At 64.7% G+C, this 56,284-nt stretch carries 51 protein-coding genes (2 of these 51 running past the window's edge); 21 read left to right on the top strand and 30 right to left on the bottom strand.

The annotated features are described in order from the left end of the window. Positions 1-178, top strand: the 3' end of a protein-coding gene (locus ACHWUQ_RS03490; protein WP_394680357.1) for a hypothetical protein. 407 nt of this gene lie to the left of the window's left edge; 178 of the gene's 585 nt are visible here — the last part of the coding sequence; its start codon lies beyond the left edge, outside the window; the stop codon is at positions 176-178. Between the two features lie 49 nt (positions 179-227). On the opposite strand, the gene ACHWUQ_RS03485 is transcribed toward ACHWUQ_RS03490, so the two are convergent. From ACHWUQ_RS03485 to pyrC, 4 genes are all read right to left on the bottom strand, one after another. Continuing rightward, positions 228-587, bottom strand: a complete 360-nt coding sequence (locus ACHWUQ_RS03485) for a hypothetical protein (RefSeq protein ID WP_394680356.1) — start codon at positions 585-587, stop codon at positions 228-230. 334 nt (positions 588-921) lie between these two features. Next, positions 922-1,800 (bottom strand): protease HtpX, encoded by an 879-nt coding sequence (htpX, locus tag ACHWUQ_RS03480; protein WP_312411123.1) that lies wholly within the window; start codon positions 1,798-1,800, stop codon positions 922-924. A gap of 100 nt (positions 1,801-1,900) precedes the next feature. Then, positions 1,901-2,689 carry a DUF3025 domain-containing protein gene (locus tag ACHWUQ_RS03475; protein WP_394680355.1) on the bottom strand — a complete coding sequence of 263 codons (789 nt, stop codon included), beginning with the start codon at positions 2,687-2,689 and terminating at the stop codon, positions 1,901-1,903. A gap of 20 nt (positions 2,690-2,709) precedes the next feature. Then, positions 2,710-3,753, bottom strand: coding sequence for a dihydroorotase (pyrC, locus tag ACHWUQ_RS03470; RefSeq protein ID WP_312836542.1), 1,044 nt, complete (start codon positions 3,751-3,753; stop codon positions 2,710-2,712). A gap of 153 nt (positions 3,754-3,906) precedes the next feature. Between pyrC and ACHWUQ_RS03465 the strand changes: the two genes are divergently transcribed. Beyond that, positions 3,907-4,812 (top strand): amino acid ABC transporter substrate-binding protein, encoded by a 906-nt coding sequence (locus ACHWUQ_RS03465; RefSeq protein WP_312411130.1) that lies wholly within the window; start codon positions 3,907-3,909, stop codon positions 4,810-4,812. A 176-nt stretch (positions 4,813-4,988) separates the two neighbouring features. Here the strand turns inward: ACHWUQ_RS03465 and ACHWUQ_RS03460 are convergent, their stop codons facing one another. The 5 genes from ACHWUQ_RS03460 to ACHWUQ_RS03440 form a co-directional block, all read right to left on the bottom strand. Further along, positions 4,989-5,726 carry an amino acid ABC transporter ATP-binding protein gene (locus ACHWUQ_RS03460; RefSeq protein WP_230780669.1) on the bottom strand — a complete coding sequence of 246 codons (738 nt, stop codon included), beginning with the start codon at positions 5,724-5,726 and terminating at the stop codon, positions 4,989-4,991. Between the two features lie 24 nt (positions 5,727-5,750). Beyond that, positions 5,751-6,422, bottom strand: coding sequence for an amino acid ABC transporter permease (locus ACHWUQ_RS03455; RefSeq protein WP_394680354.1), 672 nt, complete (start codon positions 6,420-6,422; stop codon positions 5,751-5,753). Position 6,423: 1 nt separating this feature from the next. Next, positions 6,424-7,179 (bottom strand): amino acid ABC transporter permease, encoded by a 756-nt coding sequence (locus ACHWUQ_RS03450; protein ID WP_239809556.1) that lies wholly within the window; start codon positions 7,177-7,179, stop codon positions 6,424-6,426. Between the two features lie 124 nt (positions 7,180-7,303). Next, positions 7,304-8,203 (bottom strand): amino acid ABC transporter substrate-binding protein, encoded by a 900-nt coding sequence (locus tag ACHWUQ_RS03445; protein ID WP_312411139.1) that lies wholly within the window; start codon positions 8,201-8,203, stop codon positions 7,304-7,306. A 294-nt stretch (positions 8,204-8,497) separates the two neighbouring features. Further along, entirely contained in the window at positions 8,498-9,436 is a 939-nt protein-coding gene (locus ACHWUQ_RS03440; RefSeq protein ID WP_239809558.1) for a LysR substrate-binding domain-containing protein, read from the bottom strand. A gap of 280 nt (positions 9,437-9,716) precedes the next feature. Between ACHWUQ_RS03440 and ACHWUQ_RS03435 the strand changes: the two genes are divergently transcribed. The 3 genes from ACHWUQ_RS03435 to ACHWUQ_RS03425 all read left to right on the top strand — a co-directional run bounded on the left by ACHWUQ_RS03435 (position 9,717) and on the right by ACHWUQ_RS03425 (position 12,724). Further along, a complete protein-coding gene (locus ACHWUQ_RS03435; RefSeq protein ID WP_312836545.1) occupies positions 9,717-10,301 on the top strand; it encodes a TRAP transporter small permease in 585 nt (194 codons plus the stop codon). Beyond that, entirely contained in the window at positions 10,298-11,596 is a 1,299-nt protein-coding gene (locus ACHWUQ_RS03430; protein WP_239809560.1) for a TRAP transporter large permease, read from the top strand. The genes ACHWUQ_RS03435 and ACHWUQ_RS03430 overlap by 4 nt, the downstream gene beginning before the upstream one ends. Before the next feature lie 90 nt (positions 11,597-11,686). Further along, a complete protein-coding gene (locus ACHWUQ_RS03425) occupies positions 11,687-12,724 on the top strand; it encodes a DctP family TRAP transporter solute-binding subunit (protein WP_239809561.1) in 1,038 nt (345 codons plus the stop codon). A gap of 102 nt (positions 12,725-12,826) precedes the next feature. Here the strand turns inward: ACHWUQ_RS03425 and ACHWUQ_RS03420 are convergent, their stop codons facing one another. Continuing rightward, positions 12,827-13,807 (bottom strand): tripartite tricarboxylate transporter substrate binding protein, encoded by a 981-nt coding sequence (locus tag ACHWUQ_RS03420; RefSeq protein ID WP_239809562.1) that lies wholly within the window; start codon positions 13,805-13,807, stop codon positions 12,827-12,829. 582 nt (positions 13,808-14,389) lie between these two features. Here ACHWUQ_RS03420 and ACHWUQ_RS03415 point away from each other — a divergent pair. Together ACHWUQ_RS03415 and ACHWUQ_RS03410 are read left to right on the top strand one after the other, a co-directional pair. Continuing rightward, the gene (locus tag ACHWUQ_RS03415; protein WP_239809563.1) at positions 14,390-14,689 is read left to right on the top strand and encodes a hypothetical protein; all 300 of its coding nucleotides are present in this window, start codon (positions 14,390-14,392) and stop codon (positions 14,687-14,689) included. Between the two features lie 211 nt (positions 14,690-14,900). Next, a complete protein-coding gene (locus ACHWUQ_RS03410; protein WP_394680353.1) occupies positions 14,901-17,141 on the top strand; it encodes a protein-disulfide reductase DsbD family protein in 2,241 nt (746 codons plus the stop codon). Between the two features lie 71 nt (positions 17,142-17,212). Here the strand turns inward: ACHWUQ_RS03410 and ACHWUQ_RS03405 are convergent, their stop codons facing one another. The 5 genes from ACHWUQ_RS03405 to ACHWUQ_RS03385 all read right to left on the bottom strand — a co-directional run bounded on the left by ACHWUQ_RS03405 (position 17,213) and on the right by ACHWUQ_RS03385 (position 21,915). Then, positions 17,213-19,171 carry a family 2A encapsulin nanocompartment cargo protein cysteine desulfurase gene (locus tag ACHWUQ_RS03405; protein WP_394680352.1) on the bottom strand — a complete coding sequence of 653 codons (1,959 nt, stop codon included), beginning with the start codon at positions 19,169-19,171 and terminating at the stop codon, positions 17,213-17,215. A 14-nt stretch (positions 19,172-19,185) separates the two neighbouring features. Then, complete coding sequence (locus ACHWUQ_RS03400; protein ID WP_394680351.1) at positions 19,186-20,118, bottom strand: family 2A encapsulin nanocompartment shell protein; 933 nt, start codon at positions 20,116-20,118, stop codon at positions 19,186-19,188. A 61-nt stretch (positions 20,119-20,179) separates the two neighbouring features. After that, the gene (locus ACHWUQ_RS03395) at positions 20,180-20,458 is read right to left on the bottom strand and encodes a helix-turn-helix domain-containing protein (protein WP_021028780.1); all 279 of its coding nucleotides are present in this window, start codon (positions 20,456-20,458) and stop codon (positions 20,180-20,182) included. Beyond that, positions 20,455-21,393, bottom strand: a complete 939-nt coding sequence (epsC, locus tag ACHWUQ_RS03390) for a serine O-acetyltransferase EpsC (protein WP_239809566.1) — start codon at positions 21,391-21,393, stop codon at positions 20,455-20,457. The genes ACHWUQ_RS03395 and epsC overlap by 4 nt, the downstream gene beginning before the upstream one ends. A gap of 48 nt (positions 21,394-21,441) precedes the next feature. After that, on the bottom strand, positions 21,442-21,915 hold the full coding sequence (locus tag ACHWUQ_RS03385) for a rhodanese-like domain-containing protein (protein ID WP_394680350.1): 474 nt from the start codon (positions 21,913-21,915) through the stop codon (positions 21,442-21,444). Between the two features lie 342 nt (positions 21,916-22,257). On the opposite strand from ACHWUQ_RS03385, the gene ACHWUQ_RS03380 reads away from it, so the two are divergent. Then, a complete protein-coding gene (locus ACHWUQ_RS03380; RefSeq protein WP_394680349.1) occupies positions 22,258-22,812 on the top strand; it encodes a hypothetical protein in 555 nt (184 codons plus the stop codon). 6 nt (positions 22,813-22,818) lie between these two features. Here the strand turns inward: ACHWUQ_RS03380 and ACHWUQ_RS03375 are convergent, their stop codons facing one another. Beyond that, a complete protein-coding gene (locus ACHWUQ_RS03375) occupies positions 22,819-24,156 on the bottom strand; it encodes a sulfatase (protein ID WP_394680348.1) in 1,338 nt (445 codons plus the stop codon). A gap of 41 nt (positions 24,157-24,197) precedes the next feature. Then, the gene (locus ACHWUQ_RS03370) at positions 24,198-25,181 is read right to left on the bottom strand and encodes a Bug family tripartite tricarboxylate transporter substrate binding protein (RefSeq protein ID WP_394680347.1); all 984 of its coding nucleotides are present in this window, start codon (positions 25,179-25,181) and stop codon (positions 24,198-24,200) included. A 190-nt stretch (positions 25,182-25,371) separates the two neighbouring features. On the opposite strand from ACHWUQ_RS03370, the gene ACHWUQ_RS03365 reads away from it, so the two are divergent. Both ACHWUQ_RS03365 and hemE read left to right on the top strand, forming a co-directional pair. Beyond that, entirely contained in the window at positions 25,372-25,896 is a 525-nt protein-coding gene (locus tag ACHWUQ_RS03365) for a MarR family winged helix-turn-helix transcriptional regulator (RefSeq protein WP_394680346.1), read from the top strand. 100 nt (positions 25,897-25,996) lie between these two features. Continuing rightward, entirely contained in the window at positions 25,997-27,112 is a 1,116-nt protein-coding gene (gene hemE, locus ACHWUQ_RS03360; protein WP_312835336.1) for a uroporphyrinogen decarboxylase, read from the top strand. Between the two features lie 82 nt (positions 27,113-27,194). Here hemE and ACHWUQ_RS03355 read toward each other — a convergent pair whose 3' ends face one another. The 7 genes from ACHWUQ_RS03355 to lnt all read right to left on the bottom strand — a co-directional run bounded on the left by ACHWUQ_RS03355 (position 27,195) and on the right by lnt (position 35,329). Then, positions 27,195-27,755, bottom strand: a complete 561-nt coding sequence (locus ACHWUQ_RS03355; protein WP_394680345.1) for a histidinol phosphate phosphatase — start codon at positions 27,753-27,755, stop codon at positions 27,195-27,197. Positions 27,756-27,840: 85 nt separating this feature from the next. After that, positions 27,841-29,973, bottom strand: a complete 2,133-nt coding sequence (glyS, locus tag ACHWUQ_RS03350) for a glycine--tRNA ligase subunit beta (protein ID WP_394680344.1) — start codon at positions 29,971-29,973, stop codon at positions 27,841-27,843. Next, positions 29,973-30,503 (bottom strand): metal-dependent hydrolase, encoded by a 531-nt coding sequence (locus tag ACHWUQ_RS03345; protein ID WP_312530333.1) that lies wholly within the window; start codon positions 30,501-30,503, stop codon positions 29,973-29,975. Before ACHWUQ_RS03345 ends, glyS begins: the two co-directional genes overlap by 1 nt. 19 nt (positions 30,504-30,522) lie before the next feature. Continuing rightward, a complete protein-coding gene (glyQ, locus tag ACHWUQ_RS03340; protein ID WP_116926715.1) occupies positions 30,523-31,431 on the bottom strand; it encodes a glycine--tRNA ligase subunit alpha in 909 nt (302 codons plus the stop codon). A 339-nt stretch (positions 31,432-31,770) separates the two neighbouring features. After that, positions 31,771-32,991, bottom strand: coding sequence for a beta-ketoacyl-ACP synthase I (fabB, locus tag ACHWUQ_RS03335; RefSeq protein ID WP_312835333.1), 1,221 nt, complete (start codon positions 32,989-32,991; stop codon positions 31,771-31,773). Continuing rightward, complete coding sequence (fabA, locus tag ACHWUQ_RS03330; RefSeq protein WP_208300988.1) at positions 32,988-33,518, bottom strand: bifunctional 3-hydroxydecanoyl-ACP dehydratase/trans-2-decenoyl-ACP isomerase; 531 nt, start codon at positions 33,516-33,518, stop codon at positions 32,988-32,990. The genes fabB and fabA overlap by 4 nt, the downstream gene beginning before the upstream one ends. Before the next feature lie 293 nt (positions 33,519-33,811). Beyond that, entirely contained in the window at positions 33,812-35,329 is a 1,518-nt protein-coding gene (gene lnt / locus ACHWUQ_RS03325; RefSeq protein WP_394680365.1) for an apolipoprotein N-acyltransferase, read from the bottom strand. A 342-nt stretch (positions 35,330-35,671) separates the two neighbouring features. Here lnt and ACHWUQ_RS03320 point away from each other — a divergent pair, with 342 nt between their 5' ends. Further along, entirely contained in the window at positions 35,672-37,768 is a 2,097-nt protein-coding gene (locus ACHWUQ_RS03320; protein WP_394680343.1) for a TonB-dependent siderophore receptor, read from the top strand. 83 nt (positions 37,769-37,851) lie between these two features. Continuing rightward, positions 37,852-39,162: an MFS transporter gene (locus tag ACHWUQ_RS03315; RefSeq protein ID WP_394680342.1), complete on the top strand. Its 1,311-nt coding sequence runs from the start codon at positions 37,852-37,854 to the stop codon at positions 39,160-39,162. Here the strand turns inward: ACHWUQ_RS03315 and ACHWUQ_RS03310 are convergent. The 4 genes from ACHWUQ_RS03310 to ACHWUQ_RS03295 all read right to left on the bottom strand — a co-directional run bounded on the left by ACHWUQ_RS03310 (position 39,159) and on the right by ACHWUQ_RS03295 (position 43,940). After that, complete coding sequence (locus tag ACHWUQ_RS03310) at positions 39,159-41,306, bottom strand: prolyl oligopeptidase family serine peptidase (protein WP_394680341.1); 2,148 nt, start codon at positions 41,304-41,306, stop codon at positions 39,159-39,161. The two genes, ACHWUQ_RS03315 and ACHWUQ_RS03310, sit on opposite strands and share 4 nt — an antisense overlap. A 158-nt stretch (positions 41,307-41,464) precedes the next feature. Continuing rightward, entirely contained in the window at positions 41,465-42,349 is an 885-nt protein-coding gene (locus tag ACHWUQ_RS03305) for an HlyC/CorC family transporter (protein WP_021028764.1), read from the bottom strand. A 124-nt stretch (positions 42,350-42,473) separates the two neighbouring features. Continuing rightward, the gene (locus tag ACHWUQ_RS03300) at positions 42,474-43,226 is read right to left on the bottom strand and encodes a GNAT family N-acetyltransferase (protein WP_394680340.1); all 753 of its coding nucleotides are present in this window, start codon (positions 43,224-43,226) and stop codon (positions 42,474-42,476) included. 216 nt (positions 43,227-43,442) lie between these two features. Then, the gene (locus ACHWUQ_RS03295) at positions 43,443-43,940 is read right to left on the bottom strand and encodes an Lrp/AsnC family transcriptional regulator (protein WP_239809580.1); all 498 of its coding nucleotides are present in this window, start codon (positions 43,938-43,940) and stop codon (positions 43,443-43,445) included. Positions 43,941-44,158: 218 nt separating this feature from the next. Here ACHWUQ_RS03295 and hppD point away from each other — a divergent pair, with 218 nt between their 5' ends. The 3 genes from hppD to phhA all read left to right on the top strand — a co-directional run bounded on the left by hppD (position 44,159) and on the right by phhA (position 47,230). Continuing rightward, complete coding sequence (hppD, locus tag ACHWUQ_RS03290; protein ID WP_239809581.1) at positions 44,159-45,283, top strand: 4-hydroxyphenylpyruvate dioxygenase; 1,125 nt, start codon at positions 44,159-44,161, stop codon at positions 45,281-45,283. Between the two features lie 90 nt (positions 45,284-45,373). After that, positions 45,374-46,339: a Bug family tripartite tricarboxylate transporter substrate binding protein gene (locus tag ACHWUQ_RS03285; protein ID WP_394680339.1), complete on the top strand. Its 966-nt coding sequence runs from the start codon at positions 45,374-45,376 to the stop codon at positions 46,337-46,339. A 63-nt stretch (positions 46,340-46,402) separates the two neighbouring features. Next, complete coding sequence (phhA, locus tag ACHWUQ_RS03280; RefSeq protein ID WP_313336140.1) at positions 46,403-47,230, top strand: phenylalanine 4-monooxygenase; 828 nt, start codon at positions 46,403-46,405, stop codon at positions 47,228-47,230. Between the two features lie 17 nt (positions 47,231-47,247). On the opposite strand, the gene ACHWUQ_RS03275 is transcribed toward phhA, so the two are convergent. Further along, positions 47,248-48,264, bottom strand: coding sequence for a helix-turn-helix domain-containing protein (locus ACHWUQ_RS03275; protein WP_239809583.1), 1,017 nt, complete (start codon positions 48,262-48,264; stop codon positions 47,248-47,250). A gap of 157 nt (positions 48,265-48,421) precedes the next feature. On the opposite strand from ACHWUQ_RS03275, the gene eat reads away from it, so the two are divergent. The 4 genes from eat to ACHWUQ_RS03255 all read left to right on the top strand — a co-directional run bounded on the left by eat (position 48,422) and on the right by ACHWUQ_RS03255 (position 53,124). Further along, entirely contained in the window at positions 48,422-49,828 is a 1,407-nt protein-coding gene (eat, locus tag ACHWUQ_RS03270) for an ethanolamine permease (RefSeq protein ID WP_312411246.1), read from the top strand. 15 nt (positions 49,829-49,843) lie between these two features. Beyond that, on the top strand, positions 49,844-51,235 hold the full coding sequence (locus tag ACHWUQ_RS03265) for an ethanolamine ammonia-lyase subunit EutB (protein WP_394680338.1): 1,392 nt from the start codon (positions 49,844-49,846) through the stop codon (positions 51,233-51,235). 9 nt (positions 51,236-51,244) lie between these two features. Further along, complete coding sequence (gene eutC / locus ACHWUQ_RS03260; RefSeq protein WP_394680337.1) at positions 51,245-52,111, top strand: ethanolamine ammonia-lyase subunit EutC; 867 nt, start codon at positions 51,245-51,247, stop codon at positions 52,109-52,111. An 89-nt stretch (positions 52,112-52,200) separates the two neighbouring features. Then, entirely contained in the window at positions 52,201-53,124 is a 924-nt protein-coding gene (locus ACHWUQ_RS03255; protein WP_394680336.1) for an MBL fold metallo-hydrolase, read from the top strand. Between the two features lie 12 nt (positions 53,125-53,136). Here ACHWUQ_RS03255 and ACHWUQ_RS03250 read toward each other — a convergent pair whose 3' ends face one another. After that, a complete protein-coding gene (locus tag ACHWUQ_RS03250; RefSeq protein ID WP_394680364.1) occupies positions 53,137-55,041 on the bottom strand; it encodes a transglycosylase SLT domain-containing protein in 1,905 nt (634 codons plus the stop codon). A 404-nt stretch (positions 55,042-55,445) separates the two neighbouring features. On the opposite strand from ACHWUQ_RS03250, the gene ACHWUQ_RS03245 reads away from it, so the two are divergent. Continuing rightward, positions 55,446-56,027, top strand: coding sequence for a 5-formyltetrahydrofolate cyclo-ligase (locus ACHWUQ_RS03245; protein WP_239809588.1), 582 nt, complete (start codon positions 55,446-55,448; stop codon positions 56,025-56,027). 167 nt (positions 56,028-56,194) lie between these two features. After that, positions 56,195-56,284, top strand: partial view of a glutathione S-transferase family protein gene (locus tag ACHWUQ_RS03240; RefSeq protein WP_312411260.1) — the 5' end (the start) only. It continues 594 nt past the right edge of the window; the window shows 90 of its 684 coding nt (coding positions 1-90); its start codon is at positions 56,195-56,197; its stop codon lies off the right edge, out of view.

Here is a 56,284-nt window from a genome sequence, read left to right as displayed (position 1 = left end):
CGTGATCCATGGCTACAAATACCCCTACCACCGCAAGATTCCGCTCAACAACCGCAATGGCTGGGGCATCACTGCCATCCCGGCCATCGGCTGGAACTACAACCAGCACTGGGGCGGCCAGCTCAATGTGCTGGGCAAGTCCGCACTGATGTTTCAGCTGAACTACACGATGCGCTGACCTGCGCTGCAGACCGGACGCTGGTCAGGGCCTGGCCTGCCAGGCCACTTCAGCGGCGCTCCCAATGCCCGCCACGGGCCTGCCAGCCATGGGGGCCGCGCACCCATTCACGGGGCACCCAGCGGTCACCATGGTGCGGAGGTGCCGCCCATCGGCCTTCACGCCAGACATAACGGCCTCCGCTCCAATCCCAAAAGCCGCCAATCCAGACCTGGGTTGCTATCGGTGCCACCGCTACCGGAACGGGCTCATAACGCAGGGGCGGCGGCGCTTCCGCCGATACGACCACCGCCGCAGGATTGCCATAGGCATAGGGCTCGGCGGGTGCGACAACGCAGCCGGTCACCAGGGCGGCGACCGCCAGGGCCCCGGCCCCCCAAGCAGCCGAACGCCCCGGGATGCTCTGCAAAACCCTCGCCAAGCGCGATGAGACGCAAGGCGTCTTTGGCCGTCGAGCCGTAGCCATTGACAAGGAAGACAACACAGCGGATCGCCCGAGACCGCGTTCAGACCCCGGCAGCGAGTTTTGCAGAGGGTCCCTAAAAGTGGGAGTGTGCGACATGGTGCATCTCCAGTCATTGCAAGAACTCCATTGAAGGAGCGCCGCCTTAAAGCCTGGTGAGCGGCGCGTAAATCAGCGGTAAAAGCGGGGCCGCCCTGCCAGCACAGCCCGATCCGCCGCCTGGCACCCCCAAAAAAAAGCACTGCCGAGGCAGTGCTTTGGTGAGGGTGCGAGCCCAGGCTTATTGCACCTGGTTGTTTTGCAGCGCGGCCACGCGCTCTTCAATCGGAGGGTGCGAGCTGAACAGCTTGCCCAAGCCGCCGGTGATGCCCATGGCCTGCATGCTTTGCGGCAGGGCGCCGGGCTGCATGCCGCCGAGGCGGTGCAAGGCATTGATCATCGGCTGCTTGCGGCCCATCAGGCGGGCGGCACCAGCATCGGCACGGAACTCGCGCTGGCGCGAGAACCAGGCCACGATGATGGCAGCCAGGAAGCCGAAGACGATATCGAGCACGATGGTGGTGATCATGTAGCCAATCCCGGGGCCCGAGCTTTGCTCGTCATTGCGGCGCAGGAACGAATCGACCGCATAGCCGATGACGCGCGAGAGAAACACCACAAAGGTGTTCATCACGCCCTGGATCAGCGCCATCGTCACCATATCGCCATTGGCCACGTGGGCGACCTCGTGGCCGATGACGGCCTCGACCTCTTCACGGGTCATGCCTTGCAGCAGCCCGGTGGAGACGGCCACCAGCGCAGAATTCTTGAAAGCGCCTGTCGCAAATGCGTTGGCCTCGCCTTCATAGATACCCACTTCGGGCATCTGGATGCCGGCCTGGTCCGAGAAGCGGCGCACGGTCTCGACGATCCAGGCCTCGTCAGCGCTTTGGGGCTGGTTGATGATCTTGACGCCCATGCTCATCTTCGCAATGGGCTTGCTCATCAGCAACGAGATGATGGCGCCGCCAAAACCCATGATGAAGGCAAAGCCGAGCAGCGCCCCGAGGTTCAGGCCATTGGCGGTCAGATAGCGGTTGACACCGAGCAGGCTGGCAACAATGCCAAGCACCACAACGACGGCGATGTTGGTCGCCAGAAAAAGGAACATTCGTTTCATGGGGTCGATTCTCCAAAGAGGGGAACACAGTGCTCGGTAGCTGGGGGCAATGTCTTGGTAATTCAAGACCTTACCTCCACTTTATGGCGACGGCGGGTGCTTATGATGGTTGTGGCCGTCGGGCCGAGCGAAATACGTCTGGGTCATCGTAGAAGGAAACATGCTGGTTGCCCTGGCACCATCCCGGAATGCCCAGCACCGGCAACGGTGTGAAGGGCTTGCCCGCCAGGTGCGCAGCGTCCAGTGCGTCGGCGATGACCTCGTCGATATTGTCCACGATCGGCCAAGGCTGCGCCGGGCAAAAAACATGCGCGGTGATTGGTTTTCTGGGGGTGATGAGCTTTTCCAGCAGCGCATGGCCGATGACGATGAGCTGCGCCTGCTGCCACAGCGGCCGCAGCTCGACAAAGAGCCGCTGCCATTGGCGCTGCTGCAGCGCCTGCCACAGCGCATCGGGCGCGAGCAGCACCGCGCCGTTTTCGTCGAACAGGGTCAGCGCATCGCGCAACGGGCCCCGGCGGGCACCCACACCGCCCGCCTGTTCGATCGCCTGGGCCTGCATGGCGTTGAGCCGTGCCTTGCTGCGCGCAAAGCGCTGCCAGACCAGGCCGTTGAGCCCGTCGTGCATGTTTTCTCGGGTAGGGATGCAGCCGGTGCGCGCAATGAAGCGCTCGTAGGCCTCACCTGGCGGCAGCGCCGACTGCGGCACAAAACGCCGGCCGCAGTCGCCCAGGCGGTTGAGCAAGTCGGGCATGGCCAGGCCTTGCCGTTCCAGCGCGCTGACCTGCAGGCCCAGCGCCCGGTAGGGCTGCAGCCAGGGCGCCTGCCAGTCCAGCGATGACCAGCCGGGCTCGGGCGGAATGTCTGCAGTGGCCCGGCCGTTATTCACGCATCAAATGACAAAAATGCTCAGTCTGCCAGCTTCCAAGGCAGCGCTTCGCCCGAGCGCAGCGGCTTGAGATCGGCCTGGCCAAAGGGGTAGGACTCGGGCGGGGTCCAGGATTCACGCACCAAGGTGATGCGGTCGGTGTTGCGCGGCAGGTTGTAGAAGTCCGCACCATGCAGGCTGGCAAAGCCTTCGAGCTTGTCCAGCGCGCCCGCCTTGTCGAAGGCCTCGGCGTACATCTCGATGGCCGCATGCGCGCTGTAGCAGCCCGCGCAGCCGGTGGCATGCTCCTTGAGCTGGGCGGCATGCGGGGCGCTGTCGGTGCCCAGGAAGAACTTGGGGTTGCCGCTGGTGGCGGCCTGCACCAGCGCCAGGCGGTGTTCCTCGCGCTTGAGCACCGGCAGGCAGTAGTAATGCGGACGGATGCCACCGGTAAAGATGGCGTTGCGGTTGAACAGCAGATGCTGGGGCGTGATGGTGGCGCCGACGAAGCGGTCGGTCTCGGTCACGTACTGGGCCGCTTCGCGTGTGGTGATGTGCTCGAAGACGATCTTCAGCTCGGGGAAATCGCGGCGCAGCGGCACCATGTGCTGGTCGATAAAGGCTGCCTCGCGGTCGAACAGGTCTACCTCACTGCCGGTCACCTCACCGTGAACCAAAAGCAGCAGGCCTTCGCGCTGCATCGCTTCCAACGTGGGGTAGATCTTGCGGATATCGGTCACCCCGTGGTCACTGTTGGTGGTGGCGCCGGCAGGGTAGAGCTTGCAGGCCACCACACCAGCGGCCTTGGCACGCACGATCTCTTCAGGAGCGAGCTTGTCCGTCAGGTACAGGGTCATCAGCGGCTCGAACCTCAGGCCCTGGGGGATGGCCGCCACGATGCGCGCCTTGTAGGCCTGTGCCAGCGCAGCGGTCGTGACCGGTGGCTTGAGGTTGGGCATGACGATGGCACGGGCGAATTGCCGCGCCGCATGGGCCACCGTGGTGGCCAGGGCGGCGTCATCGCGCAGATGGATGTGCCAGTCGTCGGGTCGGAGGATGCTGATGGAGGAGGGTGCGGTGCTCATCCCGCCATTGTCGCACCGGTCATGCGGGCGTCATCGCTGTGACCGAGCATGGCGCAAAAGTAACTCAATGTTAAGGGTCGATGCCCATAGAGTACACAGTCTCTATGCGTATCATAGATGGCTGTAGGAATTCTTAATCAAGGACTGTGCAACATGTGGCTAAACCATATTTTTCGCGGCGCTGTGCTGCTGTGCCTTGCCAGCAGCAGCCTGGCTCAGACCCCTTTGCCCGACAGTTGGGACAAGATCAAGGAGTCGCAGCGCATCACCGTGGGCTACCGCCCGGACGGACTGCCTTTTGCCTACGAGATGGGAGAGACCAAGAAGCCGGTCGGCTACGCCATCGAGATCTGCCAGGCGCTGATCGCCAAGCTCCAGCAGAGCATGGGCCTGGCCAGGCTCGATATCCAGTACCGCGCCATCAATGGCCAGACCCGTTTCACCGACCTGGCCAGCGGTGCCATTGATGTCGATTGCAGCAACACCACCAACACCAAGGACCGGCGTGAGAGCAAGCATGTGTCCTTCAGCCTGCCCTACTACATCGCCGGCGTGCGCATGCTGGTCAGGTCCGACAGCGGCATCAACGATGTGGATGACCTCTCTGGCAAGCGCGTGATCACCACCAAGGGCACCACCTCGCTGCAGGTGCTCGAGCGCCGGGTGGCCGTCAATGGCCTCAAGATCCAGCACAGCGAGTGCCTCACCCATGACGCCTGCTTCAAGGCTGTGCAGGCGGGCACCGCCGATGTCTGGCTGATGGACGACATCCTGCTGGCCGCCCACCGTGCGCAGTCGGAGAAGCCCGAACAGGTCAAGCTGATCGGCAAGCTGATGTCGATCGAGCCGCTGTCGCTGATGATGCGCGACACCGATGTGCGCATGAAAAAGGTCTTCGACGCCGAGATGCGCGTGCTGTCGCAGAACTTCGAGATCACGCGCCTGTACAAGAAGTGGTTCGAGTCGCCGCTGCCGGGCAAGAGCTTTGCGCTGAATGTGCCGATGTCCTACCTGCTCACCGATATGCTGCGCTTCCCCAGCGACAAGTTCGACAACTGATGTCTCCGGGGCCGCATCCTGCGGCCCCTGTCCGCCGGCCCAGCGCTGCCCGCAGCGCGCGCCGCCCAGCCCCAGCGCAGGGTCCACGATAGCGGTCCGCCCCTTCCCCCTCCAACCATCCGCCCATGAAAAATGGCCGCATAAGCGGCCATGGTCGTGTGCGAGAGACGCTGCAATCAGTGTTGCAGGATCTTGCCCAGGAAGTCCTTGGTGCGGGGCTGGCGGGCGTCGGGGTTGCCGAAGAAGTCTTCCTTGGAGCAGTCCTCCAGGATCTTTCCGCCCACGTCCATGAAGATCACGCGGCTGGCCACCTTCTTGGCAAAACCCATTTCGTGCGTCACGCACATCATCGTCATGCCTTCGTTGGCCAGGCCGATCATCACGTCCAGCACTTCGCCGACCATTTCAGGGTCCAGCGCGGAGGTGGGCTCGTCGAACAGCATCACGCTCGGGTCCATCGACAGTGCACGGGCAATGGCCACGCGCTGCTGCTGACCACCGGACAGCTGACCCGGGAACTTGTCCTTGTGCGCCATCAGGCCCACACGGTCGAGCATCTTCAGGCCACGGGCCTTGGCATCGTCAGCGCTGCGGCCCAGCACCTTGATCTGGGCGATGGTCAGGTTCTCGGTCACCGACAGGTGGGGGAACAGCTCGAAATGCTGGAACACCATGCCCACGGTGCTGCGCAGCTTGGGCAGGTCGGTCTTGGGATCGTGGATGGGCGTGCCATTGACCCAGATCTCACCCTTCTGGATAGGCTCGAGCGCATTGATTGTCTTGATCAAGGTCGACTTGCCCGAACCCGAAGGGCCGCAGACCACCACCACCTCGCCCTTGGCGATGCTGGTGGAGCAGTCGTTGAGCACCTGGAAGCTGCCATACCACTTGGAGACATTCTTCATTTCAATCATTTGGATATCCTTTGTATTGCAGCATCAACGGATGATGGCGATCTTCTTGTGCAAACGCTTGACGAACCACGACAGCGTAAAGCAGATGATGAAGTAAAGCACGGCGGCAGCCAGATAGGCTTCGACCGGACGGCCGAAGTTCTTGCCCGCCACTTCAAAGCCCTTGAGCATGTCGTAGGCGCCAATGGCATAGACCAGCGAGGTGTCCTGGAACAGGATGATGGTCTGCGTCAGCAGCACCGGCAGCATGTTGCGGAAGGCCTGGGGCAGCACCACCAGACGCATGTTCTGCCCATAGGTCATGCCCACGGCCTGACCGGCGTACACCTGACCCCGCGGAATGGACTGGATACCGGCGCGCATGATCTCGGAGAAGTACGCGGCCTCGAACGCCACGAAGGTGATGACCGCTGACATCTCCGCCCCGATGGGCTTGCCGATCAGCAGAGGCACCAGCAGGAAGAACCACAGAATCACCATCACCAGCGGCACCGAACGCATGCCATTGACGTAGAGGGTCGCAGGCACCACCAGGATCTTCTTGCCCGACAGGCGCATCAGCGCCAGCAAGGTGCCAAAGAGGATGCCACCGAGGGTGGCCACGATGGTCAGCATCACGCTGAACACCAGCCCCTTGATGATGAAGTTCTGGATCAGGTCCCAGTTGTAGAACGAAAAATCAAGATTCAAATTCATCTCAGTGACCTCCGGAGCCACCAGCGGCGATAAAGCCCGGGATGCGGCTCTTCTTTTCAATGAAGGCCATGATGCGGTTGATCACGAATGCCGAGATCATGTACAGCGCGGTCACCGCCAGGTAGACCTCGATGCCGCGAGAGGTTTCCTCTTGTGCCTGCATCGCGAACAGGGTCAGCTCGGCCACCGACACGGCGAAGGCCACCGACGAGTTCTTGAAGATGTTCATCGACTCGCTGGTCAGCGGGGGAATGATGATGCGGTAGGCCATCGGCAGCAGCACATAGCGGTAATACTGGAAGGTCGTGAAACCCAGCGCCATGCCTGCATAACGCTGGCCACGGGGCAGCGCGAGGATACCGGCACGCAGCTGCTCGGCAATACGCGCCGACGTGAAAAAGCCCAGCGCCAGCACCACCAGCAGGAACCCAGGCACTTGCTTGAGCGCAGGGAACATCGCAGGCACCACGTGGTACCACAGGAAAATTTGTACCAGCAGCGGGATGTTGCGGAACAACTCTACCCAGGCATTGCCCAGGCGCACGGTCCAGGGCCGGTCCGGCAGCGTACGCAAGGTACCGATGATGGAGCCGACGATCAGCGCGATCACCAGCGCGCACAAGGAAACGGAGATAGTCCATCCCCATGCAGACAACAACCAGTCCAGGTACGTGATATCGCCGTTTTTACCGAAACAGCCCTGCACGACCTGGCGCTCAATCGTGTCTTCACAAAATACTTGCCAATCCCAATTCATAGGACTACCTCTTTTTTTGTCTTTGTAGCAATGTTTGGTGCCTGGTTGCAACTGACAAAAACCAGTACCAACAAAAACGCCCCCCCAAACCCCAGGCTGGAAGGGCGGTACCTAAATGGTGTGCTTACTTGACTTCGTAGGCTTCCATGGGCTTGTCGTTCGGGTTGGCCCAAGCATCCTTGGTTGCCGCCGACAGCGGCAGACCCACCTTCACGTTGTTAGGAGGGATGGGTTGCATGAACCACTTGTCGTACAGCTTCTCGAGCGAGCCATCCTTGATCTGGCGCACGATGGAGTCGTCCACGGCCTTCTTGAAGGCAGCGTCGTCCTTGCGCAGCATGCAGGCGATAGGCTCGACCGACAGCACTTCACCGACGACCTTGTAGTCGGCAGGCGCCTTGGACTTAGAGATGTTGGCGGCCAGGATGGAGCCGTCCATGATGAAGGCGTCGGCACGGCCGGACTCCAGCATCAGGAAGCTGTCTGCGTGGTCCTTGCCCATGACTTCCTTGAAGGTCAGGCCATCAGCGCGCTTGTTCTTGCGCAGGGTCTGCACCGACGTGGTACCGGTCGTGGTCACGATGGTCTTGCCGTTCAGGTCCTTGATGCCGGTGATGCCGGAGTTGGCCTTCACCGCGATGCGCACTTCTTCCACATAGGTGGTGAAAGCGAAAGCAGCATCCTTTTGGCGCGACTGGTTGTTGGTGGTGGAGCCGCACTCCAGATCCACGGTACCGTTCTGCACCAGAGGCACGCGGTTTTGCGAGGTCACGGGCTGGTACTTGATGTCCAGCTTGGACAAGCCCAGCTGCTTTTGCAGATCGCCCACGATGTGCTCAGCCATCTCGGTGTGGAAGCCGACGTACTTGCCGTTACCCAGCGTATAGCCCAGGCCCGAAGACTCGCGCACGCCCAGCGTGATGCTGCCAGACGACTTGATCTTGGCCAGCGTATCGCCCGCTTGCGCAAACGCGCTACCTGCCGCAACCGCTGCGACCGCAAAAGCCAGCAAATGTTTCTTCATCATCAGACCTCCAGATAAATCAATTAAGTTGACAACTATGGGCCTCGGAAGACGCCAAAGCGACAACTGACACGCAACGTATTGTGCAGTCCGTCCAGATAATGCCAGCAGACTGAGCGCTGCAATTATCCGGAAAATTACCAATGAATTGCTAACAATTCATAGGCTTTTTCGAACAAATCGCGTACATCTAACCAACTGCAACACGAGCAATCCGCAAGCATTGCACAGAAATTCTGTAACGCATATTAGAAATTACCCTGCAAATTCAGACAATCTATATTCTTATAGATATCATGGATTCTGCGCAGGGTTCCGGGACACCAGGTAGTCCCACAGTGCCTGGGCGCCGGACTTCACGGCATCGCTGGACTGGGGCTTTTCCCGGTAGGCGCGCACATCCATCGCGACTTCCCACTGGGTGGAGCTGGGGTAGTCGGCGCGCACCAGCTTCTTGGCCTTCAGCTCCTTCTTGGCAGCGCTTTGCGGCAGGAACGCCAGCCCGTGCCCTTCCATCGCCATGGCCTTGAGGCCTTCGGCCATGTCGGTTTCGTAGACACGGTCCAGGTAGGCAGGCTCGGGCGCCTGCTTGAGGGCCAGGTCGGTCACGCGGCTGAGATAGGCACCCGGCGCATAGCCCAGGAACGGCAGCGGCACCTCGGCTGCGCCGGGCAGCAGGAAAAGCGGCAGGCCATCGAGCCCCGGCTTGCAATAAGGCGCCATCACCTCGCGGCCCAGGCTCACCATTTCATAGCGCTGTGGGTCCAGCTGGATAGGCTGGGATTCATGGTGGTAGGCAATCAGCAGATCACAGCCGCCCTCGACCAGGCGCATCACCGCATCGTGCACATTGAGGGCGATCAAGCGGCTCTTGAACAGGCCGAAGTCATTGCGCAGGCCTGACACCCAGGTCGGGAAAAAGGTGAAGGCCAGCGTGTGCGGCACGGCAAAGTCGATGATGTCCTTGCCCGAGGACGAATGCACCCGCAGCATCGCACGCGTGCTCTGCACCGCCTGCAGGATCTCGATGGCCTGGTTGTACAGCGTCTTGCCCGCTGGCGTCAGCCGCGTCGGGTAGGAGCTGCGGTCCACCAGGTCCGCGCCCGCCCAGGACTCCAGCGCCTGAATCCGCCGCGAGAATGCCGGCTGGGTGACATGGCGCAACTGCGCCGACCGGCTGAAACTGCGCGTTTCCGCCAGACTCACAAAATCTTCAAGCCACTTGGTTTCCATCCGCGCATTATCCACACGCCCATCACCGTTGGGGACAAGTTGCTCGCCGAGATCTGCTGCCTGCACCGGCAACACAGGCGACTGAGAGGGCCCATCCCCGGGAAAAGGATGGCTTGCAAGCCCACCGTTCAGGCCCATAATCGGGCCCCACTGGCCCACCGGCCAGGTGCGGCGCTGCCGCTGATACCGATCTATCCGATACCGATGGTCCGCCCACAAGGCGGTTTGTGTTCTCCGCATCCACCCTTGGCTCTGCCAAGCCCTCTCGCGACCGGTTGTTATGGCATCACCCTCCCCTCATTCTTCGGGCGGCAGCAGCGCTGACCCCTCCAGCACCCTCCCCAGCGAGCCCGCCCCTGCCCGAGGGCTGTGGCTGGAAGACTGGCTCACGGTCGTGATCATGGCGCTGCTGGCGCTCATCACGTTCGCCAATGTCATCGTGCGCTACTTCACCGATGGCTCGTTTGCCTGGACCGAAGAGATCTCGGTGTTCCTGATGATCCTGCTGGCCATGGTGGCCGGCTCGGCAGCCGTCGCGCGCAACCTGCACATCCGCATCGAATACTTTGCCGAACGCGGTGACGCGCGCCGGCGCAAGGCCTTTGCCCGCTTTGGCGCGTTGACGGTGGCCCTGCTGTTTGCACTGATCTGCGTGCTCAGCATCCGCGTCGTGTATGACGACTACCGCTATGAGGAAACCTCGCCAGGCATTGGCGTGCCGCAGTGGTGGTACTCCATCTGGCTGCCGGTGTTCTCCGCGCTGATCACCCTGCGCGCGCTGGGCCTGTTCCTGCGCCAGGGCCGGGCCAGCTTTGCCCATGTGTACTCCGAAGGCGGCGATGCTGCAGCCAAGGAGCACGCATGATTGCCACCCTGCTCTTTATCGGCTTTATTGCGCTGATGCTGCTGGGCGTGCCCATTGGCGCCGCGCTGGGCCTGGCGGGCGCCGTAGCCATTGCGCTGGCCAATGCCGATGCGCAATGGTTTGGCCTGCTGGCCATTCCGCAGAACTTCTATGCCGGCCTGGGCAAGTACCCGCTGCTGGCCATTCCGATGTTTGTGCTGGTGGGCTCGATCTTTGACCGCTCCGGCGTGGCGCTGCGGCTGGTCAACTTTGCCGTGGCCATCGTCGGGCGCGGCCCGGGCATGCTGCCGCTGGTGGCCATTGCCGTGGCCATGTTCCTGGGCGGCATCTCGGGCTCCGGCCCCGCCAATGCAGCGGCGGTGGGCGGCGTGATGATTGCGGCGATGAGCCGTGCCGGCTATCCGGGCAGCTTCTCGGCCAGCGTGGTGGGAGCTGCTGCAGCCACCGACATCCTGATTCCTCCGTCGGTCGCCTTCATCATCTACTCGGTGCTGGTGCCCGGGGCCTCGGTGCCGGCGCTGTTTGCGGCCGGCATGATCCCCGGCATTCTGGCGGGCCTGGCGCTGATCATCCCGGCGGTCTGGATGTCGCGCAAGCACAAGATGGGCGCACTGGAAGCCAGCCTGCCCCGCCCCGCATTCTGGAAGAGCCTGCGCGAAGCGGCCTGGGGCCTGGCCGCGCCGGTGCTGATTCTGGGCGGCATGCGCATGGGCTGGTTCACACCGACTGAGGCAGCCGTGGTCGCCGTGTTCTACGGTCTGTTCGTCGGCATGGTCGTGCACCGCACGATCGGTGTGCGCGACCTGTTCCCGATCCTGCGCGAGGCCGGCGAGCTCTCGGCCGTGATCCTGATCGTGGTGTCGCTCGCTGGCATCTTCGCATTCTCGCTGTCGACCCTGGGCGTGATCGACCCGATCACCAACGCGATCGTCAACTCGGGCCTGGGGGAATGGGGTGTGATGGCGCTGCTGATCCTGATGCTGATCACCGTGGGCATGTTCCTCGACGGCATCTCCATCTTCCTGATCTTTGTGCCGCTGCTGATGCCCATCATGCAGCACTACCACTGGGACCCCGTCTGGTTTGGCGTGATCCTGACCCTGAAGGTGGCGCTGGGCCAGTTCACCCCGCCGCTGGCAGTGAACCTGATGGTCAGCTGCCGCATTGCAGGCGTTCGCATGGAATCGACCGTGCGCTGGGTCGGCTGGATGCTGTTTGCGATGTTCTGCGTGATGGTGCTGGTCATCGCCTTCCCGCAACTGGCCCTGTGGCTGCCCGCCCAACTGGGCTACTGATCGGAGCCCGGGCTGGGTGCAGGCGCGAACGCCGCCACCCAGCCCCCTGGATTTGCAGAATTCCCCCTTGAACCACCCGGAGACAACACCATGAAAACCCGTCAATTCCTTGCCACCGCCTTGGCCGCTGCTGCGGCGCTGAGCTTTGCCGCGCCGGCTGTACAAGCCCAGGGCAACTACAAAAGCGAGTACCGCATGTCGCTGGTGCTGGGCACGGCCTTCCCCTGGGGCAAGGGCGGCGAGATCTGGGCCAACAAGGTGCGTGAGCGCACGCAGGGCCGCATCAACATCAAACTCTACCCCGGCGTGTCGCTGGTGCAAGGCGACCAGACGCGTGAGTTCTCGGCACTGCGCCAGGGCGTGATCGACATGGCGGTCGGCTCCACCCTGAACTGGTCGCCGCAGATCAAGGAGCTGAACCTGTTCTCGCTGCCGTTTCTGATGCCCGACTATGCGGCCGCTGACGCGCTCACCCAGGGCGAGCCAGGCAAGCGCCTGTTTGCCCGCCTGGAGAAAGCCGGCGTGGTGCCGCTCGCTTGGGGTGAGAACGGCTACCGTGAAATCTCCAACTCCAAGCATGCGATCAAGACCCCTGCCGACATGAAGGGCCTCAAGATCCGCGTGGTCGGTTCGCCGCTGTTTGTCGACACCTTCAGCGCACTGGGCGCCAACCCCACGCAGATGAGCTGGGCCGATGCCCAGCCAGCGATGGCCAGCGGCGCGGTCGACGGCCAGGAGAACCCGGTCGCCGTCTACCAGGCGGCCAAGCTCAACACCGTGGGCCAGAAGTACCTGACGCTCTGGGGCTACATCAATGACCCGCTGATCTTTGTCGTCAACAAGGACATCTGGGCCAGCTGGAGCAAGGCCGACCAGGACATCGTGCGCCAGGCCGCCATCGAAGCTGGCCAGGAAGAAATCGCCATTGCGCGCAAAGGCATGATCGAAGCGGACAAGCCGCTGGTCAAGGAGCTGAGCGCCAATGGCGTCACCGTGACCGAACTGAGCGCCGCCGAGCGCGAAGCTTTTGTGAAGGCCACCCGCCCGGTGTATGACAAGTGGAAGCAGCAAGTGGGCGCCGACCTGGTGACTGCCGCTGAGAAGGCGATTGCGGGCCGCAAGCAGTAAGAACGGCATCCTCCAAAGCAAAACCACCGGCTGCACGCCGGTGGTTTTTTTGTAGCTGCTGCTTCAGGTGCCGCTCGCGTTCAACGCAGCGGGCCGCAGCCCTTATTCGATCTTGAATCCCGTCGACTTGACCACCTGCTTCCAGCGGTCGGTCTCGGCCTGGATCTCCTGCGCAAAGCTTTCGGGCGTGGTCTTCACGGGGATGTAGTCGTACTGCTTGAGCTTGGCCAGCACATCGGGCATCTGCATGACCTTGTCTATGTTCTGCGACAGGGCGGTCACGATGTCCTTGGGCGTGCCCTTGGGCGCGAGCAGGCCGGCCCAGGAGCTGAACTCCATGTCCTTGACACCCAGCTCGACCAGGGTCGGCACATCGGGGAAGGAGGCAGCGCGCTGGGGCAGCACCACGGCCAGCGCCTTGACCTTGCCGGCCTTGATCATCTCCACGGCGGCAAAGGAGTCAAACGAGAAATCCACCTCGCCGGACACGACGGCCTGCATCTGCGGGCTGGTGCCCTTGTACTGCGCATTGATGATCTGCGGCGCCTTGATCACATGCTTGAACTGCTCGGTGATCAGGTTGATGATGGCGCTGCCTGACGATGCCGTCAGCGGCTTGTCCTTGTTCTGCGCCAGCGCGATCAGCTCTTGCAGCGTGTTGGCCGGCAGGTCCTTGCGGGCAATGATGATGAAGCCGACCGAGCAGACCTTGGCCACCGGCGCAAAGCTGGCGGCCGCCTCATAGGGGGCCTTGTAGATCACCGGGCTCAGGGTCTGGGCACCGGCGGTGTTGAACAGCAAGGTGTAGCCATCGGCCTGGGCACGGGCCACTTCGCCAGTGCCGATCATGCCGTTGGCGCCACCCCGGTTGTCGATGACGAAGCTGGCCTTCATCAGCTCGCCCATCTTCTGCATCACCAGCCGGGCCACCACATCGGTAGTGCCGCCTGCGGCAAAGGGCACGATCACACGCACCGGCTTGCTGGGGTAGGCGGTTTGCGCCTGCGCCCATTGCGGCATGCTGGCGGCTCCCGCAGCAGCGGCAACGGTGGTGAGGAAATGGCGGCGCTGGGTCATGTCCATGCAATGTCTCCTGTGTCTAGCTTTGGTTATCGGCCCATTGTGGGCAGCGCTGGCCGGGCTGTCTAATACTTGCCAGCAATCGCACCATTCGCAGCCGCTATGGCGTGATGGTTGCACAGGGCGGGCCCGCTGCTGCCCGGCAGCGGTGGCCGTCTGTCTCCCAGGCGTCTTGGCAAGCGAGCGCTGTGGAGCGGGGAGAGGCAAAGGCAGCGGCTGCATCGGGGTGCCGCAAGCGCAGCCGATGAGCTGCAGATCGCAGCGCGGCGGGAGACACTATCTAGTCGATAGTTTTTATCTTCTTAATACTGAATAAACATAGTCAATTTATACCCATGGTAAATACCCTAATTTAGGGTAAATACCAGGGTTAGCTGTCACATATTTGTAAAAGTTCCAGACTAATTGGGCCAAATTTCGGAACAATCCGTTTGATTTTTGGCTATTTATCGAAGATAGATACCAATATAAACTTCATTCCATCGTTACACAAAAGCTGCACTGCAAGCCGCAAGCGCTGGCAGACACAGTCCAAGACGACGCGAATCGACCACCAGGCCGGACGCAACACCAAAGGAAAGAAAAATGAACGCACGTATTCTCGCTATCGCCGCTACCCTCGCTCTGGGTGCTTCCGTTGCCCAAGCCAACCCTTTTGAAGGCGACCAAGCCATCACCCCTCAAGCCGCTGCGACCAGCGCCGTGAGCCGCGCTGATGTGCAAGCCCAACTGGCTGAAGCCCGCAAGACCAACACGATGATTGCCCAAGGCAACCAGTCGACCGTTAACGCCTACGAACTGGGCAAGGGCCAACTGAGCCGTGCTGAAGTGACCCAGGCCGCCCGCCAGGCACTGGCCAACGGCTCGATCCTGGAAGGCGAATAAGCTTTCTCCCCCTGCCGGCAAGCACCCAGCCGGTACGGCATCCACGGGACGGCGCACACACTCCCCGTCCCGCTGGGAACAGGCCACTGCGATGCAGTGGCCTTTTTTGCGCCTGCATGGCCGCCAGCGCGGAGGGGGCACAGGTTCTATGATGCGGGAACCTCTCTACGTATCTGTCCTCTCACCGCCAGACTCTCAGGTACCACGCGATATGCCCCATGCTTTCCTGCGCCGCTCGATAGGAGCGCTTTTTTTTACACTGCTTGTGCTGGTGCTGAGCGGCATGGCGCCGCCTGCCCAGGCCCAGATCAAGCTGCAGATCGGCAGCGGCGCCAGCGCCGCTGCGATGGACACGGCCTCCAGCGCTGCGGCTGGCAGCGTCGTGACCCCCCCCCGGGTGCGGGCCGAGCTGGTGGCACTGGCGCCCCAAGGGGTGGAGCCCGGCAAGAGCATTGCGCTGGGCCTGCTGCTGGACCACCAACCCGAGTGGCACACCTACTGGACCAACCCGGGCGACTCGGGCCTGCCCACCCAGTTGCAGTGGCAGCTGCCGCCGGGCTGGGACGCCGGCGAGATCGCCTGGCCAACGCCCCATCCGATCCGGGTCGGCAGCCTGGTGAACTATGGCTACGAAGGCCAGGTGCTGCTGCCCGTCACCGTGCAGATTCCCAGCGATTTCTCGGCCGATGCCCGCGATGTGACCGTGCGACTGCAGGCCAACTGGCTGATCTGCCGCGTCGAATGCATTCCGGAAGAAGGCCAGTTCAGCCTGACCCTTCCCACCAAGAGCAGCACCGCGCTGCACGCCGGCACCTTTGCCCAGGCCCATGCCCAGGCACCGGTAGCGCTGCAAGGCAGCAGCCAGGCCCGTGTCGATGGTGAAACGCTGAAATTGCATGTCACCGGCCTGCCCGCTGCGCTGCAAGGCCAGCGCCTGCAGGTGCTGAGCGAGAGCCCCGACACCTTGCACCATGCGATGCAGGACGGCCAGGACTTTACCCAGCAATGGGACGGCGCCGACTGGACCGCCGTGGTGCCGCTGTCGGCCAACCGGGGCCAGACGCCCGAGGACATTGCGCTGGTGCTGACGACCGACAAGCACACGGTTGTCGATGGCGCCGTCGGCTGGCGCACCGTGGCGCCCGTCAGTGGCCAATGGAAGGCCGCTGCCATCGCCCAGGTATCGCCCGAGCTGGCGGCAGCACTGGCAAAAAATGCACAGGCTTCCGCTCCGGTTCAACCCGCGTCCTCCGGTAGCCTCTGGCTGGCACTGCTGGGTGCCCTTGTCGGCGGCCTGATCCTGAACCTGATGCCCTGCGTGTTCCCGATTCTTGCGCTCAAGGTGCTGGGCTTTACCACCCATGGCAGCCAACTGCGGGAGCAGCGTGCAGCAGGCCTGGCCTACACGGCGGGCGTGGTGCTGTCGTTCCTGGCGCTGGGCGCGCTGCTGCTGGCACTGCGCTCTGCGGGCCAGCAGCTGGGCTGGGGCTTTCAGCTGCAATCGCCGCTGGTGATTGCCGCGCTGGCAGCGCTGTTTACCGTCATTGGCCTCAACCTGGCGGGCATGTTTGAGTTTGGCAGTTTTGTGCCAAGCAGCCTGGCAGGCAAGCAGGCCAAGAGCCCTATTACCAATGCCTTCCTGAGCGGTGTGCTGGCGGTGGCGATTGCCTCGCCCTGCACGGCGCCGTTCATGGGGGCATCGATGGGCTTGGCCGTCAGCATGCCGGCCGCCGAGGCCCTGCTGGTGTTTGCCGCGCTGGGCCTGGGTATGGCCGCGCCCTATCTGCTGGCCAGCTGGATCCCTGCGGTGGTGCGCTGGCTGCCGCGCCCTGGCGCCTGGATGGACACCTTCCGCCGCGCGATGGCCTTCCCGATGTTCGCCACCGTGGTCTGGCTGGTCTGGGTGCTGGGCCAGCAAAGCGGCATCGATGGCGCAGCCACGCTGCTGGCCTTGCTGGTGCTGCTGGCGGCTCTGGTCTGGGCACTGGGTCTGCAGGGCCGTGCGCGCTGGGGCTTTGCGGTGCTGTCGCTGGCAGGCGGCCTCTACCTGGCCACTGCCATGGGCCACCACCTGACCACACCCGCCCCGGCACCCGGCCAGCAGGCCAGCGGCGCGCTGTGGCAGCCCTGGTCGGCGCAGAAGGTCAGCGAGATCAATGCAACCGGCAAGCCGGTGTTTGTGGATTTCACGGCCGCCTGGTGCGTTACCTGCCAGTACAACAAGCGCACCACGTTGAGCGACAGCCAGGTGCTCGCCGCTTTCGACAATAAGCAGGTGCACCTGCTGCGCGCCGACTGGACACGCCAGGACCCCGCGATCACGCAGGCGCTGAACCAGCTGGGCCGCAGTGGCGTGCCGGTCTATGTGCTGTATGCACCGGGCAAGGCGCCGCAAATCCTGTCCGAGGTGCTGAGCGTCAAGGAAGTGGTGGACGCGGTGGCGCAGCTCTAAACCCCATCCCCATAAGAAAAGCGCCCGTTTTGTCCGGCGCTTTTCGTTCCTGCAAGGCTGAAACCAGCCGCTCAGCGCCGCCGCGCCGCGAGCTTGCGCACCTCACGCACCAGCTGGTCCACCTCGTCAAAGGTGTTGTAGAAGGCCAGCGAGGGCCGTACCGCCGTCTCGACCCCGAAGCGGCGCAGGATCGGCTGCGCGCAGTGGTGGCCGGTGCGCACGGCGATGCCCTCGGCATTGAGCGCCTGGCCCACCTCGTCGGTGCTGTAGCCGTTCAAGGTAAAGGCCAGCACGCTGGCCTTGCCGGGCACGGTGCCGATCAGGCGCAGCCCCGCAATGCTGGCCAGCTGCGCCATGCCGTAGTCCACCAGTGCGTGCTCGTAGCGGCTGATCTGCGCAATACCGATGCGCTCCACATACTCCAGCGCCGCGCCCAGGCCCACCGCATCGGCGATGTTGCCGGTGCCCGCCTCAAAGGTGTTGGGCAAAGGCTGGTAGACGGTTTTCTCGAACGTCACATCGGCAATCATGTTGCCGCCGCCCTGCCAGGGCGGCATGGCCTCGAGCACCTCGCGCCGGCCCCAGAGCACGCCAATGCCGGTGGGTGCAAAGATCTTGTGGCCCGAGAAGACAAAGAAATCCGCGCCCAGGTCCTGCACATCGACCGGGGTGTGCGCAATGGACTGCGCCCCGTCGATCAAGGTCGTGATCCCCCGGCGCTTGGCGATCTCCACCACCTGCTTGACGGGCACCACCGTGCCCAGCACGTTGGAGACATGGCCAATGGCGACGATCTTGGTGCGGTCGTTGATCAGCTTCTGGTACTCGTCCAGCCGGATCTGGCCCTGGTCATCGACCGGAATCACCCGCAGCCGTGCGCCCTTGGCCGCTGCCAGCTGCTGCCAGGGAACGATGTTGGCATGGTGCTCCAGGTGGCTGATGATGATCTCATCGCCTTCGCCCACATTCGCACCGCCCCAGGCCTTGGCCACCAGGTTGATGGCCTCGGTGGTGCCACGCACGAAGATGACCTCGCGCGCGTCGGGCGCATGGATGAAGCGCCGCACCACCTCACGGGCATGCTCATAGGCATCGGTCGCCCGCGCAGCCAGGGTATGGGCCGCGCGGTGGATGTTCGAGTTCTCATGCGCATAGAAATGGCTGATGCGCTCGATCACCTGGCGCGGCTTGTGCGTCGTGGCCGCATTGTCCAGCCAGACCAGCGGCTTGCCGTTGATGCGCTCGGACAGAATCGGAAAATCACGCCGCACCGCCTGGATGTCAAAGCCCGGATGGCGGTCCTGCTGCGCCGCATGGCCCGCCGCCGCACCCGGAGCCGCATGCGGATGCGGTTTGGCCGGCGTGACAAAGCCATTGGGCAGTTGCACCGCATGCACAAAGTAGTACTGCGGCGCAGCACCCGGCCCCTGCAGCGCTTGGCCCGGCAAAGGCGCATCCGTAGCGCGCGGCCCGCGCAGATCGATGCCGTCCAGATGGCTGTCCGGCGCCGCCCGGCGCGCCTGGTCGGCCAGCGCCTGCAACGGTGCATCGCTGGGCGCGGCGGCTGACGGCGCATCCAGAAAGTAATAGCCACTGGTCACTGCGGGCACAGCGGCCGGCGCTGCGTTCGCAAGTGGCACGCCTTGCACCAGCCCGCCCAGGCGCGGCTCATAGGCGGGCAGCGCGCTGAGCAGAGTGTCAGGCACGCCATTGCCGGCGGCGGCATGGGGCAGCAAGGCCGGGGCGCGGTGGGCGAGCGACAGCACCGGCGTGGGCGATGACGGCAACAGATTGCTGCCCGGCAGCACGCCAGCGGGGAAGGGCGTGCCGGGCACGCTGGGCCCCAGGCCGGCCGGGCTGGCCAACGGCGAGCCCGGCGGCGCGATATTGACCGGTGCCTGCACACCGGGCGGCAGGTTGGCCGGCGCTGCAGGCCGATCGGCCCAGAGCGCCGTGGCCATCTGCGCCAGCAGCTCGGGGGAGATGGGCGCGCCCGATGGCTCGGGCAGGCCGGATACGGCGGAAACCATGGCGGCTCCTTTGCTCACTTGTAGGTATCGGGATAGTCGTGGTACTTGTTGATTTCCACGTCATCGAGCACGGCCAGCGCATCAGGTGTGTGCACTGCCAGCGAGCAGTACAGCGAGATCAGGTACGAGGCAATCGCATGGTTGTTGATGCCCATGAAGCGCACCGACAGGCCAGGCCCCTGCTCGCCCGGCAGGCCCGGCTGGAACACACCCACGACGCCCTGGCGCTTGTCGCCCACGCGCAGCAGCAGGATCTTGGATTTGCCATCGGCCACCGGCACCTTGTCCGACGGGATCAGCGGCACACCGCGCCAGGTGATGAACTGCGAGCCAAACAGGCTGGTGGTGGGCGGCGGGGTGCCCCGGCGCGTGGCCTCGCGGCCAAAGGCTGCAATGGTCAGCGGATGGGCCAGGAAGAATGCCGGCTCCTTCCAGACCTTGGTCAGCAGCTCATCGAGGTCATCGGGGGTGGGCGCGCCTGTCAGCGGGAAGATGCGTTGCTCTTCGGTGACCTGGGCCAGCAAGCCGTAGTCAGGGTTGTTGATCAGCTCGCTTTCCTGGTTCTCCTTGATGGTCTCGATGGTCAGACGCAGCTGCTCCTTGATCTGGTCATGCGGGCTGCTGTAGAGGTCTGAGACACGGGTATGCACATCCAGCACGGTGCTGACGGCATTCAGGAAAAATTCGCGCGGCTGCGATTCGTACTCGACAAAAGTGCGCGGCAGCTGGTTCTCATGGGTCTTGGCAGTGCAGGCCACCCGGATCTCCTCCGGGTTCTTGACCTGGTTGAGCCGGTAGATGCCGGCCTCGACAGGCACCCATTGCAGCAGGTGGGTCAGCCAGCGCGGGCTGATCGTGGAAAGCTGGGGAACGGTCTTGGTGGCGTTGGCCAACTGCCGTGCAGCACTGTCACCCAATGCGGTCGTGCCGCCTACATTCGCTGTCATATCTCTCTCCGGTTGCGCGTGTGAATAAGCAGGAAAATCATCGCTCTGCAGCGCTGCTGCCTCAACCGGCTATCGCCGCCAAGCGCCGCATATGCTGGGCCCGCACCAGGTAGTGCTGGTGCAGCTCTTCACCGCGCAGCACCAAGGTGGACTGCGGCACCTGCAGCGCCTGGGCCAGCTTGCCGATAGTGGCCAGCGACACCGCCACCTGGCCGCGCTCGACCTCGCCGACATAGGAGCGGTTCAGATCGGCCTGCGCAGCCAGTTGCTCCTGCGACCAGCCCATGGCCTCGCGCGAGCGGCGCACGGCCAGCCCGAAATGGTGGGAAAAGTCATTCATAGCGCGGCCTCCTCAGCGGGCAAGGTGGGTTCACTGCGGGGGCGCTGGGCCGCCGCTTGCAGCGAGGCCTGGGTCACATGGGCGCCGGCGGCCACGCTCTGCGTCAGCCAGACATTGCCGCCAATGACAGCGCCGGCGCCCAAGGTGACCCGGCCCAGGATGGTCGCGCCGGCATAGATCACCACGCCGTCTTCGACAATCGGATGCCGGGGCTGGCCCTTTTGCAGATGGCCTTGCGCGGTCTGCACAAAGCGCTTGGCGCCCAAGGTGACGGCCTGGTAGATGCGCACCTTGCGGCCAATCACCGCCGTCTCCCCCACCACCACCCCGGTGCCATGGTCGATGAAGAAGCCCTCACCAATCTGCGCACCGGGATGGATGTCAATGCCCGTCTCGCTGTGCGCCAGCTCGGACACGATGCGGGCCAGCAGCGGCAGTTGCAGCACATACAGCTGGTGCGCGATGCGGTGGTGGATCAGCGCCAGCACACCGGGGTAGCACAGCAGCACCTCGTCAACGGTACGGGCGGCGGGGTCGCCCTCGTAGGCGGCCTGCACATCGCTGTCGAGCAGGCGGCGGATGCCGGGCAAGGCCAGCGCAAACTGGCGCGTCAGCGCCTGGGCCTGCTCCTCGGTACCCGCGGGGCTGCGCTGTGTGTAGCGCAGCTCCAGCGCGATCTGGGTCTGCAACCGGTGCAAGGCGGCATCCAGCGTATGGGCGACATAAAAGTCCTCGCTCTCCTGCAGCAGATCATGCGGGCCCAGGCGCATCGGAAACAGCACGCCCTTGAGCAGGCCCAGGGTCTGTGCCAGCGCATCGCGCGAGGGGAACTCGCGCCCGCCGGGCTCCTGGCTGCGCTGGTGGGAATCACGCCAGTGGCGGCGCTGCTCGGCCAACTGTGCGGCCACTTCTTGGATGGGGAATGGGGTGGTCATGGAGTGCCTTCGTGGGAGATCAAAGCGCGCGCTGGGTGGCTCAGGACCTCAGTCCTGGACCCAGGGCAGCTGGTGGAAGCGCCAGCCATCGCCATGGCCGCGCTGCTGCAACGCATCCAGCTCGCCTTCAAAGCCCTCTTGCACATTGAAGACATGGCGAAAGCCGGCGGCCTCGGCCGCCTGGGCGGCCAGCACCGAGCGTTTGCCGCTGCGGCACAGCAGCAGCGCCACGGCCTCCTTGCCGCCATGGGCGGACAGGCGCGCCTCCAGCTCGCGCACAAAGCGGGGGTTGCGGGTCAGTGCCGTGCCTGTCGCCCAGGGCACATGGATGCTGCCGGGCACATGGCCGACAAATTGGCGCTCTTCGGTCGAGCGCACATCGACCAGCACGGCCTGCTGCTGCTGCACCAGTTGCCAGGCGGCACGGGGGGGCACGCCGCCGGCGTAGCCCAGAGCCTGGTCCTGTGCCGTCTTCCAGGCCGCCTCCAGTACATCGGGCAGGCTGGTATCGGTTGTCGTCATAAATCGCCTCTACGGTCAAATGGATGGGGATAGCCACCAATTTAGGCCGCCAGACGCTGCAGGAACACGAATAAAAATGCGCTTGCACATGCAGTTTTCACATATGCGCAGGCGCAAGCCCTCGGCTCGCGCCTATAGCCACCTGGGCTGAATAGGTCTATATTGAAGTGAAGGTGTAGCGGGTGTGCTGTACCCATCAGCCAACGTCTTCTGCGCCTTGATTGCCGCATTGCAACAGGCCACATCGTGCATGCGGTTCCTTAAAACAGGGCTGCAATGCCCGCTGTAGGCACTTGCAAGTTGCCTGCGGCCCGCAATGACAGCCTCCAACAGGAGACAAAAATGGCTGTCATCACCCATGACCATGGATTGCATTCCACCCCCAGCGAAAGCCACCACCGGCGCCATTTCAGTGCCAAGCGGATCTGCCTGGGGATCGTGCTTTTGTGCGTGGCCCTCGCCGCTCTGGTGCTGCCGCTGGTTCGTGAAGGCTTGCAGCTGATCCAGACGCAGCTGCACTGGCCCGCTCTCTCCAGCTGGCTGGCCCAGGCCCCCATGGCCAGCTGGCTGATGATGTTTGTCTGGGGCGCGCTGGTGCCGCTCTCGCTGATCGCCATGCTGCGCTACCACCGCAATGCGCTGGGCATTGTCGTGGCGCTGGCTTTTGCTGCGGTGGCCGTCATCTGGTATGTCCACATGCCCGCCCAATCGGGCTGCGCGGCCCAGTACAAGGACAGCATCTGGTGCTCGGTCATCGCCTGGGGCTACAGCCTGAGCCTGGGCATCAGCAACGCCGTCTACTTGTTTGCGCTGGTGATGGCCTTGCTCGGCGGCATCAGCTTTGCGGCGATCCCCGAGGATGATGAAGAAGATACCGGGCAGCAAGCGGCCCAGTGATGATGCTCAACGCTGGGGCATGTCGGCTTCGGTGTAGCACAGGCTCACGGTCGCATCCCCCGGTATCGGTGGCATGCTGGCGTTCCAGGCCTCCCAGGCGGCCACCATGGCTTGCAGGCGCTCCGGCAGCACGCTGGCCAGGTTGGCGCGCTCGCGTTCGTCGGCGCGGAGGTTGAACAGATAGTCCACCCCATCGACGCGCAGGTATTTCCAGTCGCCATCGCGCATCGCGCGCTGGCCCCGGTGGTTCATGCGCCAGAACAGGGGCTGGTCGTCCTGCCATGCCGCGTCCTGCAACAGTGGCAGCAGCGATTGTCCATCCCAGGGGTAGCCGGCAGCAGGCTCGGCCCCGCCAATCTCCAGCATCGTAGCGCTCCAGTCCATCGTCATGCAGGTCTGGCGGCTTTCACCCGCAGGCGCGATCACACGCGGCCAATGGGCCACCCAGGGCACGCGGATGCCGCCTTCGGTCAGGTCCATCTTGCCGCCCACCAGCGGCCAGTTGTCCGAGAAGCGCTCGCCGCCGTTGTCACTGGTGAACACGATCAGGGTGTCGTCTGCCAGCCCATGCGTCTGCAAGCGCTCCACCAGGCGGCCAATGCCTTCGTCCATGTGGTGGATCATGCGCTGGTAGCTCTCAATATTGCCGCCATGCAGGTGGTAGATGGCCTGCTTGTTCTCCACCAGCTCGCGCGACAGCGCCTCGTCGTCCCGGGTTTCCCAGGGCCAGTGCGGCGCCGTGTAGTGCACGCTCAAAAAGAAAGGCGTGTCCTGCTGCGCGCCGGCCGCCATGCGGTCGATGTAGTCCACTGCGTAGTCGCTGATCAGGTCGGTCAGGTAGCCGGGCTGTTCGCGCTCGGCCTCGCCAAACCAGAGGTCATGCTGGCCGTTGGCACCGCAGTGGCTGAAGTAGTCCACCCCGCCCGACATGGGCCCGAAGAACTCTTCATAGCCGGATTGGAGGGGGCTGAAATGCGGCGGGTAGCCCAGGTGCCATTTGCCCATCAAGGCCGTGCGGTAGCCCGCCTCGCGCAGCAGCGACGGCAAGGTCGGGTGGCTGGGCGGCAGGCCCAGGTCCGGGTTGCCGCGTGTCGCAGTGCGGATCGGCTCCTCGGCCGCACCGCGCAGGCGGTACTGGTAGCGCGCCGTCATCAGCGCAAAGCGCGTGGGCGAGCAGACCGGAGAGTTGGAATAGCCCTGCGTGAGCTTGAGCCCCCCGGCAGCGAGCGTATCGATGTGCGGTGACACGGCGCCGAAGCTGGCGTTGCGGCCGCCATAGCAGCCCAGATCGGCGTAGCCCAGGTCATCGGCCACGATAAAGATGATGTTCGGTCGTTTCAACACGGGGTCTCGCTCACGGTCAAGGCAGTTCAGGGGAAAACGGATCAGGGCTTGTAGCCCGAGGTCTGGATCACCGGGGCCCACTGCTTCTTATAGGCCTGCAGCGCCTTGGCGGTCTGCTCGGAGGTGCTGGCCACCGGGTCCAGGTAGTTGGCCGCAAACTGCCTGTGCACTTCCGGATCCTGCATCACCTTGTGGATGGCGGCGGCATAGCGCTGCACCTGGGCGGCAGGCATGGACTGGGGCGCAAAAAAGGTGTTCCAGCCGGCGGCAGACAGGTTCACACCCGCTTCCTTCAGGGTCGGCACATCGGGCACAACGGCATTGCGCGCATCGCCACTGACAGCCAGCAGGCGCAGCTTGCCAGCCTGGTGCTGCTGCACCAGGGTGTCGAGCGTATCGACCGCTACCGGCACCTGGCCGCCCATCAGATCGGTGAGCAAGGGCGCTGAGCCCTTGTAGCCCACCGCCTCGGCTTCGACGCCGGCTTGCTGGCCCAGCATCAGCGCAAAAAAGTGCGGCAGGCTGCCGGTGGCAGGCACGCCGACATTGGCCTTGGCCGGGTTGGCCTTGAGCCAGGCCAGCAGATGCTTCATCTCCTTGACCGGCACAGCGCTGGCCACGGCCACGCCAAACACATAGCGGTTGACTTCGCTGACCGGCACAAAATCCTGCTCGGGGTCGTAGCCCAGGTTGTTCACCACCAGCGGCGCCACCACCATGACGGCGGGGTTGGCCAGCATCAGCACTGGCTGGCTGGCGGGGGCGTTCTTCACAAACTGCGCAGCCACGCGGCCGCCAGCGCCCACTTTGTTTTCCACAATCACGGTGCTGCCCAGGCTGGCCTGCAGCTTGTCAGCCACGATGCGCGCGACGCGGTCGGTAGCTCCGCCGGGTGGGTAGCCGACGATGATGCGCAGCACGCCGTCCTGGGCCTGCGCGGGCAGGGCCCACAGCGACGAAGTGGTGGCCAGCACCGAGGCAGCCATGGCTGCGGACTGGCCGAGAAAATGACGACGTTGAAACATGGGGAGAGTCTCCGATGCTTATGAACATAGGCCCGCAACAGCAGGCCCATGCCCTCTATGGTGCCGCGTTTGATCTAGCCTAAAGGCATAAGCTTTTTCAGCTTCAGCACAAGCGCTCGCGCAGCATGCCTGCACTGTAGAAAACCAGGGCACAATTGTTCTAATCAACCATCGCCCGGATTTACCCGCAGTGCCGCCTAGCCCCCTCGCCGATCCGCAGCAGCCCAGCGACCTGCTGCTCTACCGCCTGGCCAAGCTCACCGCGTCGGCGGGCCGGCTGGTCACGCGGCTGTGCGAGCGCCACTACGGCATCACCCGGCGCGAATGGGGTGTGCTGATGTGGCTGGCGCGCCAGCCCGGTCTGCAGCCCTCGCAACTGGCCGATCTGCTCGAACTTGACCGGGCCCGCATCTCGCGCGCCATTGCGTCGATGCAGGCCAAGGGCCTGTTGCACAAATCCACCGAGACGGGCAACCGCCGCCGCGCGGCGCTGCAGCTGAGCCCCGCCGGCCAGCGCCTGCATGATGCGCTGCTGCCCCAGGTGCGGCGCATCAACACCGATCTGGTGGCCGCGCTCGATGCCGATGCCCTGCAGCAGCTGGACCAGAGCCTGCACCGCCTGCAGCAGCAGGCGAGCCGGGCCGCGCAGGACGAGGCCAGCGACGCGGCCTTTCCGCCGCGCCAGTCCGGACACCGCCAGAACCCCCTGGGCTGAGCCACCGCAGGCGCGCGATCTGCGCGCCTGGCTCCATACCCTACCCTGGCAAACCGGCATCGCTGCCCAGGCATCGGCAACTGCGCGACAATCCCTGCCCATGAGCACGACATTTGCACCGCTGACCAACGACACCTTCCTGCGCGCCTGCCGCCGCCAGGCGACGGACTACACCCCCCTGTGGCTGATGCGCCAGGCGGGCCGCTACCTGCCCGAGTACAAGGCCACGCGCGCGCGCGCTGGCAGCTTCATGGGGCTGGCGACGAATGTGGACTACGCCACCGAGGTGACCTTGCAGCCGCTCGAGCGCTTTGCGCTGGACGCCGCCATCCTCTTCAGCGACATCCTGACCGTGCCCGACGCGATGGGCCTGGGGCTGTCGTTTGCCGAAGGCGAGGGCCCGCGTTTTGCCAAGGTGGTGCGCGACGAAGCCGCCGTGCAGGCGCTGGCCGTGCCGGACATGGACAAGCTGCGCTATGTGTTCGATGCGGTGACCAGCATCCGCCGTGCGCTCGATGGCCGCGTGCCGCTGATCGGCTTTTCCGGCAGCCCCTGGACCCTGGCCTGCTACATGGTCGAAGGCAAGGGCAGCGATGACTACCGCCAGGTCAAGTCGCTGATGTACAGCCGCCCCGATCTGATGCACCGCATCCTGGCGGTGAATGCCGACAGCGTGGCCGCCTACCTCAACGCCCAGATCGATGCCGGTGCGCAGGCCGTGATGATTTTTGACAGCTGGGGCGGCGTGCTGGCCGATGGCGCATTTCAGCAATTCAGCCTGGCCTACACCAAGCGCGTGCTGAGCCAGCTCAAGCGCCACGGCACCGATGGCAGCGACGTGCCCCGCATCGTGTTCACCAAGGGCGGCGGCATCTGGCTGCCCGAGATGCGCGATCTGGACTGCGAGGTGCTGGGCCTGGACTGGACCGCCAACCTCGGCAAGGCCCGCGCGATCGTCGGCGGCGAAGCCGGCGGCCCCGGCAAGGCGCTGCAAGGCAATATCGACCCCAATGTGCTGTTTGCACCGCCCGAGCGCATCGCCGAGCAGGTACGCCATGTGCTGGAGAGCTTTGGCACGCCCCACACCGACACCAGCCGCCCCGGCCCCACGCACATCTTCAACCTGGGCCACGGCATCAGCCAGTTCACCCCGCCCGAGCACGTGGCGGCCTTGGTGGAAGCGGTGCATAGCCAGTCGCGTGCGATGCGTACTTAATGGCGGCGGCTGAGCGCTGCTGCATCGCCCAAGCAAAAGCCCCGCCATGCGGGGCTTTGTGCATCGTGGGAGCAACCTGCTCTCAAGCCTGCGGCGGCCGACTCATCATGCTTTGCAGCAGGTGCTCGGTGCACTGGACCATGCTGGCATGCTGCTGCGCCTCCTGCGATGGGCAGAGCGCCGTCTCGGCATCCGGCCCGCCGGGCACGGAGACCCAGTGCAGGCGCGCGCCCAGGCCGGCTGCAGCCTGCAGCAGGCTGGCGCTGCGGGCGATCACTGCGACCTTGCCCGCTTCCATGTTGAAGCGGTCCAGGATCTGGCGCAGCAGCGCGGCCTGGGCGTCCAGGCAGTCGCAGTGGTCATCGGGTGGATGGGGGCAGAAGAACACCGCATCAACCTTGGCGCCGACGGTGGCCAGCTCCTTGTACATCTGACGGTGGTAGTCGTTGAGCGCGGCGCAGTCGTACAGGCCCCGCCCCAGACCAGGCTGGTTGGCGACCAGCACCACATGCCAGCCAGACAGGTTGAGCCGGGCGATGCTGATGGCCGCATCGGGCATGCTCTGCCAGTCCTGGTGACCGCTCAGCTGGCCCGGCACGGGCTGGCCGACAATACCGTCGCGCTCGAGAATCGCAAGTTTCATCACAGGCTCCCTCAGAAGACAGGCTGCGGCCCTTGGCCTTGGCGGGCGGCAGCCACGCGCGATGGCTGCGCGTCCATCGAGCTTATCAGGCGGCGGCCAGGCGCGACAGATCGGCGATGCGGTTCATGGCCTCATGCAGGGTCGCCAGCAGGCCCAGGCGGTTGGCCTTGAGCGCCGGGTCTTCGGCATTCACCATCACATGCTCAAAGAAGGCATCGACGGGCGTGCGCAACGCAGCCAGGGTCTGCAGGCTGGCGGTGTAATCGCCTTCGGCAAACTGGGCATCGGCCTTGGGCGCAACGGTTTGCAGCGCGGCAAACAGGTCCTTCTCGGCCTGCTCTTGCAGCAGCGCTTCGCCCACATGGGCACGAACCGGGCCATCGGCCTTCTTCAGGATATTGCCCACGCGCTTGTTGGCGGCGGCCAGTGCCGGAGCCTCGGGCAGTGCGGCAAAGGCGCGCACGGCTTCCAGGCGCTTTTGCACGTCGGCCAGGCGCTGGGGGCGGTAGGCCAGCACGGCGTCCACTTCCTGGGCGCCAAAGCCTTGCTCACGCAGGCTGCCGGCCAGGCGGTCATAGATGAAGTCGGACAGCGCGGCGCTGGCATCTTCGATCTTGTCACCAAAGGCGGGCAAGGTGCTGACCAGCAAGGTGTCCAGGTCCAGCGGCAGGTCCTTCTCGACCAGCATGCGGATGACGCCCAGCGCATGGCGGCGCAGCGCAAACGGGTCGCGGTCGCCGGTGGGCAGGTTGCCAATGCCGAACATGCCGACCAGGGTTTCGAGCTTGTCGGCCAGCGCGACGATCACGCCGACGTCGCCACGGGGCAGCACATCGCCGGCAAAGCGCGGCTTGTAGTGGTCTTCAATGGCGTCGGCCACTGCCGTGTCGAGCTGGTCGTTGAGCGCGTAGTAGCGGCCCATCGTGCCCTGCAGCTCGGGGAACTCGCCGACCATGTCGGTGATCAGGTCGGTCTTGGCCAGCTGCGCGGCCTGGTCCACCTGCTTGCCCAGCTGGGTGGCACCCAGCTGCTGCGCAATGCTTTTGGCAATGGCGCGCACACGCTGCACGCGCTCACCCTGGGTGCCCAGCTTGTTGTGGTAGACGACCTTGTCCAGCGCGTCCACGCGCGAGGCCAGCGTTTTCTTGCGGTCCTGGTCAAAGAAGAACTTGGCATCGGCCAGGCGCGGGCGCACCACGCGCTCGTTGCCGCCGGTCACCGCCGATGCATCGGCCGGGCTGATGTTGCTCACCACCAGGAACTGGTTGGTCAGCGCGCCGTCGGCGGCCAGCAGCGGGAAGTACTTCTGGTTGGCCTTCATCGTCAGGATCAGGCACTCTTGCGGCACGTCGAGAAACTCTTTCTCGAAGGCGCAGACCAGCACATGCGGACGCTCGACCAGGGCGGTCACCTCGTCCAGCAGCGCTTCGTCGTCGATCGGCTTGACGCCGCCGCCCACGCGCTCGGCTGCGGCCTGCAGCTGGCGCACGATCTCGGCCTTGCGCTCGTCAAAGCTGGCAATCACTGCGCCCTGCTCGGCCAGGGTCTTGGCATAGCTGTCGGCATCGCTGATCACCAGCGGATCCACCAGCGCTTCAAAGCGGTGGCCATGCGTGGTGTTGCCGGCCTTTAGGCCCAGCGCTTCGATCGACAGCAGCACTTCGGTGCCATGCAAGGCCACCAGACCGTGCGCCGGGCGCACAAACTGCACGCTGCTCCAGCCGGGCAATTCGCAGTTGCCTTCGAGCTGGTAGGTCATGACCTTGGGGATGGGCAGCTTGGCGATGCTCTCGCTCAGCGCCTTTTGCAGGCCTTCGGCCAGGCTGACGCCAGCGGCCGTGCTGTCGTAGAACAGCGCTTCGGCCTTGCCGTCCTGGGCCCGCTTGAGCTGCGGCACCACCGAGGCGTCCGCGCCCAGCGCAGCCAGCTTCTTGAGCAGGGCCGGCGTAGGCTGGCCATCGGCCGACAGGCCCACGGCCACCGGCATGAGCTTTTGCGAGACCTGCTTGTCAGCGGCGCGCGGCAGCACATCGCTGATCAGTGCAGCCAGGCGGCGCGGCGAGGCATAGGCCGTCAGCTGCGAGCGGTCACCGGCCAAGCCCTGCGCACGCAATTGCTGCAGCAGCACCTGGGCAAAGGCATCGCCCAGCTTTTTGAGCGCCTTGGGGGGCAGCTCTTCAACAAACAGTTCAACCAGAAGATTGGGAGAGGAAGTCATCAGGATTTCCGGGTATGGCGCAGCGCGAAGATGGACAGGCCCAGGGTCAGCAGCGGGAACCATACGTTGTAGAGTTCACTGACCAGGACCTGCACACCGCGCTGCGAGAAAAAGCGGTCTGCAGCGATCGGCGAGACGGCAATCGGTCGCCAAGGGCTGAAAAAACGTTCGGAGCTCAACGGCCACAACAAGGCAATGCCGCTGCCGCCGCTGGTCATCATGTCCAGCAAGGGGTGCGACAAGGTGCAGAAAAACACCCAGGCAAAGCCGGCCAGGCGCGGCACATTCCACCAGCGGGCCAGCCCCAGGCCAAGCAGGCCCATCAGCAGTGCAAACAAGGCCGTGTGGGTGATGCCGCGGTGGGCCCAGATGCCACTGCCGGCGCTGCCGAACTGGTAGGGAATGCCGTCGAAATCAGGCGCAATCGCGGCCAGCGCGCCCACCAGCAGCATGCTGGGCGGCACACGGCGGCTGCCCAGCGCCAGCGCTGCGGCAACCGGTACGGCGACATGCGTGAAGATCGTGGGCATGGGCAGCGCGGCAGGGGGTTTAGGCGGCAGCCTTGGGCGGGATCTGCGCCACCCACTCGCGCGGCGCCATCGGGAAGCCCAGGCGCTCGCGGCTGTCGTAGTAGCTCTGCGCCACGGCGCGCGCGAGGTTGCGGATGCGGCCAATGTAGGCGGCCCGCTCGGTCACGCTGATGGCGCCACGCGCATCGAGCAGGTTGAAGGTGTGGCCGGCCTTGAGCACCTGCTCATAGGCGGGCAGCGCCAGTTGCTGCTCCATCAGCAGCTTGGCCTGCTTTTCATGGGCGCCAAAGGCCTGGAACAGGAACTCCGCATCGGAATGCTCGAAGTTGTAGGTGGACTGCTCCACCTCGTTCTGGTGGTAGACATCGCCATAGGTCAGGCCGTCGGTCCACTGCAGGTTGTAGACGTTGTCCACGCCTTGCAGGTACATGGCCAGGCGCTCCAGACCGTAGGTGATCTCGCCGGTCGCGGGCTTGCAATCGATACCGCCCACTTGCTGGAAATAGGTGAACTGCGTCACTTCCATGCCGTTGAGCCAGACTTCCCAGCCCAGACCCCAGGCACCCAGGGTCGGGTTTTCCCAGTCGTCTTCGACAAACCGGATGTCATTCTTCTTCAGGTCAAAGCCCAGCGCTTCGAGCGAGCCCAGGTACAGGTCGAGGATGTTGGCCGGCGCGGGCTTGAGCACCACCTGGAACTGGTAGTAGTGCTGCAGGCGGTTGGGGTTCTCGCCGTAGCGGCCATCCTTGGGACGGCGGCTGGGCTGCACATAGGCGGCTTTCCAGGGCTCGGGGCCGATGGCGCGCAGGAAGGTGGCGGTGTGCGAGGTACCTGCACCCACCTCCATGTCATAAGGTTGCAATAGCGCGCAGCCCTGGTCGGCCCAGTACTGCTGCAGCTTCAAAATGATTTGTTGGAAATTCAACATGGAGAGTCTGGTGGTGGACGCAGCCTGCTGCTGGCGGCCCGCGAAGTGGGCGCGCAGCGGCAAGATCGGACTGCATGCATGCCTTGCTGCCTGTCTGCACCAGCAAAGCGGTCAAAAACATTTGATTTTAGTGCTTTCAGCCGCGCTCTGGGCGGCGATAGCCGAGCGCACCAGGGGCCAGCACCGCCGGGCGCCGCAGGCCGCCCACGCTGGCGGGTGCTGGCGCCGCGCCTGCGCTGCATCAGCGATCTCATTTTGATAGCAGCCCAGGCACTGTTGCGCCCGCAAAAGAAAAGCGCCCGAAGGCGCTTGGTCAGAGGGGTTGTGGAGGGGAGCCGGTCAGGCTGCATCCCAGCGCTTGAGCACCAGGCAGGCATTGGTGCCACCAAAGCCGAAGCTGTTGGACAGCACCTGCTTCAACTCCGCCACGCGCGCCTTCGTGACCAGCGGCATATCACCGACGGCGGGATCGGGATGGTCCACATTGGCCGAGCCGGCGATGAAGCCCTTCATCAGCATGATGAGGCTGTAGATCGCTTCCTGCACGCCGGTGGCGCCCTGCGAGTGGCCGGTCAGCGACTTGGTCGACGAGAACGGCGGAACACGGTCGCCAAACACCTTGCGGATCGCGTGCAGCTCGGGCACATCACCCACCGGGGTGGAGGTGCCATGGGTGTTGATGTAGTCGATCGGGGCGTCCAGGCCTTCAATGGCCTGGGCCATCGCGGCGACCGCACCTTCGCCCGAAGGCGCCACCATGTCTTCACCGTCCGACGAGATGCCGAAACCGACGATCTCACCGAGGATGGTGGCGCCACGGGCCTGGGCATGCTCCAGGCTCTCGAGCACCAGCGCACCGCCGCCGCCGGCAATGACAAAACCATCGCGGTCGGTGTCATAGGGGCGGGAGGCCTTGGTCGGGTCGTCGTTGAACTTGCTGGACATCGCGCCCATGCCATCGAACAGGATGGCCAGGCCCCAGGACAGCTCTTCGCCGCCGCCGGCAAACATCACATCCTGCATGCCCCAGGAAATCTGCTGGGCGGCTGCGCCCACGCAGTGCGCCGAGGTCGAGCAGGCCGAGGTGATCGAGTAGTTGATGCCCTTGATCTTGAAATTGGTCGCCAGGTTGGCCGACACGGTCGAGCCCATGCAGCGCGTGACCTGGTAGGGGCCGACGCGGCGAATGCCTTTTTCACGCAGGGTATCGGCCGCCTCGATCTGGTTGGCCGGCGAGCCGCCGCCCGAGCCCATGATCAATCCGGTACGCGGGTGGCTGATTTGTTCGGGTGACAGGCCTGCCTGGGCAATCGCTTGCTGCAGCGAGATCTGCGCGTAGGCGGCAGCATCTCCCATGAAGCGCAGCTGCTTGCGATCAATGAAGTCTTCAACATTGATGCGCGGAATGCCCGCGACCTGGCTGCGCAGGCCCATTTCCTTGAACACCGGCATGTGATCGATGCCGGAGCGGCCTTCGCGCAGCGAAGTCTCCACGGCCTCCAGCCCCACACCGATACAGGAGACGATGCCGGCCCCTGTAATAACCACCCGACGCTTCATGCTGCGTTTTCCTTGCCGTCGCCCTCGCGCAGGAACAACCCCACACGCAGGTCATTGGCGACATAGATTTCCTTGCCGTCGGCGAGCAGTCGTGCGTCGCCAATGGCCATGTTCAGTTTGCGCTTGATCACGCGCTTGATGTCGATTTCGTAGGTTACCAGCTTCACGTCGGGGCCGACTTCGCCGGTGAACTTGACCTCACCGGCACCCAGGGCGCGGCCCCGGCCTGGCAGGCGCAGCCAGGTCAGGTAAAAGCCGATCAATTGCCACATGGCGTCAAGACCCAGGCAGCCCGGCATCACCGGGTCGCCCTGGAAGTGGCACTTGAAGAACCACAGGTCGGGATTGACGTCGAGCTCGGCCACAATTTTTCCCAGCCCGTGCGCGCCGCCGTTTTCGCTGATTTCCGTGATGCGGTCGAACATCAGCATCGGCGGCAGTGGCAAACGGCCACTTTCAGGGGTAAACAACTTGCCCTCACCGGAGGCAATCAGTTGTTCATAGGAAAAAGATTCAGCCATTGTCAGTCCAACTTCTGGTGGCGGTCACTCCGCCGCATTTCTCTGATGGTGCCCAGGCACCATTACCTGCAGGTACGCATTATCCCGCTTCTGGGCCCGAACGTGCGAGACAAAGCCGTGGAGTGCGCTGTGCTTTGTCCACCAAACCCCGGCTATCTGCGTTTTTTAACAGCAGTTACATTTGCAACGGGTACCCGTTGGGGTAGTGCCGGGGCGGCAAGCCTCCTGGAGAGGTGCCGCCATCTGCTGGTAACGTGCTTTCTTAAGACGGCATCTGCATCTGCACGGTGCCGCGTGCGTTACCGGCGCCGCCGGCCCAGCCAGGCCGCCAATACCACCAGCACACCCAGGCCCCACAGCGGCCATAGCCCCCACCGGCCCGCCCACTGGGCAAACCAGGTAGGGCCTGCATCGACGCCCTGCACCTGCGCCTGCAGCACCGCCCGGCTTTGGTGCGGCAGGATCTGCTGGACCACGCCAGCCCGGTCGATCACGGCGGTGGCGCCTGTGTTGGTGGCACGCAGCATGGGCCGCGCCAACTCCAGGGTCCGCATGCGGCTGATCTGCAAATGCTGGTCGATCGCGATCGAATCACCAAACCAGGCGATATTGCTGGCATTGACCATGATCGTCGGCGATTGTGCGTTGTCGACAAAGCGGCTGGCCAGCTCTTCGCCAAACAGATCCTCATAGCAGATATTGGGCGCCCAGCGCTCGCCTGCCCAGGGCAGCGAGGGCTGGCTCATGCCGCCGCGGTTGAAATCGCCCAGCGGAATCTGCATCAAATCGGTGAACCAACGGAACATCGGCGGGATGAACTCGCCAAACGGCACCAGGTGGTGCTTGTCATAGCGGTAGGCCTCGGGCTGGCCTGGCACCAGGCCGACCATCGAGTTGGTATAGCCCTGCTCAAAATCGCCCAGCGGCACACCGATCAGCGCGGCCTGCTGGCCGCTGGCAAAGCGCTGCTGCAGCTCTTGCCAGTAGCCATGCGGGGTTTGCTGCAGCAGCACCGGGATGGCGGTCTCGGGCGCAATCACCATGTCCGCCTGGCTTTGCTGCAGCTGCTGGGCATACCAGGCCAGCGCCATCGGAATGCCCGAGCTGGCCTGGAACTTCTCGCCCTGCGAGATATTGCCTTGCAGCAAGGCCACCGATACCGGCTTGTTGGGCGCCGCCGCCACCGGCGCCTGGGGCAGGCGCTGGGCCAGCCAGAGTACCCCGGCCACTGCCAACAGCGCGGCATAGCCTGGCCAACGGGCGATATGCGCGCCGCGCAGACCGGCCAGCCACATCGCAGCAGCCGATGCGACCGCGCCAATGCCATAGACCCCCATCCAGGGCGCCAGACTGGCCAGCGGTCCCTCGACATGGGCATAGCCGCCCGCGCCCCAGGGAAATCCGGTCCACCACTGGCCGCGCGCCAGCTCGGCCAGCAACCACAGCGCTGCAAACAGCAGCACCGCACCCGCCAGCCGCTCACCCCGCCAAGCGACGAACAAGCCACAGGCCACCGCGTAGTAGAGCCCCAGAAAAGCGGCCAGGCCCAGCACCGCCAGAACCGCCAGCGGTGCCGGCAGTCCGCCGTAGGTATGCATCGAGATGAACAGCCACCAGAAGGTGGCGCAGAGCCAGGCGCAGGCAAAGGCCCAGCCGATCAACACCCCATGCCAGGGCCGCTGCACACGCAGCAGCGCGGCAGGCAGCACCGCCAGCGACAGCCACTGCAGCCACCACAGCGGCTGGCCATGATGCCCCGGAAAACCACCGGTATGCCAGGGCCAGGCCAACGACCAGGCTTGCAGGACCCCGGCCATCAAGGCCAGGCAGACCCACCACCACGGAAAGCGGCGCGGTGACTCAAACAGGGAATAGGAAGAATAGGAAGCGGGCACAGGTCGATCAGGGTTGGCAGGGAACACCACCGCGCGCTCTACGGGCACGGCCGCTGGGCGCACTATACGCGATCCCCCTGCGTAGTGCCTGCCGCAGCGGGCCCCGCGCAGGCGGCAGCCACCCCACGCGGCAACACCTGATAGAAAGAGGCAAATGCGGCGAATTAGCGACAAAAGAGAATGCATTTGAGAATAATTATCGATTGCAATATAAAATTACAAACTGCTTATCCTCCTCCCGTTCCCCTTCCCCTCCCGAACACCATGCAATACGCACGCTACACCCCGGTGGTCCACGCCGTTCTGCTGGCCATCGGCGCTATCGGCTTTGCCGCCCCTGCGCTGGCACAAACCGCAGACACCCCAGAAACGGCGCCAGCCTCTGCCCAGGCCAGCGCCCCCAGTACCACGTTGGAGACCGTGACCGTGATCGGCTCGGTCAACGATCTGCAAAGCCTGGACTTCTATGCGCCCAACTCCAGTGCCGTGCTGCAAAAGGACCAGATCGACGCGTTGGGTGCCCGCAAGCTGGACCAGGCGCTGCAGTACCAGGCCGGCGTGGTCAGCGAGCCCTTTGGCGCGGACAACAAGGTCGAGTGGTTCAAGATCCGTGGCTTTGACGCCTCGGTGTCGCTGGACGGCACCCCCACATCGCCCAATGGCTACTTTGTCTGGAAGCCCGAAATCTTCGGCGTGGAAACGGTGGAAGTCGTCAAGGGCGCCAACTCGCTGGTCTTCGGCGCATCCGAGTCCGGCGGCGTTGTGAACCTGGTGACCAAGCGCCCCAAGAAGGAACGCGCACTGCAGCTGAACACCGAAGTCGGCAACCAAAAGCGCCTGGGCGCCGGCATCGACTACAACGACATCGCCAATGCCGATGGCACCGTGTATTACCGCCTGGTAGCGCAGGCACGCCGCGAAGACGGCCAGCAGCGTGACACCAACATGAAGAGCTACTACCTGGCGCCCAGCGTCACGATGGAGTTCACGCCCCAAACCTCGCTGACCCTGCTGGGCAGCGTGCAGCGCGAAGATGGCCGCCCCACCAACGGCTTCCTGCCCGCCTACGGCACCATCACCGATACGCCTTATGGCCGCATCGACCGCCGCTTGAACGCAGGCGAGCCCGGTGTGGACCACCTCAAGCGCACCCAGTCCAGCCTGGGCTGGCTGCTGAGCCACCAGATCAACAGCGACTGGAAGTTCACGCAGAACTACAAATACACCCACCTCGATCTGGACCAGGTCAACACCTTTGCCTATGGCTCGGACGGCGACCGTACGCTGTCGCGCGGCTACACCTACACCGACGGCACCTCCAAGAGCCATTACCTGGACAACCGCATCACCGGCAAGCTCAAGCTGTCCGACAGCATCCAGCTGCTGCCCACCTTCGGTATCGACTACCTCAAGTCCGATACCGATGGCCTGAACAACGGCTTCGGCTTCGTGCCGGGGCTGGACATGTTCAACCCCGTCTACGGCGCGCCTTTCGACATCACCGGTACGCCTTATGGCCTGCACTCCAAGCAGTGGGGCGCCTATGCCTCCACCCAGTTGCGCGTCGGCAGCCACTGGAACTTCAACCTCGGCTTCCGCCATGACAAAGCCAAGAACACCGGCTCGGTCAGCGGCTCGGATGCGGCCTACGACGTCAGCAAGAACAGCGTCAACCTGGGCGCAATGTACATCACCGACTTCGGTGTCTCGCCCTACATCAGCTATTCGGAATCCTTCAAGCCCATCGCCGGTGTGGACAGCCAAGGCGTGACCTATAAGCCTTACGAAGGCAAGCAAAGCGAAATCGGTCTGAAGATGGAGCCCACCTGGCTCAATGGCACCCTGACCCTCGCCTACTTTGACATCAAGGAAAAGAACGCGCTGATCTCGGACGCCTCCAACATCCAGACGCAATCGGGCAAGCGCACCAACAAGGGCATCGAGCTGCAAGGCGACTTCAAGCTGGGTGCGGCGACTGCCGTCAAGGCGGCCTACACGCACAACAACTCCAAGCAGGACATCTCGACCACGCAGACCGTGCGCACACCGCTGATTCCGGACAACCAGGTCAGCCTGTGGCTGAGCCACAGCCTGAGCCTGGCCAACAGCCAGAAGCTGACGGTGGCGGCCGGTGCCCGCTACAACGGCCAGACCGAAGACCAGCGCTACAGCCCTGGCAAGCGCATCTCCGGCTACACCTTGCTGGACCTGATGGTGCGCTACGACCTGAGCCGCGAATGGGCGCTGCAACTCAATGCCCGCAACCTGACCGACAAGACCTATGTCAGCGGCTGTGACTTCTACTGCTACTACGGCGGTGGCCGCACCGTCGATGTGCAGCTGCAGTACCAGTGGAAGTAAGCCACTAAGATGGAATGCATCGTGCCAGTGCTGCGGGCAGCGCCCGCGGCACTGGATGTGGCTTCTTCTCTGCCTCCCTTTCCATGACGACTTCTTCCGGCAGTGCCGCCCCCTCTGCCGCCGGCACCGGACCCGCGCAGTGGTCCGTTCGCGCTTTGCTGACGGTCGTTTTTCTGGGCCTTACCGCCGGGGTGCAGATGAGCGACTATGGCCTGCAGGCCATCTCGCTGTCGGCCATCCAGAAAAGCTTTGCGATCAGCGATGCCGCCATTGGCGCCTTGCAGGGCCTCGCCGGTGTGCTGGTGGGCAGTGCGCTGGCGATTCCGCTGGCGCGGTTTGCTGACCGTTTCTCGCGCAAGCGCGTGCTGCTCTGTCTGATTGCCGCCTCCACCGCGATGATGGTGCTCAGTGCGCTGGCGCCCAACTTCCCCCTTTTCTTTCTCGGCCGCTCGGCCGCCGGTATCACCGAGTTTGCGATGGTGCCGCTGGTCTACTCGATGATCCCCGACCTGGCACCGCAGCGCCACCGCGTGCTGGCCAACCTGGGCTTTGCGGCCCTGGTCTCCAGCGGCGCCAGCGCAGGCTTTTATTTTGCCGGTGGCATCCAGAGTGCGGCCGTCGCACTCATTCCAGGCGACCTGGACGCCTGGCGCAAGGCCTTCCTGCTGCTGTCGGCGGCCGGCCTGCCCTTGCTGCTGGCAGGCCTGTTCACCGCCGATCCGCCGCGCTACATCGCCAGCAGTGATGGGGCCAGCGGTGCCTCGCTGCGCCAGTTCCTGCGTGCGCGCTGGCAGCCCATCGGCCTCTTTGTCGGTATTGCCGGCAGCCTGATGATTGCCGTGCAAGGCCTCAACCAGCTGATCGCCCTGGCGCTGGAGCGGCGCTTTGCGGCCACGCCCGCCCATATTGGCGAGGTGATGGGCCCGATCCTGCTGGTCAGCACCCTGGGCTGCCTGCCGGTGGTGGCCGGGCTGGACCGCTGGCTCGCCCGGCGCCTGGGCCAGGCGGTGCGCCCGCTCGTCATGGGCGTCTGCGCGCTGCTGGCCATCCCGGCCATCCTGATGCTGTTCTCCACCGCATCGCTGCCGCAGGCCTTTGTCGTGGTGGGGCTCTTTCTTTTCATCACCTGCACCGCCAATGCACTGGTGCCGACAATGCTGCAGGACCTCACCCCCGCCGCATTGCGCGCCCGCATCTTTGCGCTGTGGAGCTTTGTGGTCTCGGTGTTCAGCGCGCTGGGCCCGCTGCTGGCGGGCTTTATCTCCACCTGGGTGGTGCAGGGGCATTTGCTCAGTGCCATCTCGGTCACGGCAGTGCCGGCGCTGCTGGTGTCCGCCTGGTGCGCCTGGGCGCTGTTTCAGCGCAACCGCCCCCGGGCGGGCGACCCGGTCTAAACGGCTGGCGGCTTGCCGGCCAACGCGCAGTGCTGGGCAAAAGCCCAGAGGCGCGCCGCCTGGCCCAGCACACTCTCTTGCTGGTCGCTTTCCTGGTGGCCGCTGTCCGGGTTCAGCAGCAGCAAGGCCGGTGCCGTGCTGGTGGAGCGGCGGCGTACATTGGCGATCAGCTTGGCCGGCTCCCAGTAAGGCACCCGGTCATCCTTCAAGCCCGCCGTGCACAGCAGCGGTGGATACGACGCCTCGCGCACGTTCTCGTAGGGTGACAGCGCGGCGATGTAGTCATAGGCGGCAGGATCGGACAGCGGATCGCCCCAATCCGGCCGCAGCAGCGGTACCAGCGGGTGGCCGGCATCGCTCATGGTATTGAGCATGTCGACAAAAGGCACCTGTGCAATCACGCCAGCCCATTGCCCGGGCCGCATGTTCATCGCGCCGCAGACCAGCAGGCCGCCGGCCGATATGCCGTGCGCCACCGTCTGCTGCGGCGTGCTGTAGCCCAGCCGCTGCAGATGCTGCGCGCAGGCGATGAAGTCGGTCAACGAGTTGCGCTTGTGCGCGCGGCAGCCGCCCTGGTACCAGCCATGGCCTTTCTCGGAGCCGCCCCGCACATGGGCAATCGCATAGCGGTAGCCGGCATCGGCCCAGGCCAGCGCCGGCAGCGAGAACGAAGCCTCATGCGCAATGCCATAGGCGCCATAGCCCGTCAGCAGCAGCGGCTGGGGCTGGCTGGCATCGATGTCCTTGCGCGAGAGCACCGTCAGCGGCACCCACTGGCCATCATCGGCACGGGCCTGCAGCCGCTCGATGCGGTAGTTCGCCGGATCCACCCCGCTCCAGGTCTCGCGCCCCACGGCGGTGATCTGGCCGTCGGCCAGGCGGATGTCCAGCCAGCGCGGCGGCTGGGCCGGCGTCTGGTGCTTGATGCGCACATGGCTGGCATCCCAGTGCTGGCCGGGCAAAAGTTCGAGGCTGTAGGCGGGCTCGTCAAACCCGATGGTGGTCTCCGTCCCGTCACGCTGCAGCAGCACCAGCTGGGGCAGGCCATCGACGCGTTGCAGCCGCACCAGGGTGCTGGCAAAGGGCTGCATCATGGTGATGGGCACGCCCAGCCGGTGCGGGGCCAAGGTGTGCTGCGGCTGCAGCTGCGCCGGGTCCAGCCGCAGAATCTGGCGGTCGGTGGCGCCCCCGGCATTGGTCAGCGCGACCAGGCTGCCATCCCATTCATTGACCTCATAGCGGATGCCGCGCTCGCGCGGGTGCAGCACGCGGGGCGCGGCATGCTCCTGGCCAGCAGCAATCAGACGCACCTCGCTGGTGTCCGGCCCGAACAGGCTCAGCACCACAAAACCGTTGGCCGCTGTGCGCACCACGCGCATGAAGAGCGCCGGGTCTGATTCCTCATGCACCAGCACCGGCTGCCCGCCCTGCAGCGCACTGCGGTACAGGCGCGAGGGCCGGCTGTGCGCATCGCGCCAGATCCAGAACAGGTCCTGCGACGACGGCGAAAAAGTCAGCCCTCCATAGCCAAAGGCGTCGCCCTCTACCAGCACCTGGGTCTGGCCCGTGTGGGTGTCAAGCACACAGATGCGGTGGCGGTCATTGCCGATCAGGTCTTCGGCCCAGGCGTAGTAGCGGTCATCGGGGCTGGCCTGGTGGTCGGTCGCGCGGTAGTACACATGGCCTTGCGATTGCACGGCCTCGTCGACCAGGGTCTGCACCCGGCCATCCGAATGGCTGCGCACAAACACCCGCTGGCCGCCCGCCCCTGGCCGGCTGCTGTAAGCCCAGCCTTGCTGCGCGGCAGGCGGCACCAGCTCCGTGCTGCAGACATGGGCGGCCATCGCATCGTAAAAGCGCTGCGCCGGTGCGGCCAGTGGCGCCAGCATCTGCTGCGCATATTCGCGCTCGGCCTGCAGCAGGCTGCCCAAGAGCTCGGGCAGCTGGTCCATGCTGCGCGTGCCGGTCTCGGGGATGTACTTCAGCCAGGCAAAGTCATCATTGCGGCGGCGGCCCAGCTGTTCAATCCAGTGGTCCTGGGGCGCCGCATGCGGGGCGGCAAGGGCCGGCCAAACCGGCTGGGCGGCCTTGGCGGCAGGGTCAGCGGCAGGCGCCGAGGTGGGGGCTTGTGCAATCGTGGGCATGGTGCAGCATTTTAGGGAGGCTGTGCTACAGCCCAGTCCCTAAGGCCAAACACCGCGCAGGCCCAGCGAGCGTCCATGAAAAATGGCAGCGAACCGGGATTCGCTGCCATGGTTGGCTGCCTGGCTGCAGGCGGTATGGGCGCCTGGCCGGCGCTGGCTCAGGCGTCTGCGGCCGGGTCCGATACCGGCGCGGCCCGCTGCACGCGGAACCAGCGCACTGCGCCGCCCTTGGTCAGCAGCACCTCGAAGTGCAGGCCACCCAGCATGATGTGGGCGCCGCGCTTGGGCACATGGCCCAGCTCATGGGCAATCAGGCCGCCAATGGTCTCAAACGATTCATCGGGGTCGCTGCTCTCCAGCACCACGTTGAACTCGTCGGCCACCCGCTCGACCGGCGTATCGCCCGAGATGCGGAAAGTGTCATCGGCCAGCGCGAAGATGTCGCCCTCGTCTTCGGGCAGATCGAACTCGTCCTCGATCTCGCCGACGATCTGCTCGAGCACGTCTTCAATCGTGACCAAGCCGGCAACACGGCCAAACTCATCGATGACGATGGCCAGGTGGTTGCGGTTGCCCCGGAACTCGCGCAGCAGGTCGTTGAGGCCCTTGCTCTCGGGCACAAACACCGCCGGGCGCAGCAGCGCACGCAGATTGAGTTGGGGGGAACGTTGCAGCTTGAGCAGGTCCTTGGCCATCAGAATGCCAATGATGTTTTCCTGCTCGCCCTGGAACACCGGAAATCGCGAATGCGCGGTGTTGATGACGGTGTGCAGCACCGACTCATAGTCGGCCTCGATGTCGACCAGGTCCATGCGCGGTGCGGCCACCATCACATCGCCTGCGGTCATGTCTTCCATGCGGATGACCCGCTCCAGCATCACGCGGGAGTCGGCGTTGATGACATCGTTGCTTTCGGCTTCGGCCAGGGTTTCGATCAACTCGTCCGGGGAGTCCGGAGCCGGGTGAATCAGTTCGGCGACCTTCTGAAAAAAGGTGCGTTTGTCTTCCTTGTCAGGGAAGCGCGAGGGATGGGGGTCTGACACTGTCTTGGAATGCAGGACGTGCGGTAGTGAAACAAGCGATCAGCATAACGGATTGCGGATTTCCTCCGAAATCGCTGCCGAATTATTCAGCACCGCAGCACCCCCACCACTGCCTCGCGGGCGCTCACTGGCCCGATTTGTGCCTGCCTTGCTGCACGTCACGGCGCACTTCCTGCACGGTGGACAGGAAATCCCAGAACTGGCGCGCCTGCTTCTTGAACTGGTAGTCCATCTCGCCCATCTGGTCCTCGACCAGGTCGGCCATGCGCGTGTCAAAGCCTGCGGGCGGCAGCTTCAGATAAGCCTCGGACTCGGAGCCATCGCGCTCCACGGTGGCGCCGGCCTTGCGGGCAATCTTCAGCATCGCGGTGTTCTCCGACAGTGCATGGATGAACAGCATCTGCACGCCCTTGGTGCGGGCGTCCATCGCGGCGCGCTCGAACAGGCGGCTGCCCAGCCCCTTGCCCCGGCCGGACTTGAGCACGGAGACGCCGAACTCGGCGCAGCTGGCCATGTCCGACGACGGTGGCGCATAGGCCACATGGGCCATCGCAATCAGCTTGAGGCTGCGGTTGTAGATGCCAAAGATCTCGTCACGCTCGAAGTTGAGCCCGTCCACATAGCGCTCAATCTGCGCATCGCTGGCCTGGTAGCCAAAACGCAGATAGCGGTCCTGCGCATCCAGGCTCAGCAGGTGGGCGAGGATGCGTGGGCGGTGACGCTCGCTGAGGGCGCGGATAGGAACCATAGAGGCGGAAGGTCGTGGCTTCTTGCCGTCGGGCAGCTGCGGGCTCTCGCCCCACCGGCCAAAGAAGGGGAAAAACGCCATCATGCCGTTCGCAACGGATGAAGGGAACCATTCTTTCGTCGTGATCATGGGGTAAATATACGGGTTAACCCGTGTATTATCAATCATGCTGCGATGCAGCATATTTCGTGCCTATGGCTTACCCCGCGCTTACAAAGGGTATTCAATGCCCGCAGCCATGCGGCTTTGCGCTGGGCGCGGGCACTGGGGCATGCAGTTTCAACGGGCCGCTCAACGGCCTGGCGATTGCAGCGCGGTTTGCGCTGGCGCAAAAAGTAACAGGTCTCAGACCCCGGGCAGCACTGGCAAAGCTGTGGTCAGCTTGACACGGTCCAGCACAAAGCTGGTCTTGCAATCCTGCACGGCAGGGTGGCGCAGCAAGGTGTCCAACACAAAGCGGCTGTAGTGCGCCATGTCGGCGACGACCACGCGCAGCAGATAATCCATGTCGCCGGTCAGCGCCACGCACTCCACCACCTCGGGCCAGCTTTGCACGCTGGCGCGGAAGAGATCGAGCGGGTTGCGCTTGCTCGCCTCGGTGAACTTCTCCAGCCGCACATTGAGGTAGGCCGTCATCGACAGCCCCACCGCTTCGGGCTTGACCAGCGCCACATAGCGCTCGATGACCCCCACCTCTTCGAGGCGCTTGACCCGGCGCAGCACCGCGCTGGACGACAGGCCCACCTGCTCGCCCACGACGTCATAGGTCTCGCGGCCATTGAGCTGCAGGCGCTGCAGGATGGCACGGTCAAGCTTGTCCAGGGGGTAGGCAGTGGTGGTCATGGCAACGGTCCGGATGGTTTTGCTGCACCGCAGCAGCGCGACACAACAGGATCACGCAATTTTAATGCTTGATTTCCGGCAAGATCACATAAAACAGGCTTTACATGCGATGAGACTGGGATAAATCGCCAAAATGCTGCGCACCAAGGCCGGTACAGTGGAGCCACAGCAGCCAGCCGATGCTGGCGCCACCAGAGACGATCCACAGGAGACCCGCGATGACCGCCGCCATTCCCCACCAGACCATTGAGTTCACGACCTGGGACAACCCCATGGGCACCGACGGTTTCGAGTTCATCGAATATGCCGCACCCGATCCGGTCGCGATGGGCAAGGTCTTTACATCGATGGGCTTCAAACCCGTCGCGCGCCACCGCCACAAGAACGTGACCCTGTACCGCCAGGGCGAGATCAACTTCATCATCAACGCCGAGCCCGACAGCTTTGCCCAGCGCTTTGCCCGCCTCCACGGCCCCAGCGTCTGTGCCATCGCCTTCCGCGTGCAGGACGCCAAGGCCGCCTACGAACGCGCACTGGGCCTGGGCGCCTGGGGCTATGCCGGCCAGGCCGGCCCGGGCGAGCTGAACATCCCCGCGATCAAGGGCATTGGCGACAGCCTGATCTACCTGGTGGACCGCTGGCGCGGCAAGAACGGCGCACAAGCCGGTGACATCGGCAACATCGGCTTCTTCGATGTGGACTTCGAGCCGCTGCCCGGCGTCAGCGCCGAGGAAGCGCTGAACCCGCATGGCCATGGCCTGACCTATATCGACCACCTGACCCACAACGTGCACCGTGGCCGCATGGACGAATGGGCCGGCTTCTACGAGCGCCTGTTCAATTTCCGCGAGATCAAGTACTTCGACATTGAAGGCCAGGTCACCGGCGTCAAGAGCAAGGCCATGACCAGTCCCTGCGGCAAGATCCGCATCCCCATCAACGAAGAGGGCAAGGAAAAGGCCGGCCAGATCCAGGAATACCTGGATATGTACAACGGCGAAGGCATCCAGCACATCGCGATGGGCTCGGACAACCTCTATGAAACCGTGGACCGGTTGCGTGCCGGCGGCGTCAAGCTGCTCGACACCATCGACACCTACTACGAGCTGGTCGACAAGCGCCTGCCCGACCATGGCGAGGACGTGGCCGAGCTGAAAAAGCGCAAGATCCTGATCGATGGCACCGGCCAGAAGTTGCTGCTGCAGATCTTCAGCGAAAACCAGCTCGGCCCCATCTTCTTCGAGTTCATCCAGCGCAAGGGCGACGACGGTTTTGGCAATGGCAATTTCAAGGCGCTGTTCGAGAGCATTGAGCTCGATCAGATGCGCCGTGGGGTGCTATAGGAAAAATTGAACGGTCGCAGCATTGATATTCCTTAATTTGCCATGCGGCCTCTCTATACTGCGGAGCGATTTATCAATCTGGAAACAATTGTGAAACGCTCCGTCACCTTCGCCGCCATTCTGTCTGGTTTCATGTTGGCTGCCAGCGCGCAGAACGCCAGTCAGCCGCTGACCTTCGTGGTCCCCTACCCCGCCGGCGGCCCGCTGGACACCTCGGCCCACCTGCTGGCCCAGGGTGCTGAAAAGCAGTTGGGCGCCATCACGGTGGCCAACAAGCCGGGCGCGGGCGGCGCCACCGGCGCAGCACTGGTGGCCCATGCCAAGCCCCAGGAAAACATGGTGCTGATGGGCGCGGTGGCCACGCATGCGGTGCTGCCCTACCTGGGCACGCCCCCCCAGTACGACGCACAGAAGGACTTCAAGCCGCTGATCCTGGTAGCGCGCGTGCCCAACGTGCTGGTGATGAAAAAGAGCCGCGCCGACCAGCTGGGCATCAAGACCACCTCGGAGATGGTGGCCTACATCAAGGGCCACCCCGGCACGTTGAAGATGGGCTCGGGCGGCAACGGCAGTATCGGCCATATCTCCGGCGAGATGCTCAAGTCGCTGGCCAACCTGCAGATGCCCAGCGTGCCTTATGCCGGCGCCGCACCGGCCCAGAAGGCCTTGCTGGGTGGCGAGATCGATGTGGTGTTCGACAACCTGGCCTCGGCCCTGCCGCTGATCAAGTCCGGCGAACTGCTGGCACTGGCGGTGACGACCTCGGACCGCAATGTCGCCCTGCCCCAGGTGCCGCCGGTGAACGAAGCGGTGCCGGGCTTTGATGTGTCCACCTGGTTCGGGGTATTTGCGCCCGCCAGCCTGCCTGACCAGGAAGCACAGAAGTACGCCTACGCGTTCCAAGGTGCGCTGACCGACCCGCGCTTCAAGGCCGATTACCTGAAGATGGGCATTGGCCCGGAAGACATGCGCCTCAAGGAGCTGTCGCACTTTGTTTCGCAGGAAGGACGCAAGTTTCAGTTTCTGATCAACACGATCAAGATCAAGGCCAACTGAGCACCTGCAGCCCATCAACTGCGGGTGCCCGGCTGGTCTCTATAAAAAATGAAGGAGCACAGCATGGGACAAGCACCTGTGGTTTATGGACAATCCGACCGCCCACCCCGCGGCGACTACAGCCGCGCGCAGGAGGACTACACCTGCGCGCAAGATTACACCGCCTACACCGAGGCCGACCACGACACCTACCGGCGTCTGTATGCGCGCCAAAAGGCTTTGCTGCCGGGGCTGGCGAGCCAGGCCTTCATCGATGCGCTGCCCTCGCTGGGCGTTGAAGACCGCATTCCCCGCTTTGAAGACATCAACCAGCGCCTGCGCCAGGCGACAGGCTGGGAGATCGTGGCCGTACCGGGCCTGATCCCCGAGGTGCCATTTTTCAGCCTGCTGGCCAACCGCAAGTTTCCGGTCACCGACTGGATCCGCAAGCCCGAAGAGTTCGACTATGTGGTCGAGCCCGATATCTTCCATGACCTCTTCGGCCATGTGCCCTTGCTGTTCAACCCGGTGATTGCCGACTATGTGCAGCGCTACGGCCAGGGCGGGCTCAAGGCCGAGCGCCTGGGTGCCTGCGAAATGCTCAGCCGCCTGTACTGGTACACGATCGAGTTCGGCCTGATCCGCGAGCAAGGGGAGATCCGCGCCTATGGCGCCGGCATCCTGAGCTCATCGGGTGAGCTGCAGCATGCCGTCACCAGCCCGCTGCCCCAGCGCCTGCCGCTGTCGCTGGAGCGCACGATGCGCACCCGCTACAAGATCGACACGTACCAGCAGACCTATTTCGTCATCGACGATTTCCAGCAGCTGTTTGACATGACCGAAGGCGACTTCACCCCCGTGTATGCCGCATTGCGCGGCCTGCCGGAGCTGGCAGCAGACGCGCGCGGCTGATACCAGGCGCGCGCCGCTCAGCGGTAGCGCTTGCAGGTCTGGGACGGCAGCTCGGCAAACAGCGCCTTGTACTCCTGCGCAAAGCGGCCAAAGTGCCAAAAGCCCCAGGCCAGTGCGGCGTCGGAGACGCTGCTGCCCTGCTTGATCGCGCGGCGTGCACCATTGAGGCGCACCGCGCGCAGATAGCTTTGCGGCGAGATGCCCAGCACTTCCTGGAACGAGTACTGCAAGGCCCGGCGGCTCACCGCCAGCGCCTGGCACAGGTCTTCCACCGTCAATGAGCCATCGGCACCGGTCGCTACCACCCGCTCCCGCGCCAGGCTGACGATATGCGCACGCCGCTGGTACGACAGCTGTTCATCGGCCTCGCTGCCCACCCCATCGCGCAGCACGGCGGCAATGGCGGCCAGCACATCGCCGGCCATCTCGTCGAGCTGCTGGGGCGGCAAGGCCCCGGGCGCCGTCTGCGCCAGGCACTGCTGCATGTCGGACAGCAGAATCGGCAGGCGCCAGCGCTCATGGGCCGACACCGGCCGCAGATGCGGCTGCGCCAGCTGGGCCTGCAGCTGCTCGCGCTCGCTGGCGGTCAGGTAGGGCTCCAGGCTTCCCTGCTCCACGACAAAATCAATGATCTCCAGGCCACCCGGCGAGACAAACTCGAAGGGGCCATCGCCCGAAAACACAATCGCATGCCCTTCGCTGCAGGAGCGGTTGCAGAACATGGTGTTGCCCGGAATGCTGCTGGGCAGCCCGATGGCCAGTTGCCCGGCACGCAATGCCCCGGTCTGGTGCAGTGCCTGGCTGGAGAACTCGCGCCAGGCCTGGATGGGCCCCAGATGCAGGCTGGTCACCCGGCCCTCGAAGCTGCCCGCTGACAGCTGCTCATAGCGCTGGTTCCAGCCCTGCAGCAGGGCCGCCTGCTCGTCGACATCACAGGTCTGCGCCACCTGCGCCGCTGGCGCGCCTGCAGCGGCGCTGTGCTCCGCCCGGCGGCTGCTCAGCGTGGGCGATGGACAAGGGGCGCTCAAGGACATGGAGGCGCTGTGGCGTGGCGAGGCATACCGGCATGGTCATGCAAAAAGCGGACCAAGGTCAACCCAGCCTTCCCCTGATCCAGATTTGCCGAAATCGGATAGAGCGCAGCCCGCATTCTTGCCACCATGGGAAGCACCACAGTTCACGAGGTAGGCCATGGCCGATAACGCACCCCCTGCAGGCGCCAGCGCCGCGCACCCGAGCAACTATTTCGAGCAGCGCCAGCTGCGGCGCGGCGCCGCCGGCTGGCTGCTGCTGGTCGGCCTGGGCGTGGCCTATGTCATCTCGGGCGACTATGCCGGCTGGAACTTCGGCCTCAAGACCGGCGGCTGGGGTGGCCTGCTGGTGGCCTCGGCGCTGATGGCCACGATGTACACCTGCATGTGCTTTGCACTCGCCGAGCTGGCCACCATCGCACCCACGGCCGGTGGCGGCTACGGCTTTGCGCGGCGCGCCTTTGGGCCCTGGGGCGGTTTTCTCTGCGGCGTAGCAATCCTGATGGAGTACGCGATTGCACCGGCGGCCATCGCCACGTTTATCGGCGCCTACTGCCAGTCGCTGTTCGGCATCGATGGCTGGATGGTCTACCTGGGCTTCTATGCCGTCTTTCTGGGCATCCACATTTATGGCGCCGGCGAGGCCCTGCGCCTGATCTTTGCCGTTACCGCGCTGGCGGTGGTTGCGCTGGTGGTCTTCATCGCCGCGATGGTGCCGCATTTCCAGGTCAGCAACCTGTTCGACATCGCCCCCACCGACGCCTGGGGCGCGAGCGAGTTCCTGCCGTTTGGCTACCTGGGCATCTGGGCCTGCATTCCCTACGGCATCTGGTTCTTTCTGGCGGTGGAGGGCGTGCCGCTGGCCGCCGAAGAAGCGCAGGACCCGCGCCGCGATCTGCCCAGAGGCCTGATCGGTGCCATCGCCGTGCTGGTGCTGTTCTGCGGCCTGATCCTGGTGCTGGCACCGGGCGGCGCCGGTGCAGCGGCCTTGATGAACTCGGGCAACCCGCTGGTCGAGGCGCTCGAATCGAGCAAGGTGCTGGGTGGCCCCAGCTGGATCAGCCGCTTCGTCAACTTTGTCGGCCTGGCCGGGCTGATTGCCAGCTTCTTCTCGATCATCTACGGCTACTCGCGCCTGGTGTTTGCGATGTCCCGCGCCGGCTACCTGCCCCGGGGTTTGTCGTTGACCACCCAGCGCAAGACCCCTTACCTCGCGCTGCTGGTGCCCGGCGCCATCGGCTTTGCGCTGTCGCTGACCGGCCAGGGCGATCTGCTGATCCTCGTTGCGGTGTTTGGTGCCACGATCTCCTACGTGATGATGATGGCCGCGCACATCTGGCTGCGCATCAAGGAGCCCAACCTGCCCCGCGCCTACCGGACTCCGGGGGGCGTGTTCACCTCGGGCATCGCGCTGGTGCTGGCCTGCATCGCCGTGGTGGCCGGTTTTCTGGTCGATCCCCGGGTTCTCATTGGCGCCGTCATCGTATACGCTGTCTTCGTCGCCTACTTTGCGCTGTACAGCCGCCACCACCTGGTGGCCGACGCCCCCGGCGAGACAACCCCTTGAGGAAGCGCTGCAACCATGCCCCATTCCCATACCGTTGGCGCCGAACGCCATGTGTTTGCATCGCTGCGCGAGCTGATGGCCAAGGCCACACCGGCCCGCTCGGGCGACAACCTGGCGGGGGTCGCGGCCCGGCATGACACCGAGCGCGTCGCCGCGCAGATGGCGCTGGCCGATCTGCCGCTGGCCCACTTCCTGCAAGAGGCACTCGTGCCCTATGAGAGCGACGAAGTCACCCGCCTCATCATCGACACCCATGACCGCGCCGCCTTTGCCCCGGTGGCGCACCTGACGGTGGGCGGCTTTCGCGACTGGCTGCTGTCCGATGCCGCCAACGAGGCGAGCTTGAGCGCACTGGCACCGGGCCTGACCCCGGAGATGGTGGCCGCCACCTCCAAGCTCTGCCGCAACCAGGACCTGGTCCTGATCGCGCAGAAATGCCGCGTTGTCACCCGCTTTCGCAATACCATCGGCCTGCCCGGCCGCATGTCCACCCGCCTGCAGCCCAACCACCCCACCGATGACCCCTCTGGCATTGCCGCCAGCCTGCTCGACGGCCTGATGTATGGCAATGGCGATGCCGTCATCGGGATCAACCCGGCCAGCGACAGCATCGCCGCCGTCAGCACCTTGCTCTTCATGCTCGACGAGGTCATCCAGCAGTACCAGATTCCCACGCAGTCCTGCGTGCTCACCCATGTGACCACCAGCATCGAGGCCATCGGCCGGGGCGTGCCGGTGGACCTGGTGTTCCAGTCCATCGCAGGTACGCAGGATGCCAACCGCAGCTTTGGCATTGACCTGGCCTTGCTGCAAGAAGGCTATGACGCGGCGCAGAGCCTCGCGCGCGGCACGGTCGGCAACAACGCCATGTACTTTGAAACCGGCCAGGGCAGCGCGCTGTCGGCCGGCGCCAACCATGGGCTGGACCAGCAGACCTGCGAGGCGCGTGCCTATGCGGTGGCGCGCAAGTTCCAGCCGCTGCTGGTCAACACCGTGGTCGGCTTTATCGGCCCCGAGTACCTCTACGACGGCAAGCAGATCATCCGCGCCGGGCTGGAGGACCATTTCTGCGGCAAGCTGCTGGGCCTGCCGATGGGCTGCGACATCTGCTACACCAACCATGCCCAGGCCGACCAGAACGACATGGACGTGCTGCTGACCTTGTTCGGCGTGGCCGGCATCAACTTCATCATGGGCATTCCGGGCTCGGACGACATCATGCTGAACTACCAGACCACGTCCTTCCACGACGCGCTCTACCTGCGCAAGACCCTGGGCCTGCGGCCCACGCCGGAGTTCGAAGCCTGGTTGCAGACCATGGGCATTGCCCAGTCCGGGGGCCCAGGCCTGCGCCTGGCCGATGGCCTGCCCGCCCCCTTCTCGCAAGCGCTGGCCCAGCTCAACTGACCTCTGCCCATGTCCCCACGCCCCTCCGCCCCCGCAGCGCTGCCCGCCGCCGCCGAGCCCGCGAGCGCGACCGTCACCCCCAACCCCTGGGAGCGCCTGCGCCAGTTCACCAGCGCCCGCATTGCGCTGGGCCGCGCCGGCACCAGCCTGCCTACGCGCGCGCATCTGGACTTTGCGCTGGCCCATGCCCAGGCGCGCATGGCCGTGCATACCGAAGTGGATATGGAACAGCTGGCTGAGCAACTGCAGACACTGGCACCGCCGGGCCAGCCGGTCCTGCGCCTGCACAGCGCCGCGCAGGACCGCCCCACCTACCTGCAGCGGCCGGATCTGGGCCGGCGCCTGGACACGGCGTCGCGCAGCCTGCTCCAGGGCCTGCCGGGCGCCCCGGCCGATGTGGTGTTCGTCGTCGCCGATGGCCTGTCATCGCTGGCGATCGAGCGCAATGCGCGGCCCTTTCTGCGCCAGATGCTGCCGGCACTGGCCGAGCACTGGCGCATCGGCCCGATCAGCGTGGTGCGCAATGCCCGGGTGGCGTTGGGCGATGAGATAGCGGCGGCGCTGGGCGCCTCGCTGGTGGTGGTGCTGATCGGCGAGCGCCCGGGCCTGAGCTCTCCCGACAGCATGGGCCTGTACATGACCTGGCAGCCCCGCCCGGGCATGACCGACGAGTCGCGCAACTGCATCTCCAATGTGCGCGAACAGGGGCTGAGCTATGCGCAGGCGGTGCACAAGCTGCACTACCTGATGCAGCAGGCGCGCCAGCGCCAGCTCTCGGGCGTGCAGCTCAAGGACGAGTCCGATACGCTGGCCGCGCCCGAGCAGGCTGGCCAGCCCTTTATGCTGGCCCCCACTGCTGCGCAGCGGCCCCGTTGACGCCTGGGTGCCAGCCGGCCATGCGCCGCCGGTGCTTGTCTGCTAGGCTGGGGGGTCAGACCATGTTCACCCCCGCCGCCAGACCCACCATGCCCGCCTCCGCCCTGTCGCTGCCCGCCGGTCTCCAGTTCCTTGAGCGTGGTTGGCTGTCCGCCAACAATGCCGTGTTTGTGCGCGGCGTCACGGCGGTGGTCGACACCGGCTACTGCAGCCATGCCGAGCAGACCGTGAGCCTGGTCGAGGCCAGCCTGCAGGGCGCGCCGCTGCAGCGCATCGTCAACACCCATTTGCACAGCGACCACTGCGGCGGCAATGCCGCCTTGCAGCAGCGCTGGCCCCAGGCCCGCACCGGCATTGCACCCGGCCATGCGCAGGCCGTCGCCGATTGGGACGAGCACCAGCTGAGCTACCGCCCCACCGGCCAGGACTGCCCGCGTTTCCGGATGGACGAGGTGCTGCAGCCCGGCACCGATACCCCGCTGGGCGAGCAGCACTGGCAAATCCATGCCGCGCCCGGCCATGATCCGCATTCGGTGATTTTGTTCGAGCCCGCCTCGCGCACCCTGATCTCGGCCGACGCGCTCTGGGAGAACGGCTTTGGCGTGGTCTTTCCGGAGATCGAGGGCACCGCAGCTTTTGACGAGGTGGCTGCCACCTTGGATGTGATCGAGCGCCTGCAGCCGCGCCTGGTGCTGCCCGGCCATGGCAGTGCGTTCAGCGATGTGGCCACCGCATTGCAGACCGCGCGCCAGCGGCTGGAGCGCTTTGTGCAAAGCCCCGAGCGCCATGCGCTCTATGCCGCCAAGGTGCTGCTCAAGTACAAGCTGCTGGAATGGCAGCAGCTGCCTTTGGTACAAGTGCAGGCCTGGCTGGCCGCTACGCCCTATTACGGCCTGCTGCACCAGCGCTACTTTGCCGACCAGGACCTGGCGCAGTGGCATGCATCGCTGGTGGCCGACCTGGAGCGCTCAGGCGCTGCGCGGCGCGAAGGCATGCTGCTGGTCAACCAGTAAGCCTCTTCGCTCTCAGGGCAGCTCTTTGGACAGGTCCGGCTCGCCCTCGGGCTTGGGGCCCACCGAGCCCAGGCGCGCACGCAGCGACTGGGGCTGGCCGGTCAGAATGGCCGCGTAGCTGGTGGTGTTGGAGAGCACCTTTTTCACATAGTCGCGCGTCTCGGCAAAGGGCACGTTCTCGGCCCAGATGGCACCGTCCAGCACCGGGCCGTTGCGCCAGTTGCGCGGCCGGCCGGGGCCGGCGTTGTAGCCAGCGGCAGCCAGCGCCATCGAGCCGTCGAAATCGTCCAGCGCCAGCTTCAGGTAGGCGGTGCCCAACGTGATATTGGTGTCGCGGTCATTGATGCTGGCCGGCGTGAAGTCGGTCATGCCGATCTTGCGGGCGGTCCAGCGGGCGGTGGCCGGCATGATCTGCATCAGGCCCGAGGCACCGACGCCCGAGCGCGCATCCATGATGAAACGGCTTTCCTGGCGGATCAGGCCGTAGACATAGGCGGGATCCAGCCCGATCTCACGCGAGCGGCTGACCACGGCTTCCTTGAACGGCATCGGGTAGCGCTGGCCCACATCGACCACCGTCTTGGTGCGCTCGCTGGTGTTGATGCAGCGGTCCCAGATCTGGCGCTGGCAGGCCAGCTCGGCAGCGGCCAGCAACTGGGCATCGTCCATGCCGCCGCGCTGGTGCAGATTGGTCATGTAGTTCCACTCGCGCACGCCTTCGCTGCGCAGCCCCAGCTGGATCGCATAGAGCGCACGTGCCAGGCCCGCATTGCTGCGCACCGACTCACGCGCCTGCGCATCGATAGGCACCGGCTGCGCCGGGATGACGATGGGCTGGCCCAGCTCCTCCTGCGCCAGCTGCTCGTAGAAGCCTTGCGTCCCGGCAATCTTTTGCAGCAGTTGGCGCGACTGCTGGGTCTGCGCCTCGCTGATGCGCCCGGCCTGCAAGGCCTTAGCCTGCCAGTACATCCAGGTCGGGTCTTCGCGCTCTTCGGCGCTCATCGCCTCGATGCTCTTGCGCACCTGCTGCCACTGGCCGGCCCGCAGCGCGGCGCGGGTCTTCCAGGCCAGCAGGTCGTCGCTCAGGTGGGCATCCTTGCCGACCTTCGCGAAGCTGGTCATCGCATCGGGCGACAGCCGCGTCGCCTGGGTCTTGCCGATCACCCCCCAGACCCAGTCACGGCGCGGCTGCGTCAGCAGCTCGTTCCAGCGGGCCTCCATCAAGGTCGCTGCGCCATCAGGGTTGTCCGCGGCCAGCTTGATCAGCGCCAACGTGGCCAGCTCCTGCTGCTCCTTCGAAGACGTCTTGGCCTGGGCCGTCAGGAATTTGCTGGGCGATTGCAGCATCGTGGCAAACGCGGGCAGTTGCATGGGGGCGACCACTTCCACCGCAGCGCGGGCGGCGCGGGGGCGGCCCGCCTCCATCGTCTGGCGCGCCCTGCGCCAGATGTCATCGGCCTGCAGGCCGCCGGCAGAAAACAGCTCGGACGCCGCCAGGTTGCAGCCATCCTCCGAATCGCGCTGCGCATACCAATTGCTCTTGACCGTGTTGGCCAGCGCCTCGCGCTCGCCGCCCTTGGCCAGATCGATCACTGCCGCATAGCAGCGCAGTTCGCGGTCGTCGCCCATGCGGAACGCCGGGTACATCGCATCAAAATTGCTCCAGTCGCGGCGCTGGCCCAACAGGCGCAGCCAGTCGTTGCGCAGCCGGTCTTCCTGGTAGGTGCCGGCCCAGCGGGTCAGAAAGGCCTGCACTTCGTCCTGCGTGGCCTCGTTCAGGCGGGCACGCAGCTCCCAGTAGGCGGCCCAGGGCTCCAGCACATGGCCGCGCGCATTGGGCAGCAGCTGGGTGAGCTTGTTCTTCTCGCGTTTGCGGAAGGCCTGCTGCATGTCAACGATCACATCGTCGTTGACCATGCCGCTGCTGACCGACGGACTTGACTGCAGTTGCACAGGCGTTTGCACCGAGGTCTGCGCGGCCGTCGCGCCCTGCAAAATCGTCTGCGCAGCCAGCGGCCAGGCGCTGCAGGCCAGCAAGGCCGCCATCAAGGGGGTGAAAACATTCCGACGCATAGCCGCTCCAGGTTGCAAGACGGCGGCGCTATCCAGCGGCGCCCAGGTGAACCCTAAAATCATACACACCGCCACCGCCGCCGGCAGCCACAAGGTCGGCAATCCGAGGCATCCGCTTACATGCCCTTACCGAATCCACCCCAAGCGGTCCCCACGATACCTGGTTTTCACGGTAACCCATTTGCCGGGAGCAGCAGTTTTGGGTGTCAGAATGGCTGACCCAGCGTGTTTCTGTAGGGATATTTGCAATGGATAAAAAAGCCGTGCGCCAAGCGCTCATCGAACAGCGTCTGCATATGCCCGATCGTCTGGAGCGCGCCGAACAGCTCCAGCAAGTGCTGCGTTTTTGGCTGATGGAACGCCAGGATGCCGTCATCGGCGCCTACTGGCCGATCAAAGGCGAGTTTGATCCGCTGCCAGCGCTGCACCGCTGGAAGGAAGACGGTGCGCTGATGGACGAGCCCAAGCTGCGCCGCATCGCCCTGCCCGTCGTCAACAAGCAGCACAAGACCTTGAGCTTCCATGCTTGGTACCCCGGCTGCCCGATGGAGATGGACGCCTACGACATCCCCAAGCCGCAAAATACCGAACTGGTGGTGCCGACCCTGCTGTTTGTGCCCTGCGTGGGCTATGGCCCGGGTGGCTACCGCCTGGGTTACGGCGGCGGTTTTTATGACCGCACGCTGGCCGCGCTGGAGCCACGCCCCTTCACCGTCGGCCTGGGCTTTACCAACGGCTTTGTCGACGACTTCGAGCCCGAAGCCCATGACCTGCCGCTGGATGCCATCCTCAATGACAACGGCGTGGTGTGGCCGCTGGGCGCGTCCTAGGAACTGCTACGCTCCTTGGGGTCCTGTGCCTGCGGTGTCAAACCTGGCACCCTCTGCACATCCCCTGCCGGGGTCTGAGCGCGGTAGCGGATGCTCTGCACTCGTTCCATGGGGCGGGAGTTCTGCACAGGGCCCCGGACGTTTTCATCCATTAATCAATTGAGATCATGCTGCAGCTTTATATCGGCAACAAAAATTACTCCTCCTGGTCCATGCGCGCCTGGGTGCTGCTGCGCCAGGCAGGCATCCCGTTCGAG

The sequence above is a fragment of the uncultured Comamonas sp. genome (assembly GCF_964277875.1).
GTDB classification, from domain to species: Bacteria; Pseudomonadota; Gammaproteobacteria; order Burkholderiales; family Burkholderiaceae_C; genus Comamonas; species Comamonas sediminis.
Note: the sequence above shows the minus strand (reverse complement) of the source record. Positions and strands in the feature narration are given on the sequence as shown.

Coding starts and splice junctions, on each gene's coding strand:
- htpX (WP_312411123.1), bottom strand. CDS start 1,800: ATGAAACGAATGTTCCTTTTTCTGGCGACCAACATCGCCGTCGTTGTG.
- pyrC (WP_312836542.1), bottom strand. CDS start 3,753: ATGAGCACCGCACCCTCCTCCATCAGCATCCTCCGACCCGACGACTGG.
- ACHWUQ_RS03465 (WP_312411130.1), top strand. CDS start 3,907: ATGTGGCTAAACCATATTTTTCGCGGCGCTGTGCTGCTGTGCCTTGCC.
- ACHWUQ_RS03460 (WP_230780669.1), bottom strand. CDS start 5,726: ATGATTGAAATGAAGAATGTCTCCAAGTGGTATGGCAGCTTCCAGGTG.
- ACHWUQ_RS03455 (WP_394680354.1), bottom strand. CDS start 6,422: ATGAATTTGAATCTTGATTTTTCGTTCTACAACTGGGACCTGATCCAG.
- ACHWUQ_RS03450 (WP_239809556.1), bottom strand. CDS start 7,179: ATGAATTGGGATTGGCAAGTATTTTGTGAAGACACGATTGAGCGCCAG.
- ACHWUQ_RS03445 (WP_312411139.1), bottom strand. CDS start 8,203: ATGAAGAAACATTTGCTGGCTTTTGCGGTCGCAGCGGTTGCGGCAGGT.
- ACHWUQ_RS03440 (WP_239809558.1), bottom strand. CDS start 9,436: ATGGAAACCAAGTGGCTTGAAGATTTTGTGAGTCTGGCGGAAACGCGC.
- ACHWUQ_RS03435 (WP_312836545.1), top strand. CDS start 9,717: ATGGCATCACCCTCCCCTCATTCTTCGGGCGGCAGCAGCGCTGACCCC.
- ACHWUQ_RS03430 (WP_239809560.1), top strand. CDS start 10,298: ATGATTGCCACCCTGCTCTTTATCGGCTTTATTGCGCTGATGCTGCTG.
- ACHWUQ_RS03425 (WP_239809561.1), top strand. CDS start 11,687: ATGAAAACCCGTCAATTCCTTGCCACCGCCTTGGCCGCTGCTGCGGCG.
- ACHWUQ_RS03420 (WP_239809562.1), bottom strand. CDS start 13,807: ATGGACATGACCCAGCGCCGCCATTTCCTCACCACCGTTGCCGCTGCT.
- ACHWUQ_RS03415 (WP_239809563.1), top strand. CDS start 14,390: ATGAACGCACGTATTCTCGCTATCGCCGCTACCCTCGCTCTGGGTGCT.
- ACHWUQ_RS03410 (WP_394680353.1), top strand. CDS start 14,901: ATGCCCCATGCTTTCCTGCGCCGCTCGATAGGAGCGCTTTTTTTTACA.
- ACHWUQ_RS03405 (WP_394680352.1), bottom strand. CDS start 19,171: ATGGTTTCCGCCGTATCCGGCCTGCCCGAGCCATCGGGCGCGCCCATC.
- ACHWUQ_RS03400 (WP_394680351.1), bottom strand. CDS start 20,118: ATGACAGCGAATGTAGGCGGCACGACCGCATTGGGTGACAGTGCTGCA.
- ACHWUQ_RS03395 (WP_021028780.1), bottom strand. CDS start 20,458: ATGAATGACTTTTCCCACCATTTCGGGCTGGCCGTGCGCCGCTCGCGC.
- epsC (WP_239809566.1), bottom strand. CDS start 21,393: ATGACCACCCCATTCCCCATCCAAGAAGTGGCCGCACAGTTGGCCGAG.
- ACHWUQ_RS03385 (WP_394680350.1), bottom strand. CDS start 21,915: ATGACGACAACCGATACCAGCCTGCCCGATGTACTGGAGGCGGCCTGG.
- ACHWUQ_RS03380 (WP_394680349.1), top strand. CDS start 22,258: ATGGCTGTCATCACCCATGACCATGGATTGCATTCCACCCCCAGCGAA.
- ACHWUQ_RS03370 (WP_394680347.1), bottom strand. CDS start 25,181: ATGTTTCAACGTCGTCATTTTCTCGGCCAGTCCGCAGCCATGGCTGCC.
- hemE (WP_312835336.1), top strand. CDS start 25,997: ATGAGCACGACATTTGCACCGCTGACCAACGACACCTTCCTGCGCGCC.
- ACHWUQ_RS03355 (WP_394680345.1), bottom strand. CDS start 27,755: ATGAAACTTGCGATTCTCGAGCGCGACGGTATTGTCGGCCAGCCCGTG.
- glyS (WP_394680344.1), bottom strand. CDS start 29,973: ATGACTTCCTCTCCCAATCTTCTGGTTGAACTGTTTGTTGAAGAGCTG.
- ACHWUQ_RS03345 (WP_312530333.1), bottom strand. CDS start 30,503: ATGCCCACGATCTTCACGCATGTCGCCGTACCGGTTGCCGCAGCGCTG.
- glyQ (WP_116926715.1), bottom strand. CDS start 31,431: ATGTTGAATTTCCAACAAATCATTTTGAAGCTGCAGCAGTACTGGGCC.
- fabB (WP_312835333.1), bottom strand. CDS start 32,991: ATGAAGCGTCGGGTGGTTATTACAGGGGCCGGCATCGTCTCCTGTATC.
- lnt (WP_394680365.1), bottom strand. CDS start 35,329: ATGGCCGGGGTCCTGCAAGCCTGGTCGTTGGCCTGGCCCTGGCATACC.
- ACHWUQ_RS03320 (WP_394680343.1), top strand. CDS start 35,672: ATGCAATACGCACGCTACACCCCGGTGGTCCACGCCGTTCTGCTGGCC.
- ACHWUQ_RS03315 (WP_394680342.1), top strand. CDS start 37,852: ATGACGACTTCTTCCGGCAGTGCCGCCCCCTCTGCCGCCGGCACCGGA.
- ACHWUQ_RS03310 (WP_394680341.1), bottom strand. CDS start 41,306: ATGCCCACGATTGCACAAGCCCCCACCTCGGCGCCTGCCGCTGACCCT.
- ACHWUQ_RS03300 (WP_394680340.1), bottom strand. CDS start 43,226: ATGATCACGACGAAAGAATGGTTCCCTTCATCCGTTGCGAACGGCATG.
- ACHWUQ_RS03295 (WP_239809580.1), bottom strand. CDS start 43,940: ATGACCACCACTGCCTACCCCCTGGACAAGCTTGACCGTGCCATCCTG.
- hppD (WP_239809581.1), top strand. CDS start 44,159: ATGACCGCCGCCATTCCCCACCAGACCATTGAGTTCACGACCTGGGAC.
- phhA (WP_313336140.1), top strand. CDS start 46,403: ATGGGACAAGCACCTGTGGTTTATGGACAATCCGACCGCCCACCCCGC.
- ACHWUQ_RS03275 (WP_239809583.1), bottom strand. CDS start 48,264: ATGTCCTTGAGCGCCCCTTGTCCATCGCCCACGCTGAGCAGCCGCCGG.
- eat (WP_312411246.1), top strand. CDS start 48,422: ATGGCCGATAACGCACCCCCTGCAGGCGCCAGCGCCGCGCACCCGAGC.
- ACHWUQ_RS03265 (WP_394680338.1), top strand. CDS start 49,844: ATGCCCCATTCCCATACCGTTGGCGCCGAACGCCATGTGTTTGCATCG.
- eutC (WP_394680337.1), top strand. CDS start 51,245: ATGTCCCCACGCCCCTCCGCCCCCGCAGCGCTGCCCGCCGCCGCCGAG.
- ACHWUQ_RS03255 (WP_394680336.1), top strand. CDS start 52,201: ATGCCCGCCTCCGCCCTGTCGCTGCCCGCCGGTCTCCAGTTCCTTGAG.
- ACHWUQ_RS03250 (WP_394680364.1), bottom strand. CDS start 55,041: ATGGTCAACGACGATGTGATCGTTGACATGCAGCAGGCCTTCCGCAAA.
- ACHWUQ_RS03245 (WP_239809588.1), top strand. CDS start 55,446: ATGGATAAAAAAGCCGTGCGCCAAGCGCTCATCGAACAGCGTCTGCAT.